At 55.5% G+C, this 57,671-nt stretch carries 48 protein-coding genes, 1 tRNA gene and 2 pseudogenes (2 of these 51 cut by a window edge); 23 read left to right on the plus strand and 28 right to left on the minus strand.

The genetic code is table 11. The features are described from left to right. The 4 genes from ACTG2T_RS05755 to ACTG2T_RS05770 all read right to left on the minus strand — a co-directional run. Positions 1-775, minus strand: the start of a protein-coding gene (locus tag ACTG2T_RS05755) for a putative bifunctional diguanylate cyclase/phosphodiesterase (RefSeq protein WP_005358159.1). Its footprint begins 1,157 nt before the window's first position; 775 of the gene's 1,932 nt are visible here — the first part of the coding sequence; it begins with the start codon at positions 773-775; its stop codon lies off the left edge, out of view. A 23-nt stretch (positions 776-798) separates the two neighbouring features. Further along, entirely contained in the window at positions 799-1,299 is a 501-nt protein-coding gene (locus ACTG2T_RS05760; RefSeq protein WP_005358155.1) for a molybdopterin-binding oxidoreductase, read from the minus strand. Positions 1,300-1,401: 102 nt separating this feature from the next. Then, entirely contained in the window at positions 1,402-3,036 is a 1,635-nt protein-coding gene (groL, locus tag ACTG2T_RS05765; protein ID WP_005340575.1) for a chaperonin GroEL, read from the minus strand. Positions 3,037-3,079: 43 nt separating this feature from the next. Then, entirely contained in the window at positions 3,080-3,373 is a 294-nt protein-coding gene (locus tag ACTG2T_RS05770; protein WP_005340573.1) for a co-chaperone GroES, read from the minus strand. Positions 3,374-3,633: 260 nt separating this feature from the next. On the opposite strand from ACTG2T_RS05770, the gene ACTG2T_RS05775 reads away from it, so the two are divergent. Further along, a complete protein-coding gene (locus ACTG2T_RS05775) occupies positions 3,634-4,968 on the plus strand; it encodes an MATE family efflux transporter (protein ID WP_234915953.1) in 1,335 nt (444 codons plus the stop codon). 34 nt (positions 4,969-5,002) lie between these two features. Here the strand turns inward: ACTG2T_RS05775 and ACTG2T_RS05780 are convergent, their stop codons facing one another. After that, entirely contained in the window at positions 5,003-5,479 is a 477-nt protein-coding gene (locus tag ACTG2T_RS05780) for an FxsA family protein (protein ID WP_101531596.1), read from the minus strand. A 442-nt stretch (positions 5,480-5,921) separates the two neighbouring features. On the opposite strand from ACTG2T_RS05780, the gene aspA reads away from it, so the two are divergent. Then, a complete protein-coding gene (gene aspA, locus ACTG2T_RS05785; RefSeq protein WP_005340569.1) occupies positions 5,922-7,364 on the plus strand; it encodes an aspartate ammonia-lyase in 1,443 nt (480 codons plus the stop codon). A gap of 125 nt (positions 7,365-7,489) precedes the next feature. Further along, positions 7,490-8,809, plus strand: a complete 1,320-nt coding sequence (locus ACTG2T_RS05790) for an anaerobic C4-dicarboxylate transporter (RefSeq protein ID WP_042052808.1) — start codon at positions 7,490-7,492, stop codon at positions 8,807-8,809. A 242-nt stretch (positions 8,810-9,051) separates the two neighbouring features. On the opposite strand, the gene tsaD is transcribed toward ACTG2T_RS05790, so the two are convergent. Then, positions 9,052-10,065: a tRNA (adenosine(37)-N6)-threonylcarbamoyltransferase complex transferase subunit TsaD gene (gene tsaD, locus ACTG2T_RS05795; protein WP_005349085.1), complete on the minus strand. Its 1,014-nt coding sequence runs from the start codon at positions 10,063-10,065 to the stop codon at positions 9,052-9,054. Between the two features lie 179 nt (positions 10,066-10,244). Here tsaD and rpsU point away from each other — a divergent pair, with 179 nt between their 5' ends. The 5 genes from rpsU to ACTG2T_RS05820 all read left to right on the plus strand — a co-directional run bounded on the left by rpsU (position 10,245) and on the right by ACTG2T_RS05820 (position 15,138). After that, on the plus strand, positions 10,245-10,460 hold the full coding sequence (gene rpsU / locus ACTG2T_RS05800) for a 30S ribosomal protein S21 (protein ID WP_005309452.1): 216 nt from the start codon (positions 10,245-10,247) through the stop codon (positions 10,458-10,460). 15 nt (positions 10,461-10,475) lie between these two features. Beyond that, the gene (locus ACTG2T_RS05805) at positions 10,476-10,919 is read left to right on the plus strand and encodes a GatB/YqeY domain-containing protein (protein WP_005349081.1); all 444 of its coding nucleotides are present in this window, start codon (positions 10,476-10,478) and stop codon (positions 10,917-10,919) included. 88 nt (positions 10,920-11,007) lie between these two features. Continuing rightward, positions 11,008-12,795, plus strand: a complete 1,788-nt coding sequence (gene dnaG / locus ACTG2T_RS05810) for a DNA primase (protein WP_111900991.1) — start codon at positions 11,008-11,010, stop codon at positions 12,793-12,795. A gap of 183 nt (positions 12,796-12,978) precedes the next feature. Continuing rightward, on the plus strand, positions 12,979-14,874 hold the full coding sequence (gene rpoD / locus ACTG2T_RS05815; protein ID WP_263718854.1) for an RNA polymerase sigma factor RpoD: 1,896 nt from the start codon (positions 12,979-12,981) through the stop codon (positions 14,872-14,874). Positions 14,875-15,061: 187 nt separating this feature from the next. Then, positions 15,062-15,138, plus strand: a tRNA-Ile gene (locus ACTG2T_RS05820). A 363-nt stretch (positions 15,139-15,501) separates the two neighbouring features. On the opposite strand, the pseudogene ACTG2T_RS05825 reads toward ACTG2T_RS05820, so the two are convergent. Beyond that, positions 15,502-16,393, minus strand: a pseudogene (locus ACTG2T_RS05825) (IS5 family transposase). A gap of 290 nt (positions 16,394-16,683) precedes the next feature. Here ACTG2T_RS05825 and ACTG2T_RS05830 point away from each other — a divergent pair. Both ACTG2T_RS05830 and ACTG2T_RS05835 read left to right on the plus strand, forming a co-directional pair. Next, on the plus strand, positions 16,684-17,523 hold the full coding sequence (locus tag ACTG2T_RS05830) for a hypothetical protein (protein WP_330124864.1): 840 nt from the start codon (positions 16,684-16,686) through the stop codon (positions 17,521-17,523). A 2-nt stretch (positions 17,524-17,525) separates the two neighbouring features. Continuing rightward, positions 17,526-19,595, plus strand: a complete 2,070-nt coding sequence (locus ACTG2T_RS05835) for a DNA methyltransferase (protein ID WP_330124865.1) — start codon at positions 17,526-17,528, stop codon at positions 19,593-19,595. Between the two features lie 62 nt (positions 19,596-19,657). Here the strand turns inward: ACTG2T_RS05835 and mobF are convergent, their stop codons facing one another. The 5 genes from mobF to ACTG2T_RS05860 are packed head-to-tail and all read right to left on the minus strand — an operon-like array spanning position 19,658 to position 24,913. Continuing rightward, positions 19,658-22,207 carry a MobF family relaxase gene (gene mobF / locus ACTG2T_RS05840; protein ID WP_330124866.1) on the minus strand — a complete coding sequence of 850 codons (2,550 nt, stop codon included), beginning with the start codon at positions 22,205-22,207 and terminating at the stop codon, positions 19,658-19,660. Between the two features lie 3 nt (positions 22,208-22,210). Continuing rightward, positions 22,211-23,941, minus strand: coding sequence for a type IV secretory system conjugative DNA transfer family protein (locus ACTG2T_RS05845; RefSeq protein WP_330124867.1), 1,731 nt, complete (start codon positions 23,939-23,941; stop codon positions 22,211-22,213). Further along, positions 23,938-24,228, minus strand: coding sequence for a hypothetical protein (locus ACTG2T_RS05850; RefSeq protein WP_330124868.1), 291 nt, complete (start codon positions 24,226-24,228; stop codon positions 23,938-23,940). Before ACTG2T_RS05850 ends, ACTG2T_RS05845 begins: the two co-directional genes overlap by 4 nt. Then, a complete protein-coding gene (locus tag ACTG2T_RS05855) occupies positions 24,225-24,722 on the minus strand; it encodes a hypothetical protein (RefSeq protein WP_330124869.1) in 498 nt (165 codons plus the stop codon). The genes ACTG2T_RS05850 and ACTG2T_RS05855 overlap by 4 nt, the downstream gene beginning before the upstream one ends. Next, a complete protein-coding gene (locus ACTG2T_RS05860) occupies positions 24,719-24,913 on the minus strand; it encodes a helix-turn-helix transcriptional regulator (RefSeq protein WP_439973776.1) in 195 nt (64 codons plus the stop codon). Before ACTG2T_RS05860 ends, ACTG2T_RS05855 begins: the two co-directional genes overlap by 4 nt. A 144-nt stretch (positions 24,914-25,057) precedes the next feature. Here ACTG2T_RS05860 and ACTG2T_RS05865 point away from each other — a divergent pair, with 144 nt between their 5' ends. Further along, complete coding sequence (locus tag ACTG2T_RS05865; RefSeq protein WP_330124870.1) at positions 25,058-26,401, plus strand: hypothetical protein; 1,344 nt, start codon at positions 25,058-25,060, stop codon at positions 26,399-26,401. A gap of 23 nt (positions 26,402-26,424) precedes the next feature. Here ACTG2T_RS05865 and ACTG2T_RS05870 read toward each other — a convergent pair whose 3' ends face one another. The 5 genes from ACTG2T_RS05870 to purH form a co-directional block, all read right to left on the minus strand. After that, positions 26,425-27,708 (minus strand): tyrosine-type recombinase/integrase, encoded by a 1,284-nt coding sequence (locus ACTG2T_RS05870; RefSeq protein ID WP_330124871.1) that lies wholly within the window; start codon positions 27,706-27,708, stop codon positions 26,425-26,427. 396 nt (positions 27,709-28,104) lie between these two features. Continuing rightward, entirely contained in the window at positions 28,105-28,659 is a 555-nt protein-coding gene (locus tag ACTG2T_RS05875) for a cytochrome b/b6 domain-containing protein (protein WP_058059721.1), read from the minus strand. Then, a complete protein-coding gene (locus ACTG2T_RS05880; RefSeq protein ID WP_113740134.1) occupies positions 28,640-29,014 on the minus strand; it encodes a cytochrome b562 in 375 nt (124 codons plus the stop codon). The genes ACTG2T_RS05875 and ACTG2T_RS05880 overlap by 20 nt, the downstream gene beginning before the upstream one ends. A gap of 277 nt (positions 29,015-29,291) precedes the next feature. Further along, entirely contained in the window at positions 29,292-30,578 is a 1,287-nt protein-coding gene (gene purD, locus ACTG2T_RS05885) for a phosphoribosylamine--glycine ligase (protein WP_005341242.1), read from the minus strand. 114 nt (positions 30,579-30,692) lie between these two features. Next, on the minus strand, positions 30,693-32,285 hold the full coding sequence (purH, locus tag ACTG2T_RS05890) for a bifunctional phosphoribosylaminoimidazolecarboxamide formyltransferase/IMP cyclohydrolase (RefSeq protein ID WP_113740133.1): 1,593 nt from the start codon (positions 32,283-32,285) through the stop codon (positions 30,693-30,695). A 416-nt stretch (positions 32,286-32,701) separates the two neighbouring features. Here purH and zntR point away from each other — a divergent pair, with 416 nt between their 5' ends. Beyond that, a complete protein-coding gene (zntR, locus tag ACTG2T_RS05895) occupies positions 32,702-33,136 on the plus strand; it encodes a Zn(2+)-responsive transcriptional regulator (RefSeq protein WP_330124872.1) in 435 nt (144 codons plus the stop codon). 235 nt (positions 33,137-33,371) lie between these two features. Continuing rightward, positions 33,372-33,611 carry an alternative ribosome-rescue factor A gene (locus ACTG2T_RS05900; protein WP_330124873.1) on the plus strand — a complete coding sequence of 80 codons (240 nt, stop codon included), beginning with the start codon at positions 33,372-33,374 and terminating at the stop codon, positions 33,609-33,611. 117 nt (positions 33,612-33,728) lie between these two features. On the opposite strand, the gene hemW is transcribed toward ACTG2T_RS05900, so the two are convergent. Together hemW and rdgB are read right to left on the minus strand one after the other, a co-directional pair. Next, positions 33,729-34,874: a radical SAM family heme chaperone HemW gene (hemW, locus tag ACTG2T_RS05905; RefSeq protein ID WP_330124874.1), complete on the minus strand. Its 1,146-nt coding sequence runs from the start codon at positions 34,872-34,874 to the stop codon at positions 33,729-33,731. Positions 34,875-34,964: 90 nt separating this feature from the next. Continuing rightward, a complete protein-coding gene (rdgB, locus tag ACTG2T_RS05910; RefSeq protein ID WP_005340539.1) occupies positions 34,965-35,561 on the minus strand; it encodes an RdgB/HAM1 family non-canonical purine NTP pyrophosphatase in 597 nt (198 codons plus the stop codon). Positions 35,562-35,799: 238 nt separating this feature from the next. Between rdgB and ACTG2T_RS05915 the strand changes: the two genes are divergently transcribed. From ACTG2T_RS05915 to ACTG2T_RS05925, 3 genes are all read left to right on the plus strand, one after another. Then, entirely contained in the window at positions 35,800-36,963 is a 1,164-nt protein-coding gene (locus tag ACTG2T_RS05915; RefSeq protein WP_076495766.1) for a multidrug effflux MFS transporter, read from the plus strand. A 135-nt stretch (positions 36,964-37,098) separates the two neighbouring features. Next, positions 37,099-38,148 (plus strand): oxidoreductase, encoded by a 1,050-nt coding sequence (locus ACTG2T_RS05920; RefSeq protein WP_330124875.1) that lies wholly within the window; start codon positions 37,099-37,101, stop codon positions 38,146-38,148. 309 nt (positions 38,149-38,457) lie between these two features. Then, positions 38,458-38,706, plus strand: a complete 249-nt coding sequence (locus ACTG2T_RS05925; protein WP_005340533.1) for a hypothetical protein — start codon at positions 38,458-38,460, stop codon at positions 38,704-38,706. Between the two features lie 62 nt (positions 38,707-38,768). Here the strand turns inward: ACTG2T_RS05925 and rimJ are convergent, their stop codons facing one another. Both rimJ and ACTG2T_RS05935 read right to left on the minus strand, forming a co-directional pair. After that, complete coding sequence (rimJ, locus tag ACTG2T_RS05930) at positions 38,769-39,320, minus strand: ribosomal protein S5-alanine N-acetyltransferase (protein WP_330124876.1); 552 nt, start codon at positions 39,318-39,320, stop codon at positions 38,769-38,771. Continuing rightward, on the minus strand, positions 39,320-39,874 hold the full coding sequence (locus ACTG2T_RS05935; RefSeq protein WP_005340529.1) for a GNAT family N-acetyltransferase: 555 nt from the start codon (positions 39,872-39,874) through the stop codon (positions 39,320-39,322). The genes rimJ and ACTG2T_RS05935 overlap by 1 nt, the downstream gene beginning before the upstream one ends. A 347-nt stretch (positions 39,875-40,221) precedes the next feature. Between ACTG2T_RS05935 and ACTG2T_RS05940 the strand changes: the two are divergent. Further along, positions 40,222-41,996, plus strand: a pseudogene (locus tag ACTG2T_RS05940) (M4 family metallopeptidase). 32 nt (positions 41,997-42,028) lie between these two features. On the opposite strand, the gene ACTG2T_RS05945 reads toward ACTG2T_RS05940, so the two are convergent. Beyond that, entirely contained in the window at positions 42,029-42,922 is an 894-nt protein-coding gene (locus ACTG2T_RS05945; RefSeq protein ID WP_005349020.1) for a LysR family transcriptional regulator, read from the minus strand. A 92-nt stretch (positions 42,923-43,014) separates the two neighbouring features. On the opposite strand from ACTG2T_RS05945, the gene mdtH reads away from it, so the two are divergent. Both mdtH and ACTG2T_RS05955 read left to right on the plus strand, forming a co-directional pair. Continuing rightward, on the plus strand, positions 43,015-44,211 hold the full coding sequence (gene mdtH / locus ACTG2T_RS05950; protein WP_330124878.1) for a multidrug efflux MFS transporter MdtH: 1,197 nt from the start codon (positions 43,015-43,017) through the stop codon (positions 44,209-44,211). Between the two features lie 139 nt (positions 44,212-44,350). Next, positions 44,351-45,262: a bifunctional helix-turn-helix transcriptional regulator/GNAT family N-acetyltransferase gene (locus ACTG2T_RS05955; RefSeq protein ID WP_047436333.1), complete on the plus strand. Its 912-nt coding sequence runs from the start codon at positions 44,351-44,353 to the stop codon at positions 45,260-45,262. Between the two features lie 250 nt (positions 45,263-45,512). Here ACTG2T_RS05955 and prfC read toward each other — a convergent pair whose 3' ends face one another. Continuing rightward, a complete protein-coding gene (gene prfC, locus ACTG2T_RS05960) occupies positions 45,513-47,102 on the minus strand; it encodes a peptide chain release factor 3 (protein WP_085942070.1) in 1,590 nt (529 codons plus the stop codon). Between the two features lie 429 nt (positions 47,103-47,531). Here prfC and ACTG2T_RS05965 point away from each other — a divergent pair, with 429 nt between their 5' ends. Then, positions 47,532-48,254, plus strand: coding sequence for an SDR family oxidoreductase (locus tag ACTG2T_RS05965; protein ID WP_330124879.1), 723 nt, complete (start codon positions 47,532-47,534; stop codon positions 48,252-48,254). Between the two features lie 141 nt (positions 48,255-48,395). On the opposite strand, the gene ACTG2T_RS05970 is transcribed toward ACTG2T_RS05965, so the two are convergent. The 3 genes from ACTG2T_RS05970 to ACTG2T_RS05980 form a co-directional block, all read right to left on the minus strand. Then, on the minus strand, positions 48,396-50,243 hold the full coding sequence (locus ACTG2T_RS05970; protein ID WP_270656966.1) for a tetratricopeptide repeat-containing diguanylate cyclase: 1,848 nt from the start codon (positions 50,241-50,243) through the stop codon (positions 48,396-48,398). A gap of 226 nt (positions 50,244-50,469) precedes the next feature. Next, complete coding sequence (gene viaA, locus ACTG2T_RS05975) at positions 50,470-51,924, minus strand: ATPase RavA stimulator ViaA (RefSeq protein ID WP_058056766.1); 1,455 nt, start codon at positions 51,922-51,924, stop codon at positions 50,470-50,472. A gap of 9 nt (positions 51,925-51,933) precedes the next feature. Further along, positions 51,934-53,547 carry an ATPase RavA domain-containing protein gene (locus ACTG2T_RS05980; RefSeq protein ID WP_330124880.1) on the minus strand — a complete coding sequence of 538 codons (1,614 nt, stop codon included), beginning with the start codon at positions 53,545-53,547 and terminating at the stop codon, positions 51,934-51,936. A gap of 313 nt (positions 53,548-53,860) precedes the next feature. Between ACTG2T_RS05980 and ACTG2T_RS05985 the strand changes: the two genes are divergently transcribed. Continuing rightward, positions 53,861-54,295 carry a DNA polymerase III subunit psi gene (locus tag ACTG2T_RS05985; protein ID WP_330124881.1) on the plus strand — a complete coding sequence of 145 codons (435 nt, stop codon included), beginning with the start codon at positions 53,861-53,863 and terminating at the stop codon, positions 54,293-54,295. Positions 54,296-54,413: 118 nt separating this feature from the next. Continuing rightward, a complete protein-coding gene (gene rimI, locus ACTG2T_RS05990; protein ID WP_330124882.1) occupies positions 54,414-54,863 on the plus strand; it encodes a ribosomal protein S18-alanine N-acetyltransferase in 450 nt (149 codons plus the stop codon). Between the two features lie 37 nt (positions 54,864-54,900). Here the strand turns inward: rimI and ACTG2T_RS05995 are convergent, their stop codons facing one another. Then, positions 54,901-55,404 (minus strand): hypothetical protein, encoded by a 504-nt coding sequence (locus tag ACTG2T_RS05995; RefSeq protein WP_371155262.1) that lies wholly within the window; start codon positions 55,402-55,404, stop codon positions 54,901-54,903. 227 nt (positions 55,405-55,631) lie between these two features. Between ACTG2T_RS05995 and ACTG2T_RS06000 the strand changes: the two genes are divergently transcribed. Further along, positions 55,632-57,422: an AMP-dependent synthetase/ligase gene (locus ACTG2T_RS06000; RefSeq protein WP_330124883.1), complete on the plus strand. Its 1,791-nt coding sequence runs from the start codon at positions 55,632-55,634 to the stop codon at positions 57,420-57,422. An 81-nt stretch (positions 57,423-57,503) separates the two neighbouring features. Here the strand turns inward: ACTG2T_RS06000 and gshA are convergent, their stop codons facing one another. Continuing rightward, positions 57,504-57,671, minus strand: the 3' end of a protein-coding gene (gshA, locus tag ACTG2T_RS06005) for a glutamate--cysteine ligase (RefSeq protein WP_330124884.1). It continues 1,431 nt past the right edge of the window; 168 of the gene's 1,599 nt are visible here — the last part of the coding sequence; its start codon lies off the right edge, out of view; the stop codon is at positions 57,504-57,506.

The raw sequence follows: 57,671 nt of genomic DNA on the forward strand, positions 1-57,671 counted from the left end.
GATAATCACCGGTGTCATAGCCAAACTTGCTGTTGATATCCCTGAAGTCGTTGATATCGACCAGCACCAGCCCAAACGGCACTTCCTGTGTGGCGTACAGCTCCATCCGCTCCAGCAGAGCAACCCGATTGGACAACCCGGTCAGCGGATCCCGTCTGGCCGCTCTGAAATGACGACGCCCTTCATATATAAGCAGCATGCTGAGCAGCAGCACTGACATGACCAGACCGGAGACCATCAACAACAAGGCATTGCGCAATTGGCCAAAATGGCGATCGTTCTCGGAATAGACGTTGATGTTCTTCTGCATCACAGAAGCGAGGGAGTAGGAGAGCGGCTCTTGCAGCGGGGCAAGGCGCATCATGATCTGCTGATAGTCAGATGCCCCGCTTTGCAACTTGGTGATGTCGGGCTCTATTTGGCGAATATTGGTTTCAATCAGCTGCACCAGACGCAAGGTTTTCTGCTTGTCCTGCATGCTCTTGCGCAGCTGGCCGCTCAACAGGATGGGCGTTCTGCTCCAGAGAATGTCATAACGCAGCATCAGGGTGTCATGATCAATCCCGCCATAGTGATAGACCTCTACCGCATTGAGGAAACGACCGAGCTCCAGCTGCAACTGCATCAGCGCCCAGGAGACATCATAGGTGTATTTCTCCATCGCTCTGGTCGCATTCTGGATCTGCATCAGGCAATAGAGGGTGCTCCCGGTAAACAACAGGATGGATACATACAGAATGACGAGCAGTGGCCACGCCCTGGTCTTTCCTTTCACCCCATGCTCCCGTGCGGTTTTTATCAGTGCTGAATGTCTATCAAATCCAGCTGCCAGATCATCATGTCGGTATATTCGGATCGCTTCAATTCCGGATATTGATCAAGAGGCAGCATAAACCAGACCGGCCCCTTGTCACGCACCCGCATGACAGCACCATTGTCTTCCCATGCGAGAATGGGCTCGTATTTGGCAACCTTGTCCCATTCAATGCGGATCTGGAAACTGTTCAGTGCCGTCAACGTAATGGTCTTGCCATCCGCACCGACTGCAGTCAATACATCGGCCAATTTTGGGCCTCTGTAGGTATGCGGCTTATCCACCCACGGGTTGCCGGTCACTATCTCATGTTGCGGCAGAGCCTGTAGTTTTGCCAGATCAAACAACACCTTGCCATCAACTTCGTCTGCCGACCTGATGTTACCACCGACTTTCAGGATCACCGGCCCAGTCAGCGCCTCAGCAGCCATCACCGGCATGATGACCAATGAACACAGTAGTGTCAGCCAACCAAACATTTTCATATCGCCCCCAGATTTGCTGTCTCAACAGACTCAGTTTAGCCAGATATAAAAAAACGGCTCGCCTTGAGCGAGCCGTTTGTCAAACAGAGCAAGGGGGGATGATTACATCATGCCCATGCCACCCATGCCGCCCATGTCAGGCATGGCAGGGGTATCTTTCTTCGGCAGTTCGGTGACCATGCACTCGGTGGTGATCATCAGACCGGCGATGGAAGAGGCAAACTGCAGGGCGGAACGGGTTACCTTGGTCGGATCCAGGATGCCCATGGCCAGCATGTCGCCATACTGTTCGCTGTAAGCGTTGTAACCGAAGTTGCCTTCGCCGTTCTTCACTGCGTTGGCAATGACGGAGGCTTCCTCACCGGCGTTGATGACGATTTGACGCAGCGGGGCTTCCATGGCGCGCAGGGCAACCTTGATACCGACGTTCTGGTCTTCGTTGTCACCGCGAAGACCAGCCAGTTTGGCTGCAACGCGAACCAGCGCGACACCACCACCGGCAACCACACCTTCTTCAACCGCGGCGCGGGTAGCGTGCAGGGCATCTTCCACGCGTGCTTTTTTCTCTTTCATCTCGACTTCGGTGGCTGCGCCAACCTTGATCACGGCAACACCGCCAGCCAGCTTGGCTACGCGCTCTTGCAGCTTCTCACGATCGTAGTCGGAAGAGGTCTCTTCGATCTGCTGACGGATCTGGGCAACACGGCCTTCGATCACACCGGCATCACCCACGCCATCGATGATGGTGGTGTTCTCTTTGGTGATGACTATGCGCTTGGCACGACCCAGATCTTCCAGAGTCGCTTTTTCCAGCTCCATGCCAACTTCTTCAGAGATGACGGTACCGCCAGTCAGTACAGCGATATCCTGCAGCATGGCCTTGCGACGGTCACCGAAGCCAGGCGCCTTGACGGCAGCCACTTTCACGATACCGCGCATGGTGTTAACCACCAGAGTCGCCAGGGCTTCGCCTTCCACGTCTTCAGCAACAATCAGCAGCGGCTTGCCAGCTTTGGCAACGCCTTCCAGCACCGGCAACATTTCGCGGATGTTGGAGACTTTCTTGTCAACCAGCAGGATGAACGGGTCGTCCAGTTCAACAGAACCGGTCTCTTGCTTGTTGATGAAGTAGGGGGACAGGTAGCCGCGGTCGAACTGCATACCTTCGACAACTGCCAGCTCATCTTCCAGACCCTGACCATCTTCAACGGTGATGACGCCATCGCGACCCACTTTGTCCATGGCTTCAGCAATCAGCTTGCCCACTTTCTCGTCGGAGTTTGCGGAGATGGTGCCCACCTGAGCGATGGCATTGCTGTCGGCGCACGGCTGGGACAGCGCTTGCAGCTCGGCAACAGCAGCCACAACGGCCTTGTCGATACCGCGCTTCAGATCCATCGGGTTCATACCGGCGGCAACGGCTTTCAGACCTTCGTTGACGATAGCCTGAGCCAGAACGGTTGCAGTGGTGGTACCGTCACCGGCGGCATCGTTCGCCTTGGAAGCCACTTCCTTGACCATCTGGGCGCCCATGTTCTGGAACTTGTCTTCCAGCTCGATTTCGCGCGCAACAGAAACACCATCTTTAGTGATGGTCGGGGCGCCGAAGGACTTGTCCAGCACCACGTTGCGGCCTTTCGGGCCCAGAGTCACCTTGACGGCATCAGCCAGGATGTTTACGCCTTCCAGCATCTTGATGCGGGCTTCGTTACCAAACTTAACGTCTTTAGCTGCCATTTTTCTTCAATCCTTAAATCAATTCGGGGAAAAGGAGGATGGATTACTCTTCGACAATCGCTAGGATGTCGGTTTCGGAGAGGATCAGGACGTCCTGACCATCCAGCTTCTCGGTCTTCACACCGTAGCCTTCGTTGAAGATAACCTTGTCACCAACCTTCACGGCCAGCGCTTTGACTTCGCCATTATCCAGGATGCGACCAGTCCCCACGGCAAGCACTTCACCACGGGTGGACTTCTGGGCCGCAGTACCAGTCAAGACGATACCGCCGGCAGATTTGGCTTCAGCTTCGATGCGCTTGATGATGACGCGGTCGTGCAGTGGACGAATTTTCATCGATAACTCTCCCAAAATGAGTCTCATTGTTGCTTTGAGGAATGGCCGTTCCAGGCCAAATTAGATATGTTCCTGATGTGGGGCAGAGTTGCTAACCCTTCAAGGGCAAATACAAAAAAAATTTTTTCACGTACTATAAACATCTTCGATGGTTCAGCCATGTCCGCACTCTGGAGCAAGGTCGGTTCAAGCCGCCCGGTTTCCATGCCAGAACCTTCAAAGCCAGCTGTAGAGACGAGCCCTTGACCCGCACCAACCCCATGCTGACAGCCCCTATTCCGGTCGTACTGCGCCAGATGACGGGCCCCATGATCTTCGGCATCATCGCCATTCTGGCCTTCAATCTGGTCGATACCTTTTTTATCGGTATGCTGGGCACCGAAGCTCTGGCCGCCATCAGTTTTACCTTTCCTGTCACTTTTGTGGTTACCTCGCTGGCGATGGGATTGGGCGCCGGATTGTCAGCGGTGATCGGTCATACCCTGGGGCAGGGCAAACACGATGAGGCGGCCCATCTCGCCACCGACAGCCTGTTTCTGGCGGTGATCATGGTGGCCCTGCTCTCCGCAGGGGGCGCTCTCACCATCAAGCCTCTGTTTACCCTGTTGGGCGCCAGTGCCGAGCTTATCTCCCTCATCCATGACTACATGCTGATCTGGTATCTCACCGTCCCCATGCTGGTGCTGCCCATGGTAGGCAATGCCGCCATCCGGGCGACCGGCGATACCAAAACCCCCAGTCTGGTGATGGCAGTAGCCGGGCTGGTCAACGGGGTACTGGATCCTCTGTTGATCTTCGGTATCGGCCCCTTTCCCGAATGGGGGATCCGCGGGGCCGCCATCGCCACCTCTATCTCCTGGTTGATGGCGATGCTTGTCAGCCTCTATATCCTGCGTCATCGGGAGGGCTTGCTGCTGTGGCGCCTCTCGCCGCGGGCCCGGTTGCTGACCCACTGGCGGGCGTTACTTCATGTCGCCGTCCCAGCCTCTTTTACCAATATGCTCAACCCCCTGGCCAATGCGGTGCTGATGACGATCTTTGCAGGACTGGGTACCGAGGTGGTGGCCGCTTACGGCGCTGCGTCGCGGGTCGAGGCGCTGCTGCTGATCGTGATGATGGCCCTTGCCTCCGTACTGGCCCCTTTCATCTCGCAAAACTGCGGCGCCGGCAATCCGGCCCGGGCCAAAGCCGCACTTCAGAGCTGCCTGCGCTTTGCCCTGCTGTTCCAGCTCGCCATCTATGGCCTGACCTGGCTGCTCGCCCCGCTGATCGCCAATCTGTTCAGCGATCATCCGCAGGTCATTCGCCTGATTATTCTCTATCTGCATCTGGTGCCGATCGGTTACGGCTTTCAGGGCATGGTGATGCTGCTGGCCTCGGCGCTAAATGGCGTGCGAGCATCCAGTATTTCTTTCTTGTTCAACGGATTGCGACTGTTTGGTTTTCTGTTGCCAGGAGCCTGGCTGGGGGCAAAGCTGGGGGGAGAACAGGGGATCTATCTGGGGATCTTGCTGGCCAATCTGGCGGCGGGCACCCTCGCGTGGTGGTATGCCCGACACCGCTTCGAGGCGCTGTGCCATCAGGGCAAACCCTGATTCAGTCACTCGCCTCGGGTTTTCATCTCGTCGATTACTCTTTACGCTCAAATTCGCCTTCGATGGTGGTGCCGCCCTGCTTGGCGTTCCCCAGATGATCATCGGACGGTGCGTTGCCAAACGGCGATTGAGTACGCTGGAAACCGCCCATCTGCATCCGGAACTGGTTGCTGCCGATCAGCTTGTCGGCCAGTTTGTTGCGCAGCCAGGGCTGCAGCAGCAGGATCCCGAAAAAGTCGGTGACAAAACCCGGAATGATCAGCAGCAGACCGGCCAACGCCAGCATCATGCCCCCCATCACCTCGCGGCCCGGCATCTCGCCCATCTGCATCTTTTGCTGGGCGCTGAACAGGGTCTTGATCCCTTCACTGCGCACCAGCGAGGAGCCCAATACCGCAGTCAGGATGAGCAAGCCGACAGTCGGCAGCGCCCCGATTACCGAGCCGACCTCGATCATCACGGTGAGCTCCAGCACAACCAGACCCACCAACAACAAAAACAACTTGCCCATATCCACTCCAGCACCGGTAAATTGAGAAAAAGTGGCGCCCATCCAACGATGGTCAGAGGCGATTTTGCCGCCCCGTCATCACCACTTTCTACCCTGAATAAATGGGGGCTGCCCCCCTCTTTTCAAGTTGGTCAACTGACTCCTACATCATCAGCAATCTAAAAAATCAGCAAAAAGTCACAAAAACCTATAAAAATCATCATGATAAAAACTTCATAACATATGTGTACTTTCCTCAAAGTAATTTGAAAATGTCGCAAATTTAGTGATCCACCTCTAATAACCGATACCTCAATTGGAGTAGTATATTGATTAGTTTTTCGGGAGGTCATTCTCCCAACCGCCCCACTCGATGTGTGGTGCTTCAGGATGAGCTGTGCGCAAGGAACTCGCGACCACTCGGTGAGGATTTTTCCATTTATCTGATTTCTGAGGCATTACAATGAGCGACATCAAGAACGTCCGCATTGAAGAAGACCTGCTGGGCACCAAAGAAGTTTCCAATGATCTCTACTACGGTGTGCACACCCTGCGCGCTGTCGAGAACTTCAAGATCAGCTCTCAGAAGATTTCTGACGTTCCGGAATTCGTCCGCGGTATGGTGCTGACCAAGAAGGCCGCTGCGCTGGCAAACGGTGAACTGGGTACCATCCGTCCTGAAATTGCTGACAAGATCGTAGAAGCCTGCGACCTGATGCTGAACACCGGCAAATGCTTCGACCAGTTCCCGGTCGACGTTTACCAGGGTGGTGCCGGCACCTCCGTCAACATGAACACCAACGAAGTACTGGCCAACATCGCCCTGGAAATCATGGGTCTGGAGAAAGGCCGTTACGACGTCATCAACCCGAACGACCACGTCAACAAATGCCAATCCACCAACGATGCCTACCCGACCGGTTTCCGCGTTGCTGTGGTCAACAGCACTGACGTGACTCTGCACGCGCTGGAGCACCTGATCGCGGCATTCGATGCCAAAGCGAAAGAGTTCAAAAACATCCTGAAGATGGGTCGTACCCAGCTGCAAGATGCGGTTCCGATGACCCTGGGTCAGGAGTTCCACGCGTTCGCCGTGACCCTGCGTGAAGAGATCAAGTCCATCAAGCGTTGCCAGGAGCTGCTGCTGGAAGTGAACCTGGGCGCGACCGCCATCGGTACCGGTCTGAACACTCCGCCCGAGTACTCTGCTCTGGCCATCAAGCGTCTGGCCGAGATCACCGGTCGTGCCTATGTGCCGGCAGAAGACCTGATCGAAGCGACCTCCGACTGTGGCGCCTACGTCATGCTGCACGGCGCCATCAAGCGTCTGGCCATGAAGCTATCCAAGATCTGTAATGACCTGCGTCTGCTCTCCTCCGGCCCGCGCACTGCACTGAAAGAGATCAACCTGCCGGAAATGCAGGCGGGTTCCTCCATCATGCCAGCCAAGGTCAACCCGGTTATCCCAGAAGTGGTCAACCAATCCTGCTTCAAGGTATTCGGTAACGACATCACCATCACCTTCGCCGCCGAAGCCGGTCAGCTGCAGCTGAACGTCATGGAGCCGGTGATTGGTCAGGCAATGTTCGAATCCCTGAGCCTGATGGAAAAAGCCTGTATTTCCCTGCGCGAGAAGTGCGTGGAAGGTATCACCGCCAACCCGGAAATCTGCATGAATCACGTGCTGAACTCCATCGGTATCGTGACCTACCTGAACCCCTTCATCGGCCACCACGAAGGGGATATCGTCGGCAAGATCTGTGCCCAGACCGGCAAGAACGTCCGTGAAGTCGTTCTTGAGCGCGGTCTGCTGAGCGCCGAGCAGCTGGACGAAATTCTCTCCATCGAGAACCTGATGAACCCACAATACAAAGCCAAGCGTTTCACCCGCGAAGCTGCCGTATAAGCGAGTGTGGGCCGGGATCTTCCCGGCCCATAAAGTCAGTTCCCGATTGGTCTTTATCCCCAGCCCGATCGGGAATTGGCTTTTTGCCAAATAAAAACCAAAAACTAAAAAATGGAGTTATCGCTATGATTGGAATCGAGTTACTTGTCGTGCTCGCCGCTATCTATCTGGGGGCCCGGATAGGCAGCATCGGCATCGGCTTTGCCGGTGGTCTGGGGGTACTGGTATTGACGTGGGGTCTGGGCATGCCCATCCCGAGCGATCAACTGGTCAGCTACATCCCTTGGGATGTGATCATGATCATCGCGTCCGTCATCTGCGCCATCGCCTGTATGCAACTGGCTGGCGGGATGGACTATCTGGTCTTCCTGGCAGAAAAAGCGCTGCGCAAGAACCCCAAATACATCACCTTCGCCGCCCCGGTGGTCACCTACCTGATGACCATGCTGGCCGGTACCGGTCATACCGCCTTCTCCACCCTGCCGGTGATCGCTGAAGTGGCCAAAGAGCAAGGGATCCGCCCATCCCGTCCGCTCTCCATCGCGGTTGTCGCCTCCCAGATCGCCATCACAGCGTCCCCGATTTCTGCCGCTGTGGTTGCCTTCTCCGGCATGCTCGAGCCGTTTGGTGTTGATTATCTGACCCTGCTGGCCATCTGCATCCCCTCTACCTTCCTGGCCTGTATCCTGGGCGCCTTCATTGCCAACATGATGGGCAAACCGCTGGATCAGGACGAAGTCTATCTGGAGCGTAAAGCCAAGGGTCTGATCAAACTGCGTGGTACTACCAAGCTCGAGATCAAGCCGTACGCCAAACTGTCTGTCTGGATCTTCATCGCCGCCATCGTTGCTGTCATGGCTTATGCCACTGCCATCTCCGGTAAAGTGGGCCTGATCACCAACCCGCCAATCCCCCGTGACGGTGCCATCATGGGCATCATGCTGGCCGCGGCCACCATCATGACCCTGGTGTGCAAACTGGACGCCACCCAAGTGACCAACATGCCGACCTTCAAGTCCGGTATGTCCGCCTGTATCTGTGTACTGGGTGTCGCCTGGCTGGGTAACGTCTTCGTGAAAGGCAACATGGACACCATCCAGCTGATCGCTGGCGACCTGCTGAACCAGTACTCCTGGCTGCTGGCCGTGGTGCTGTTCTTCGCCGCCATGCTGCTCTATTCACAAGGTGCCACCACCAAAGCGTTGATGCCTGCCGCACTGGCACTGGGTGTCAGCCCGCTGACTGCGATTGCCTCTTTCGCAGCTGTGAGCGCTCTGTTCGTACTGCCGACCTACCCGACTCTGCTGGCCGCGGTAGAGATGGACGACACCGGCTCCACCCGTATCGGTAAGGCGGTCTTCAACCACCCCTTCTTCGTACCGGGCACCGCCACCATCGCCATCGCCGTGGCGCTGGGCTTCTTCTTCGGCGGCATCCTGCTGTAATTCATCGCCTGCCGATCGCCAAATAAAAATCCCCGCCAGTTGGCGGGGATTTTTTTATCTTTTTACTCTGTGCTTGGCTGTCTGGCAGCGAGAGACCTGACGTCTTACCCGGATGGCTCAACCACGGCGACAGCAGACACCACAACAGCGTGCCAGCGGCACTATAACCACCGCTGCCGGATTGCAGGAGCCGTAGGCCACCATGGTACTCACCACCACGCCAGAAGGCGGGATCTGTCGGATCAGACCGGATCCAGGGTATCCAGCGGCCAGCGCGGCACGGCTTTGACCGCCAGCGGCTCAAACACGCCCGCTTTCAGGCGCTGCATACCGGCATAGGCAATCATGGCGCCGTTATCGGTGCAATATTCAGTGCGCGGATAGAACACCTCGCCCTTGAGGCTCTCCATCAGCTCCGCCAGCTGGGCACGCAGATGACGGTTGGCACTGACGCCACCGGCGACCACCAGACGCTTAAGACCGGTCTCTTTCAAAGCACGACGGCACTTGATGGCCAGGGTATCGACCACCGCATCTTCAAACGCCCGAGCGATATCGGCACGGGTCTGCTCATCATCACCATTGGCGGCGATGGTGTTGGCGGTGAAGGTCTTGAGGCCGGAGAAGCTCATGTCGAGCCCTGGGCGATCAGTCATGGGACGGGGGAAGTGGAAACGTCCGGTGGTGCCCTTCTCGGCCAGACGGGAGAGCAGCGGACCACCCGGATAGTCCAGCCCCATCAGCTTGGCGGTCTTGTCGAACGCTTCGCCAGCGGCATCATCGATGGATTCCCCCAGCAGCTGATAGCTGCCGATACCGTCGACCCGCACCAGCATGGAGTGACCACCGGAGACCAGCAGCGCCACGAAGGGGAACTCGGGGGCCTTCTCTTCCAGCATGGGGGCCAGCAGGTGGCCTTCCATATGATGGACGGCGATAGCAGGCTTGTTCCATGCCATCGCCAGCGAACGACCAATAGTGGCGCCCACCAGAATGGCGCCAACCAGACCCGGACCCGCGGTATACGCGATGCCGTCGATGTCATCCTTGCCCAGTCCCGCCTCTTGCAATGCGGCCTGGATCAACGGGATCGTCTTGCGAACATGATCCCGGCTGGCGAGTTCGGGGACGACGCCACCGTAGTCCGCATGCAGCTTGACCTGGCTGTATAACTGATGGGAAAGGATCCCTTTTTGATCGTCGAAGATCGCGATCCCGGTTTCGTCACAGGATGTCTCTATGCCCAATACACGCATTGCTAAAAAATTTCACTGCTAAAATGAGACGGCTATGGTAACCTTCGCGGGTTTTTTAAACCAGAGCGATCTCTGCGGGTTTACTTTCATTCCCTGTCCAGAGTATAATTTCGCACCATTTTAAGACATGCTGATCGATTGAAGATCAGCTAACAATTTATCACTGAGGTGAAAGGCACATGCCAGTAATCAAAGTCCGTGAAAATGAGCCGTTTGACGTTGCTCTGCGTCGTTTCAAGCGTTCTTGCGAAAAAGCCGGTATCCTGTCCGAAGTTCGTAGCCGTGAGTTCTACGAGAAGCCGACTACCATTCGTAAGCGCGCCAAAGCGTCTGCTGTCAAGCGTCACGCCAAGAAGCTGTCTCGCGAAAACGCACGTCGTATCCGCCTGTACTAATCGGGAGATATTGCCGTGTCTCTGAAGGATCAACTCAAGGATCAGCAAAAGCTCGCCATGCTTGCCAAAGATAAGGCACGTCTGGGAGCGATCCGCTTGTTGATGGCAGAAATCAAGCAACGTGAAGTCGATACCCGTATCGAGCTGAATGATGAGGATATCCTCGCTGTCGTGACCAAAATGGTCAAACAGCGCCGCGATTCCATCAGCCAATTTGAAGCTGCAGGTCGCCAGGATCTCGCCGACAAAGAGTCCGCCGAGATCGTTGTGTTGCAGGAATTCCTGCCGCAACAGCTGACCGCAGATGAAATTGCCGCCCTGATCGAGCAAGCCATCACTGAAAGTGGTGCTGCCGTCATGGCTGATATGGGCAAGGTCATGGCTGTCTTGAAGCCGAAAATTCAGGGGCGTGCCGATGTCGGCGCCGTCAGTGCTCAGGTGAAAACCCGCTTGGCGTAACAGGCAACTCTCTTGTTTGGTCGAAGAAGCCGTGCTTCCCTTGGAATGCGCGGCTTTTTTATTTTCTCCGCAATGAAACAGGACGGTTATGGCAGGCAGGATCCCCCAATCCTTTATCGACGATCTGCTCGTACGCACAGACATAGTCGAGCTGATCGACTCGCGAGTGCGGCTGAAAAAAGCCGGTAAGAACTACCAGGCTTGCTGCCCTTTTCATAACGAAAAAAGCCCCTCTTTTACCGTCAGCCAGGAGAAGCAGTTCTACCACTGTTTCGGTTGTGGCGCCCACGGCAATGCCATCGGCTTTGTCATGGAGTACGACGGTCTCGAATTTCCCGATGCCATCGAAGAGCTCGCCAGCATGCAGGGCATGCAGGTGCCTCGCGAGCAGAGCATCGGCGGCTCGGCCAATAGCCAGCCCGCAGTCAGCAAGGATCTGTTCGAGCTGATGAACCAGATAGCCCGCTTCTACGAGAGCAATCTCAAGAGTGCCCCCCACGCGGTGGAGTACCTCAAGGGACGTGGCCTGACCGGCGAAGTAGTCAAGCGCTTCAACATCGGTTATGCACCCAGCGACTGGGATCAGGTGCGCCGCCGCTTTGGTGCCAGCCGGGATCACGAGCAGTTGCTTATCTCGGGCGGCATGCTGATCACCCGTGACAATGGCCCGGGCAGTTATGACCGTTTCCGCGATCGCATCATGTTCCCGATCCGCGACAAGCGTGGCCGGGTTATCGGTTTCGGTGGCAGGGTGCTGGGTGATGGCACCCCCAAGTACCTGAACTCGCCGGAAACCCCCATCTTCCATAAAGGGCGGGAGCTGTTCGGTCTCTACGAGGTGAAGCAGGCACACAAGGATCCACGCAGGATCCTGGTGGTGGAAGGCTACATGGATGTGGTGGCACTCGGTCAGTACGACATCGACTATGCGGTGGCGGCGCTGGGTACTGCAACGACCAGCGACCATATCCACACCCTGTTTCGCACCACCGCCGAGGTGGTCTGCTGTTACGACGGCGACAATGCTGGTCGTGAAGCCGCGTGGCGCGCGCTGGATAATGCCCTCCCTCATCTGCAGGATGGCCGCGAGCTGAAGTTCGTGTTCCTGCCCGATGGCGAGGATCCCGACTCGTTGGTACGCCAGATCGGCAAGGAGGGCTTTGAAGCCCTGCTCGATGAAGCCCAGCCGTTCGCCGACTTCATGTTCGAGCGTCTCGGCCGGGATGCGGCGCTCTCCGGTGAGGCAGGCAAGTTCGAAGTGGCCAACAAGGCCGCCGAGCTTATTCGTCGCGTACCGGAAGGGTTTACCCGCGAAGGGCTGATCACTCGTCTCTCCAGCATGATGCGTTGGGGTGAGAACAAACAGCGCATCGCCGAGCTCTTTGCCCGCAACAGTCAGCCCAAGGCCGAGGTCAACAAACCCAAGGCAGCCAAGCTGACCCCACTGCGGCGTGCGCTGGCACTGATGGTGCAATATCCGGCAGTAACGGCTGAGCTTCCCCCCATGCCGGAATTGGCCGGACTACGCGTACAGGGCATCAAGTTCCTGCTGCAACTGCACCAGCAGATCCTGGCACAGCCTAGTATCACAACCGGTATCCTGCTGGAACACTGGCGTGGTACCAAGGAGGGAGAGATCCTTGCTCAGCTGGCCATGCACGACCTGTTCGAGGAGATCAAACTCGATCAGGAGCCGGATATTCTGGGAGAATTGCAGGACACCTTCGTCGGCTTCATCAACCAGTTTCTGAAACAGCGGATCGAAGAATTGCAGGCCAAAGTGGCTCAGGAAGGACTAAGCTCCGAAGAAACCCAAGAGCTGATGATGCTGATAAGAGAGGTGCAAATTGAGAAAAGAAATGAAAGTGGGGCTTGATATTTGAGTGATTAGTCCCAATATGGATAGCGTTGCCCGAATCGACGGGATGAAAAGCAAAAATTTTATAACCGCCTGGCCCCGACAATACTGCGGGCAGGGGTTTCTCATGACCGACGCCGCAACCAGACATAGCATGTCTGGCGGTTTTCTATTAGAATTGGCTATTTGCGCAGCAGCGCACTGTACGCGCAACCTAGCAACACCAACCGGATGAGTTCTATGGAGCAAACCCCGCAGTCTCAGCTTAAACTCCTCGTTGCCAAAGGTAAAGAACAGGGCTACCTGACCTATGCCGAGGTGAACGATCACCTCCCGCAAGACATTGTCGATTCAGACCAGATCGAAGACATCATTCAGATGATCAACGATATGGGCATTCAAGTGGTTGAAAACGCTCCGGATGCCGATGACCTTATCATGGCTGAAGGTGGTACCGCCGATGAGGACGCTGCCGAAGCAGCGGCCCAGGCTCTGGCATCTGTTGAATCTGAGATTGGTCGCACGACCGATCCCGTCCGCATGTACATGCGGGAAATGGGTACCGTCGAACTGCTGACCCGTGAAGGCGAAATCGACATCGCCAAGCGGATCGAAGACGGTATCAACCAGGTACAAAGCTCCGTAGCCGAGTACCCTGAAGCAATTACTTACCTGCTCGAACAGTACGACAAGTACGAAGCCGAGCAGCTGCGTCTCTCTGACATCATCTCTGGCTTTATTGACCCGAACGAAACTGAAGATATGGCGCCTACCGCCACGCATATCGGTTCCGAGCTCGGCGAAGACGATCTGGCCGACGAAGATGAAGAAGACGAAGAAGACGAAGACGAAGATGGCGACAGCTCTGACGACGACGGTGACGGTGGTCCGGATCCGGAAGTCGCTCGCGAGAAGTTTGGTGAACTGCGTGCCCAGTATGAAGTGACCCGCCTCTCCATTCAGAAGAATGGTCGCGCGCACGAAGATACCCAGGCCGCCATCGCCCAGCTGGCCGATGTATTCCGTCAATTCCGCCTGATGCCCAAGCAGTTCGATCGCTTGGTCAACAACATGCGTGAAATGATGGAGCGCGTCCGCGTGCAGGAACGCATCATCATGAAGCTCTGCGTTGAGCAGGCCAAGATGCCGAAGAAAACCTTCGTCGCGGCCTTCACCAACAACGAGTGTGAAACTGCCTGGTTCGAATACCAGAAGCAGGCTGGCAAAGCCTGGTCTCCTCGTCTGGTTGAAATGGACGAGGATATCCAGCGCGCCATCGGCAAGCTGCAGCAGATTGAAGAAGAGACCGGTCTGTCGATTGCCCAGATCAAGGATATCAACCGTCGCATGAGCATCGGTGAGGCCAAAGCCCGCCGTGCGAAGAAAGAGATGGTTGAGGCCAACTTGCGTCTGGTTATCTCTATCGCCAAGAAGTACACCAACCGCGGTCTACAGTTCCTGGATCTGATCCAGGAGGGCAACATCGGTCTGATGAAGGCGGTAGACAAGTTTGAATACCGTCGTGGCTACAAGTTCTCGACCTATGCTACCTGGTGGATCCGTCAGGCCATTACCCGCTCCATCGCGGATCAGGCCCGTACCATCCGTATCCCGGTACACATGATCGAGACCATCAACAAGCTCAACCGTATCTCCCGTCAGATGCTGCAGGAGATGGGGCGCGAACCGAACCCGGAAGAGCTGGCCATGCGCATGGGCATGCCGGAAGACAAGATCCGCAAGGTACTGAAAATCGCCAAAGAGCCTATCTCCATGGAGACGCCCATCGGTGATGATGAAGATTCCCACTTGGGCGACTTTATCGAAGATACCACCCTGGCTCTGCCAGCGGATGCGGCGACCAGCGAAAGCCTGCGCAACGCCACCCGCGAAGTGCTGGCTGGCCTGACCGCCCGTGAAGCCAAGGTACTGCGGATGCGTTTCGGTATCGACATGAACACTGACCACACCCTAGAGGAAGTGGGCAAACAGTTCGACGTTACCCGTGAGCGTATTCGTCAGATCGAAGCCAAGGCACTGCGCAAACTGCGCCACCCGAGCCGCTCGGAAGTGCTGCGCAGCTTCCTGGACGAATAGTCCTGACCCTGTGTCAAACTGCTCTGCCAAAGCCCCGCCATGCGGGGCTTTGTTTTGTCTGGCATTTACCCTTGCGACCGGCTTTTCCCCCTCTATCGACCTGGACAATTAGTCGCCAAGTGGTTGATATGCCTATAGACTGCCCTTTCCTCTTCCCCTATAATCCACGCCGCTAAACGCACAATTTGGCCCCTTAGCTCAGTTGGTCAGAGCAGTCGACTCATAATCGATTGGTCGTGGGTTCAAGTCCCCCAGGGGCCACCATATATAGCAAGGCGTAGCAGGTTAGTAACTGCTGCGCCTTTTTCACATCTATCGTTTATGAGTGCACTTATGAGTACACTTAGGGGAAGGCTAGAAGCTAGTGTTATACTCAGCCCAGTTACTATGAGGCCGGAAAGGCTAGTATCCAGCAATATCCACTACATCCATAGCAGAGGTGCGGGTTTCCCAAGGCGATTGCTACATATGTTTCTAGACTGCCTCAAGACGATCATGTTCGTGTTGTTACAGATGAGAATGATGGTGCTTCAATTTGTCTCCAGCCTCGGGGTTTGTCGCTCCATACTGATGGGGCATTGCTCAAATCAACCATCAGTGCGAAATTCCCCCAGCCCCAACGAGTAGCTATACAGGCAAACCCAGGGTATTCAGTTTGTTCATGGCGCACACATAGGCCATGATTTCTCCCACTTGACCGTCGTAGTTACGCAGGCTGATTTTCTCTACCATCAGTTGTTTGAACTGGTGCATCGGCGTGTCTGATAACGAATGCCGCTGATACCCCAAACCCGCTTCCAGTGAGGCAACTCCTCAACAAGCACCGCATCGTTACGGGGATGCCCCTTTTCCCATATCTCGGCATTCAGGTGTGGCGGAAGACAGGCGGTTGCACCTTTGCGAGTGAACAGTCGAGCAGGCATTGGTGTCATATGTTTCATCCGCATAAACAGTGGCAATCACCCGTCGCAGCGGATTGAGCAGGGTCGGCAAAACCTCGGCATCATGAACATTTTCCAACGAGACTTCGGCCGCCACGATGTCATGGGTGGCCGGATCCACTGCTAGATGCAGCTTGCGCGATACCCAACGCCTCTCATTACCACGCTTTCTGACCTTCCATTCACCCTAACCAAAGAGCTTGAGTCCAGTGGAGTCGATGACCAGATCGGTGACCGTGCCCTTAGGTGGCAGTCGGTAGGGCACTGTGGGCGTGCTGGCACGCTTGCTGACGCAGCTATAATCCGGGGCGGACAGCGGCACATTGCTCAGTTCAAACAGCGAGTCGAGCAGGCCCTGGGTCGCACGCGGGGAGAGATTGAATATCCTTTTTGAGCATCAGGAAGGTACAGATGGTCTGGTCGGTGTAGAGGGTACTATGCCCATGCCGCCCATGATGGTCATGGTGAAACCAGTTGCTCATGGCCTCGGTATCAACCCAGAAGGTGAGTGAACCACGGTTAATCAGAGACCTGTTGTATTTAGGCCAGTTGGTGATGGGGTGAAGCGACGTGCCCATGATGCTGACTTGAAGGGGATGGGGGTGATCAGATCACCGAGCCCTCAGTTAGTTACATTCAAGCTGCATCGATTTAGGCAACAACGCCATGGCCTACACAAACATCCTAAAAATGTGGCATATTTGGCAACAGCAACAGTCTTTCACTGACAACATCGAATCAGGGAAAAGATGTTTGTCTGGCTCATTCGTGACTAATGGTAAGCGCTAAAGAATCACCAAGGCACGGCACGAACAGTGTTCAAATTGAGTACCTTAAATCTTCCTTTACAACAAAAACTGGAATGAAAATGTATTTTAACGCAGAGCAAATTATAACAGCCATATACGCACATTTTAACAACTCATGCATCAATGGGGTTATTCCTATAAACCTGAGAGCACCATCATTAGTTGGAACAGTACAAGATGATCCTTTCGATTGTATGATTGAAAGCGAAATTAGATATGCATTTCCTGAATTAGAAGTAACCAGTTCAGGCCCTCTGACTACTCCAGATATAATTATCCGTGACAGAACTACAGGAGTCATTGTTGGCATAGAGGTTAAAAAATTAATACAAAAGCCAAATGGAAGTGACTCCAGAGGTTTAACCATGGACTATAATAGCTGCCTACCGTGTGGAACAGCCCTTATTAAAGTTGGAGATATAACAACTGAAATACCATGCTACTATTTTTTTGCTCTATTGAATACAAATAGTAGTGCTATTGTCACCCTAATCTTGATGCACGGTGACTTTATCAACTATGATTTTAACCTCCATAAACAAGCAAAAGTATCGAACATAACAGAATATGGACATGGTCCATATGGAGAGGGCTCTGTAAGAAGACGTGCAATGTACACCTACCCCAATCCATTAAACTCTAGATTAGAGTGTTTCTTTCATAAAAAAACACTAGTGCTGAAATATAATCATGGGGTTAATTTAGGCTTAAATAACCATGTCATATACAGAATAGATAGGTTTGATATCTATGGTAACTCCTTTAGCTATAGCCTAATTGAGCTTGGCCGTGTATCATACCCGATCTCACCTGAAATAATATCTGATATCTTTCATGATTGTAAGGTTAGAGTGCCTAGAGTCAGAACCTCAGCTGCCATGCCCCTTCTTAGTGAGTAAATATGAAATTTGCTATTGAAAAAAACTTTCCTTTCGAGTCTATAGACCGTATAGCAGAAATTGAAAGTTATCGAAAAGAGATTAACCGCCCAATATACCACATCCATAAATGGTGGGCCAAAAGACTTGGTAGCGTATTTCGCTCTATCATTTCTGGATCTCTAAGTGAAAATGACTGGCCGGATTTCTATCAAAAGCAAAATTTCAAAGGAAAAATTGTGCTTGACCCATTTATGGGATCAGGAACAACCCTAGGTGAGGCTATTAAGCTTGGCGCCAACGTTATTGGTTGTGACGTGAATCCAGTCAGTACCTTTATTGTTACCCAATCACTAACCAATGTCGATATCTCTCGACTACATCAATATTTCTCTAAAATAGAGAATGATATAAAGGACCAGATATTAGGGTATTACACGACAAAGCTACCAACAACAGGTGAAATTGTACCCGCCTTATATTATTTTTGGGTAAAGGTAGTAAAAACCCCGTCAGGGGAGGAGATCCCCTTATTTACAAGCTATGTTTTTAGCAAAAATGCCTATGCTAGTAAAAAACCAGAGTCACAAATATTATGCCCTAGTTGCGGTGACATATTAGTCGGAAAATATAACGCCACATCAGTACAGTGCTCAAGTTGCAACCATACCTTTAACCCTCAAGCTGGGCCGGTGCAAGGTGCAAATGTAACAACGAGAAATGGGATAAAATATAAGATAAAACAATTGATCTCATGCGATAACGGTGCCCCTAAACATCGACTATATGCAGTGATGGCTTTAAGCCCATCCGGTGAAAAAATATATATAAAACCCAGTGAATATGACTTCGAGTTATTAGCCTCCGCAGAGGCTGATTTCGAAAAAATAAAGAATTATTTACCACTTCCTACAATGGAAGTCAGACCAGGACATAATACAAATCAAGCTAGAGGATATAATTATAATTCCTGGTCAGATTTCTTTAGCACTCGTCAATTACTTTGTTTAGGGCTCTTGTTAAAAGAAATCCTAAAGATCGATGACAAAGTAATTAGAGACCATTTCATATGCTTGTTTAGTGGCACGCTTGAGTTTAATAACCTTTTTTGTAGTTTTAAAGGTGAGGGCACTGGAGCCGTAAGGCATTTATTTTCAAATCACATACTAAAACCGGAAAGAACTCCTTTAGAGAACACGGTTTGGGGTATTGATGGGAAAAGTAGTGGGACATTTAGCAGCCTGTTCAAAAGTCGTTTAATAAAGGCAAAAAAATATCTTGAAGAACCATTTGAGATAAAGTTATCAAGTGATGCAGAACGACTTGCATCCAACAAGGTTGTATGTAGCGACCCGATGGATATAACTTTCGTTAAAACTTTTGATGGTTTTTCTTCATGCTCAAGTAATTCCAGTGCAATGATATTAAACGGAGATAGTGCTAGCTTACCTATCCCTGATATGGTTGTCGATGCTATTATTACCGACCCACCTTACTTTGATTTTGTTCATTATAGTGAACTCAGTGATTTTTTCTATGCTTGGATTAAAAATGCTGTAAGTGTGGATTATCCATACCTAAATAGAAATGACTCATCACATGAAAATGAAGTACAAGATAAAGATAACGTTAAATTTTCAAAAAAAATAAATGCTGTATTTAGAGAGTGTTACCGGGTTCTAAAGCACGATGGTCTATTATGTTTCAGCTATCATCACTCAACTGATGATGGGTGGATGGCTATCTATGATGCTATAGTGGATGCAGGGTTTTATATTACAGCAGCGCATCCAGTAAAAGCGGAGATGTCTGTAGCTGCTCCTAAAAGTATCACTAAAGAACCAATAAATATAGACGCAATTTTAGTTTGCAAAAAGCAACAACTCCCTCCGGTAATAAATGATCCTGAAGTGGAAATTCATAGCAAAGTCCAAGGTTATCTAAACCGATTCAACAGCATAAACAGAAAAATAAGTGCTGGTGACCGTTTTGTAATAATTTGCTCACAGGTTATATCGGTTGCATCTTGTATTAAAATGAGTAATGGAGATACAAAAGAGCTTCTACATAAGTCATTAAATAAGCTTTTATAAAACTGTTAAACTGTTTTATAAAAATAGCGTACGCTCCTGATTAATGGCGGGAGCGTATGCAATCATTTTTCCATTAAATAACGAATAATATGTGACTTTGCTTTTACATTTCCATTCTCGTCATTACTTATATAATCCATAGCCATGTTTTTTCTAAGATCAAATGACATAACTTTAGCTATTGCATTTATTCTCGCCACTTCTTTATTATTTAATTCATTATGTTGTACTGTCATAGTGTCAACTTCTTGGTTATTAAAAAACCAATGGCAATTATCCTTATGGCGACTTCCTGCAACGTAACTATTTGCCCTATCCATGCCATTTGTCCAGCATACAAAAACATCGCCATCAATAGTTATGCCCTGGCTGGCATATACAGTCAATGCATAACCAAGAGAAATTGGTAGTCTTCCATCTTCATTTTTATAATCTAAGTTATTGAATGTAATGTACCGACCATCATTTAAATCCACACCAAAATCAATGCGGCCATCATTGGCTTTTACATATCTAATAGTTCCAAATGTTCCATTAGATACTTGCAGGCGATAATCATTTTTGCAGAACTTAATACGATCTCCTGCCGCAAATTTATACTTACATCTGTGCTCAGAAACTATACAATCTACCTCCACCTCATTGAGGCCGACACTCCCCTCGGCCTGAAGTATGGTACGTACTTGGTTTGAGAGTAGATTTACATCTGCCCACTTCTGGGCTAGTAGTAAGGTAGATCTCTCTGGGTTAGCAAGCCTGAACTGGTTCCAAGAATGAACCATGGAACTTTTAGTCTCGTGAGCGTTACTACAAAAATTCAGTAGACCTCTTTGTTGAAAAGCCTCAAGAGCAGCTTTCGCTTTCCCGTCGCGTAATTGCATGACTGCCTCCCGAGCCCAACTTTCACGCTGTCGCTTGATGGTTTCAATGCGGCTGCAATTTAATTGACGCGAGAGATATCTCAAACAACCACCATGTTCAATTGCATCCAATTGCTTGTCCTCACCGACGAGTATGACCTTGACGTTATTTTCGGCAGCAATATGTAACAAACTATGTAACTGCCTAGTGCCTATTTGTCCCGCTTCATCGATCACCAATACATCTGCTGTTGAAAAATTATTTCGTCCCCGTTCGCTATCGTTAAGAAGTTTGGCAACGGTAAATGATGGTATACCGGATTCCTCTTGCAAATTATCAGCCGCACGTTTCGCGATTGACGCGCCAATCACATGATGATTACTAGATTGGTACGCATGCCTTAGCACCGCCATTGTAGAGGATTTACCTGCCCCAGCCGATCCCTGCAAAATAGCTAGGTCACCATTGCAACATATATCCATTAATGCCACACGTTGTTCCTGAGTCAGCTGGTAGCCACAACTTTTTTCCTGAAGGGTGATAGCAGTCTGTAGGCTTGTTGTTGTCAATCTCAGTTTATTTCGGGTAAACAGAACTTTAGCTACGTCGACTAACTCTCTTTCTACACGCAGCATTTGCCGTGTCGTAAATAACTGGCTGTGCTTCTCATCTATTCCTATAGGGATCAACTCATCATCAGCTAATAGAGATGCAGTAAAAGTTTGAATTTCCGCTGCGGGTAAACAGAAGCACTGAAGTTTCTCGGCAACGAGCTGATAGAGATCTTGTGCTCTGAATACAGCAACTCGTTCAGTCAATGCTGCGTAAATCCCTTTGAAAAAAAGTGGTTCAACGACAGGCTTTCCGGCTAGGCGATGCCCGCTTTGGGACTCAATGTATTTAGCTGTTAAACCAAAGCCATCAAGTTCCGATTGCCACCTTTCAAGTAGTGCGGAACGCTCGACCCGTTGTTTGGTTCGACGGGTAACCAATTTTGCCCTGTCACCAATACTGCTGGCGCAGCTTGTCGCTGACGTCTGTGTCAGGCTTTCTGTGATAGCGTGCGCACGTTTAGAGAAATAGTGAGAGATAGAATCGGGAATACATGGAAGACAGAAGCTCTCCCCGTCAGGCTCAACGGCAAGCCCCAGCAAGTTTATCTGGTAAGCTAGCTCAGCACGGTATGTAGCACCAGCAGCTTTTTGCCATAGGTATAGGTCTCGGCTGATTATTGTTCCCCAACTTCCATCTGACCGAGGCGCTACATTAGCGACTAGGGCATGGGTGTGCAGTTGGGGATCGAGATCCCTTGATGTTTCATGCTCGAAAGTCGCAACAACCAGCCCATCAACTCGTTCTCGTCGTTGGCCTGCATGCTCTCTGCGCGTAAAAGCTGCATGATTTTCGAGAAACGAGATCGCTCTTTTGACAGCTACAAGCTGAGCATCACTGATTTTTTCACGTAAAGAATGGTCGGCGGCAGCCCAGACGATACTCACCGATTTGGGTGCGGAGAACGTGAGATCCCAGCCAGGCTGATGTGATTCACCTGGTACGGAACACAGCGGGGTTTTGCCATTAGGAGCAAAGCCCCGCATAATACTATTATACTCGTCCGATATATCCCTGCCCGATATTCCTAACGCAATGGCGCCTCTACCGATCCAGATCCCGACTGGCTGGTCATCTGTCAGATAATAATCCTCGTCTACGTAGTATCCAATGTGGCTAATCGCATGTACTGATAACATAAGTTAATTCCCCTTCAATCGCCCATTTCTTGTTGTTGGTGGTGTCGATGCCGGTTTTGAGCTGCGCTGAAGCAGCCAATCAGCAGCGACATGGCTTTTGGCAATCACATTCAGTTTTGGGTAGGGCCACTGAAGCCTATACACCGCATTCCAGCCGGAACTCGTGATGTAGCCAGTAACTCCTTGTGGGGTCGATTGTGGCAGGTTTACCAGATCAGATGGGGTTACGAGCCGCCAAGTTTCCTTCTGCCAGCTTGCAGTTTGCTCTTGATTCTCGGAATAGGTAGGTCGTTCGTAGATCGCTTCACCAAATGCTTTGGCCGCGTATTCGGCCACGCCACCAGTAGCGCCACAACGGAGCGCAATGATTGTCGAAAATAGGTTCAGCAGGGTGTCAGTATCATGCTCACCATATGTCTTATGTAGCTGTGAAATAGACTGAGTACCGGCCAGTGTCCGGCAGCCTTTAGATCGCCCGATGCTCATCCATTCTTTTAGACTGTCGTTTTTTGGCAGATTTCCCAGTTCATCAAGCACTAACCAGATATGTGCTGCCCCATGATCAGGTTTGGCGGTGGCAATCTTGGTCATGAGCCCGATCATCGCATTGCACAAAGGGGCGCCGACATACTTAAGTTCGGGGTGAGCTTGTACGATAATTTTCTTAATTTTTGGTTCTTTTCCGTCCAGCCAGTCTCGAATGGAAAATAGACTTTTCCCAGTATCTGCCCAAGCCTTATCTAGCGAGTACAGCCAAGCAACATCTGTCATAAGTGTCGATATGAAACCGTGAGTAGTCTTAGACTCATTTTCAACAAACCGCGATGCACGATCATAGTGCCTGTCTAATGCAGAACGGAGCGATAGTGTATCGAGTGATAGATTCTCAACTACCTGCTGCCAACCCCAATTGCTCGGCCCATTGGCACTGCTAACGGCCAGAATTCCTGCCAAAATCGCTCGTGCACCGTTTGACCACGTCGTGTCCTCAGCCCGATCAGATACCAGAATATTAGCTATTAACTCGAAATCTTCCTCAAACCGTAGGTCTTTAGATATATCCCATACTGCCGAGCGTTTATCCCAAGGTGCGATTAGAATAGTGTCAATGGGGTCATAAAAAAGCTCAGTATATTCGCGCTTTTCATCATAAATAACAGCGACATCCCCATTGCTCACGATTTGTTCTAAAACCGTCTTGATAACCACTGACTTACCGGATCCCTGTTGACCGAATACAAATAAATTCCCTTCAGCTTCCTTTTTACTGAGTGTTACATCAGGATGAACGGCAATGCCAGAGCGCTGACTATTCTTCAAACGGCGTAATTTAAGCCCTGTTTTTAAGCTTGCATTCTTATACAAAGTGGGACCATTTACTTTTATAATTTTTTTCCGACCACCTGGTTCCCACAAAATAGTTATTGTTAAAATGAACGAAAATAGCAATGAAATAGAAAATGAGCCTACCGCTGCCAGCAACATCTTGTTGCGGACATCACGTATGGCGAACGTGTTAAAGTAGTTATCAATATTAGTCCATGAATGCTGTGTTAACAGCAACCAGATACCCTTTCCAAAATAAGTTGCATGATCTGTAAAACGTCCCCAGTCGTTCGTTGGCCAGAGTAAATTTATCTGTATGACCTGCCCAACTACGACTAAAATAAAAAATAATCCTGCCATTAATCCCCATTGCTGATATCCGATGGAAGGTGGAATATGTGTTTTCATTGGATAATCTCCTTGCCTAAAGCAATGTTTACCTGTCTAGCAGCTGCTTTTCGTTCGATGCCTGAAAGACCCACCGTCGCAGCACAAATTTCGAAAGTGCTAGTTAATATGCGTTGCTCTAATTTAAAGAGCTGACGTTCTATATTCTGATACGCTTGATAGCTAGCCCATGCTTGACGTACTACATCAGCTGTTGACAATTTTTTTACTTCTGCCTCATGTACCATATCCAGATAGTCTTTCATAGTAAATCGAACGGTCACCGCTTTCTGGTTTTGCTGCTTCATAAAAAATCCCTCTCTGAAAACTTTGAAATCCCCAGTAAAATCGCTACCTTTCTTAATATTCTGCGCACATTTGAAATCCAGCGTGAAATCAGTGGCACACGGTATACGTGTTGAGCTTCACGCAATTTTTCTGTGTCATTGCATACCTGCAAGGTGCATGGGGTCTGATTTCCACCTAATTCTTTTATGACACATTCACGATATCGTGCAACAGCAACCATTGCGATAATACTATTGTGTGTAGAAAGCGAATCATGAGAGATTACAAATTCTCGACAATGAGATCTTTGCAATTTATCTATGATTAACCTAAGTACATCAGTATGACAAGTGATGTCTAATTCAACCATTGCAAGATTTTCTGCATAACAAAGTGCACCTGCAATCAAAAATGCTACTGTTTCTTCATTATCATTCGAAATACGACTTAACGAATTCCAATATTGCTCCATGAGCAGCTCAGCATAATATTGACACCGCGGGGATGAACTCATAGCGAAACCTCCATTTTGCTCCTAGATTGAATCCATTGTTCTATAACTGCCTTCTCCCAGCCGACTAGCCGAGGGCCTAACAAGACTGGATCCGGAAGAATCCCAGCCTGACGCCATCTCCACAGCGTCGTCTTGCTGACACCAAGCTCATTAGCTAGTTGTGCCGGGCGTATAATTAGTTGTAAAGCCATGATATCTCTCTTTTTGTTGTTGGTTCTCAGCTATTATCCCAGCCCCTATCATGCTTCTCGCCTGTCACAGCGTAGATAACTCTGTTGACAAAAAATGGCTCGAATCGCTATCTTCGATGCTAAGCAAATCATGGGGAGCGGGGTATGCTTGGAGACGGTTCGCTAAATGATGCAATAATGCAACTTTCAAAAAAGGTTGATGAAATAATTAATGACAGTAGCAATCTGAACAATAACCAAATTTCAGATGGCTATTTTAAAAACCATGTCCCTGTGGCAGATTTTTTTGATTCTGTTTTCATCGATCACAGAATTATTAGATTAATTGATATTATAAATAGTGAGTCAAATGAACATAATCAAACTAAAAATCCAACCCGGACTAAAAATACAAGTGTATCCATAGGTGACTTTCTCAGGAAATATAAAAGAATACAGAAAGCAAAAGATATAACCTTACGCGCAATAAAACTTTTGAAGATGCATAGATTTGATAACAGCATGTTACAAAATTGGAATGGATCTTCAGAAAAAGATTATTTAGAAGGCTTTTATATTTTGCTAGGTGATATTAAGAACTTTACAAAATCTAGCAAAAAAATAAAAAGAAAAACGTATGATTACACCCCCGACCTCTGTGCTTTTTGTTGGCGCCTTGTAAATAAAGTAGAGTTTATTGGTGACTCTAAAAGAGAGTCAGAATCACAAAAAATAGAAGAAGGACGAGTGAGAGGGCATTACTACTCAAAACATTACTGCTTTGAACATCACCCTAAAAGAAAGAACTCAAAATATCATCATGCTAAATATTCCTTGCTTTCAGCCATCAAGAAGTTAGATTATAATTTTGGTAATTTCCTTCCAGTTCCGGGAGAAAACAATGCAATTACTCCATATTTATTTTATTCAGCGACAGCTAGGTTTGTAAAAAAAATGCACATAATTAATTCTAAGGAGAATGAACATGAAGTAAGTGATTGGAGAGAGCGTGCAAACCTTATAAAAGAAACAGCCAATAAATATTATCACAATGCATTTTTACAAATACAAAATGTCAATGTTAACGATTTCAAATCATGGAAAGATTGGTTTTATGCAGTTATTCAGTCTCTAGATTCCCCCATAAAAAGCGATTATCAAAAAGTCTCGTCAGAAGAAAAAGATGCATCTACTTGGGATAGCACTTTTACTGAATGGGAAAAAAAACAAAATGCTGATGCAGTTGCCAGTGACTCTATTGGCGAGGATGTGTTATTGAATATTTTGCACCGATTTGAATGTGTAAGTAAAATAAATAGTGTTCCTCAACCTAGAGGGCCACAAAAAGGTACCGTTAAAAAAAATGATGTTCTAAGAGAAACCTTGATGCAATTAGCTAATGAAAAAATTGAAAATGGAATGAAAATCAATGGTTCTCAAATAGCCAGAGACCTTGGTATTTCTAGACAACGTGTCAGCAAACTTTTAAAAGAAATGGGAGTCCGCTGATAATATTTAACCTCAATTATTCATCACTTCTCAAATTTTAAAGGTAACTCTGCGCCAACAAAGCATAACAAGTGACTTTCCCATAGTTCCAAAGCTCGCCGCTTTTCTGGCAGGTATTCGTAGCGGTCATAATGCCTGCTGGACACATCATTAAGGGCATGATTTTGAAGGCGATCTCGTAAATCTTTGGCTATACCAAGCTCCCCCATTAGCGTCTTGCAAGTACGGCGAAAATCGCGTGGGATGAAATGTGCAATCTCGGTGCGTTTGCGGTAACGATCAATAGCTTGGCTCAGTGAGGCCATCGGCATTGATTCGCTCGGTTTGGTGGCGTGGGCAAAGATAAAGGGGCTATTCGCTGTTGCTGCTTTCTGTTCTCTAAGCACCCGCAGGGCGCTCTCAGTGAGAGGGATAAGGTGAGGGCGGCCATTCTTGGAAAGATCGGCGGTAATCGTCAGGGTCTTGGCTTGCCAGTCGATACTCGCCCAGCGTGAGGCGGCCAGCTCATAGGGGCGTTGGCCGCCAGTGAAGAAACAGAGCCGGATTAGGCTTCGCAGAGTCAAGCCCAGGCTGGTGGGCTGCTCCATATCATCGAGCAACTGGCGAACCTCTACCCACGTCAGGAAGCGCTCCCCGACACGCTCAGCGGCCTTTTGCTTGGGGATGGCTGCCACCGGATTAAGCAGCAAACCGAATTTGGCATCGTCTATGAAATTGGCGGGGTCGTTGTCATGTTTGAGGCCGTAATTAAACGCTGCCATCAGGTAACTTCGGACGCGATTAGATTGGGTATCCGCACCACGGCGGATCATGTGCGCCAGAATTATTTTTATGTCGTGCGCGGTCACGTCCTTAGCTTTGGTAGTGGGTTTTATAACTGGATAGGTCTCTTTCTCCAAGGCCAGCAGCACTGCGGCGTGAGTGCGCCTGCCGTCCTTCTTCATCTGCTCAGTGTAGCTTTTGAATAGCTGTTCAATAGTGCCTTGCTGTTCATACTCCCGCCTCTCCTGTTCCCGCTCTCTGGACTGCCGCTCCAATTCATCTTTCGGATCTAGGTCGTTTCTTATCATCTGGCTCAGTTTATCGGCTTTTTCTCGGGCAGCAGCAAGCCCCAACATCGGAAAGCTGTCAATTTGGATAAATGCCCATTTCCCTCCTCGTTTATAACGAAAAACAAACATTTTGTTCCCACTGGGGAACACTTGAACGCCCAACCTTCCTGCTCCACGGGTTCGAGTGTCGTCAAACTTGTAATACGGGGTCTTTTTCGCTGCCAGAGCAGCAATCTCATTGTGAGTTAAGGGCATCGTTGATGGCTCTTGATAAGTGCACTTACAGGTGTTGTTAAGTGTACTTATGAGTGCACTTAAGATGAACCTATAAGGTATTTCATGTTACGCTATGAAGCAATCATGTTTATATGTACATGAATTTTAATGTTTTTTATGAAATGTCTGCGCGTTGTGCAATTCTATGAAAACGTGACAATTACGACTCATAATCGATTGGTCGTGGGTTCAAGTCCCCCAGGGGCCACCAAATTGAAAAAGGCCGCTCATGATGAGCGGCCTTTTTGCATCTGCGGATCGAGCAATGTCCCGTGATAAGCTCGAGGAGGCCATAGAAAAGACCCGCCATGGGCGGGTCTGGGCAGGGTCCGGATCAGGCGCCTCACTCAGAGACAAGGAGCCTAATGCTGAGCCTCAGATTTGCTCGTTGCTGCCGCTCTGGATGGATGAGCGACGCTCGGCGGGTAGCATCCGGGTAACCAGATTGCTGCGCTGACGCCAGGAGGTGAAGACGATGGCCAGCAGGTGCAGACCAATCAGCCCCTGCAGCGCCACCACGCACCACTCATGCCACTCGTCAGCCCCCAGTTCAAATCCCGCCTCGGTATTTTGAAACCAGCCGCTGCCTGCTGTCGCCAGCACGACCAGCCAGAGCGCCCACACAGCCAGCTTGCCGCTGCCGTGATGACCCGGTGCCGGAGGCTGCCGCTCACGCATCTCGCGCGCCTGCTGGCGAAAGTCCTCACCGCTAGGAATGAGGGCACCAAGGCGGGCGTAGCCACGGGCAAAAGTGAGCCCCCAGAGCAGACGCAAGGAGACCAGCCCAATGGCGCCGTAACCCAGCCACTCGTGCCACTCCTCCCCCGCTTCGTTAACCCAGAGGTTGCCGATGCAGACCGCCGCCAAGCCCCAGTGGGTCAGGCGAACCAGCGGATCCCAGCGAAAGGGCTCACCCTTTTTGCTTGGCATATTTGTGGTACTCCTTCTTCAGGTCGTTGACCTTGGCCAGATGTTCGCGCGCCTTGGCCTCATCACCCGCCTTGAGTGCGGCCAGGCTGGCGTCCAGCTCGGCCTGTACCTCGTTCATCCCTTCAAGGAATTTCTCTTTCTTGGCGGCCGGCATGTTCTTCTGCTTGGCCACATCAAGCTGGGCCTTCATCTCGTTGATGTGCTTCTCCATGGTGGCTGCATCATCAGCCTTGACGGCCTGCTTGTAGTTGAAGCCAATCTTCTTCATCGGCTGTTCCAGATCACCCGCCACGGCAGGCAGGGTCATCAGGCCAAACATCAGGGGCAGCAGCAGGGGGCGGACGGTTTTCAACATGGGATTTCCTTATATAACGACATGCTCGAATTGTTAGGGGTACTTATGAATCCAAACAAGAATTCATCACCAGCATGATGCCATGACTCATGGTGAAACGTTTGTGAAAAATGCTGTTTTTTGTGGCAAATAGTGACAGATATGCCGCGCTTGTTTGCGCTTGGTAACTGACTGAACGGCGGTGACGCGCAGCATGAGGATGGTTGAAAGCGGTAAACAGGGACAAAAAACCCCGCCGTAGCGGGGTCTGAATCAGCTGGCCAATGGCTTGCGTCAGTTACTCCTGTTCGCGAGCAATGGCGCGCCAGCCTATATCCTTGCGGTAGAAGACGCCATCCCACTTGATGCGGCCAGCGAGCTGATAGGCACGCTGCTGGGCTTCTGCCACAGTATGGCCGAGGGCGGTTGCGCACAACACGCGGCCGCCAGCGGTCAGGCTGGTATCGCCCTCCAGGCGGGTACCGGCATGGAACACCTTCTCACCCGCCACTTCATCCACCGGCAAGCCGCTGATGGGGTGGTTGGTGCTGTAATCGCCAGGATAGCCTCCCGCCGCCAACACCACGCCGATAGCGGCGCGGGGATCATAAATGGCCTCTTTCTGATCCAGCTTGCCTGCGCAAGCGGCCAGACAGAGCTCCACCAGATCGGATTGCATCCGCAGCATGATGGGCTGGGTCTCGGGATCACCAAAGCGGCAGTTGAACTCGATCACCTTGGGATTGCCTGCGCCGTCGATCATCAGACCGGCGTAGAGGAAACCGGTGTAGACGTTGCCTTCGGCCGCCATGCCGCGCACGGTCGGCATGATCACCTGCTCCATCACGCGTCGATGTACCTCGGCGGTCACCACAGGCGCCGGGGAGTATGCCCCCATGCCGCCGGTGTTGAGGCCGGTATCACCGTCGCCAACCCGCTTGTGATCCTGACTGGTGGCCATCGGCAGCACGTGCTCGCCATCGACCATGACGATGAAGCTCGCCTCTTCACCCTCCAGAAACTCCTCAATCACCACCCGGGAGCCCGCTTCGCCAAAGGCATTGCCGGAGAGCATGTCGCGCACCGCGTCTTCCGCTTCTTGCAAGGTCATGGCGACAATCACCCCCTTGCCTGCCGCCAGACCATCGGCCTTGATGACGATGGGGGCGCCCTTCTCACGCAAGTAGGCGAGTGCTGGCTCCACTTCGGTGAAGTTCTGGTACTCGGCGGTCGGAATGGCGTGACGGGCCAGGAAATCCTTGGTGAAAGCCTTGGAGCCTTCCAGCTGGGCAGCGGCAGCGGTCGGGCCAAAGATGGGCTGACCGGCAGCGCGGAAGGCATCCACCACCCCTTTCACCAGCGGCGCTTCCGGCCCGACGATGGTGAGGCCGACCTGCTTCTCTTTGGCAAAGGCCAGCAGCCCTTCGATATCGGTCGCCTCGATGGCGACGTTCTCGACACCCGGCTCAAGCTGGGTGCCCGCATTGCCCGGCGCCACAAAAACGTGACGTACCAGTGGGGAGTGTTTGGCCTTCCAGGCCAGAGCGTGTTCGCGGCCACCGTTGCCAATGATCAGTACTTTCATCGTATCGCTCGCTTCTATTTGTGGTCACTGGACGGCCACCCGGGCCGTCAGTCAGTGGAAATAGTCAGTTGAAAAGAGACAACAAAAGGGCCGCCATCGGCAGCCCCTGACCCATCAATGACGGAAATGGCGCATGTTGGTGAAGACCATACACATACCGTGTTCGTCGGCGGCATCGATCACCTCCTGATCGCGCATCGAGCCACCCGGCTGGATCACGCAGGAGATACCGGCCTGCGCGGCAGCATCGATACCGTCGCGGAACGGGAAGAAGGCATCGGAGGCCATCACGGAGCCCGCCACGGTCAGCCCTTCGTCCGCCGCCTTGATACCGGCGATTTTGGCCGAATAAACACGGCTCATCTGGCCGGCACCGACGCCGATGGTCTGGCCATCTTTGGCGTAGACGATGGCATTGGATTTGACGAACTTGGCCACTTTCCAGCAAAACAGCAGATCCTGCAGCTCGGCCTCGGTCGGCTGGCGCTTGCTGACCACGGTCAGGTCACCCAGCGTCACCATGCCGAGATCCCGCTCCTGTACCAGCAGGCCGCCGTTGACGCGCTTGAGGTCAAACCCTTGCGCCGGAGCCGTCCACTGACCGCATTCGAGCAGACGCACGTTCTGCTTGGCGGCGACCGCATCGCGGGCCTCCTGGCTGACGCTCGGGGCGATGATCACCTCAACAAACTGGCGGGCCACGATGGCTGCCGCAGTGGCGCCATCCAGCTCACGGTTGAAGGCGATGATGCCGCCGAAGGCAGAGGTGGGGTCGGTCTGGTAAGCGCGATCGTAGGCACTCAGCAGGTCGTTACCGATGGCCACGCCGCAGGGGTTGGCATGCTTGACGATGACGCAGGCCGGCTCGTCGAACTCCTTCACACACTCCAGCGCAGCATCGGTATCGGCGATGTTGTTGTAGGAGAGCGCCTTGCCCTGCAGCTGGATAGCGCTGGAGACGGAACCCGGCGCGGCATGCTCCTCGGCATAGAAAGCGGCAGCCTGATGGCTGTTCTCGCCGTAGCGCATGTCCTGCTTCTTGATGAACTGGCTATTGAAGGTGCGCGGGAAGCGGGACTCCTCGTCACCCTCCTTGTTGTCACCGTAGGAAGGAACCATGGTGCCGAAGTAGTTGGCGATCATGCCATCGTAGGCGGCGGTGTGCTCGAATGCCGCGATGGCCAGATCGAAACGGGTCGCCAGTTTCAGGCTGTTGCCGTTGGCATCCATTTCGCGAATAACCCGATCATAGTCGGCAGCTTTGACGACGATAGCGACATCTTTATGGTTTTTGGCGGCAGAACGCACCATGGTCGGGCCGCCGATGTCGATGTTCTCGACCGCATCCGCCAGGGTGCAGCCCGCTTTGGCCACGGTGGCAGCAAAGGGGTAGAGGTTGACGACAACCATGTCGATGGGGGAGATAGCGTGTTGGGCCATGATGGCGTCATCCTGATCCCGACGGCCGAGGATGCCACCATGAACCTTGGGATGCAGGGTCTTGACCCGGCCATCCATCATTTCAGGGAAACCCGTGTAGTCGGAGACCTCTGTCACCGGCAGACCCGCCTCGCCAAGCAGCTTGGCGGTACCGCCCGTGGAGAGCAGGGCAACACCACGCTCGTTGAGTGCCTTGGCAAATTCCAGAATGCCAGTTTTGTCAGACACACTCAGCAGTGCACGGCGAATGGGTCGAGCTTGTTCCATCACACTATCGTCCTCAACATAACGGGGACCGTTCCATGGGAGGCGAGGCTCAACACAGAGAGTCCCCAAATAAATGGAAGTGGGGGATTTCGCAAACCACTCTCGCCCCAACATCCGGCAAAAGCGTTTTAAGAAATGCCCGCTTGGTGCGGCGCTCTGTTATGGGCGCGTATTCTACACAAAAAATGTGACCTGTGGTGGATTTTTTGAAACAACAAAGCCTTATTTGGCGCGGCGTTAAACGTTTTCCACTTGATTTTCTCGAAACGTTTGCACTTTCAGTGTTTTATGGGAAAAAGGGTCGCCAGGAGATGTTTATCTGCCCCTTTTATGCCCTTGGCTGGCAATCCATGGGCAAAGGGGTGATAGTGGATTCCGGTTTTTGTGGCGGCATACATTCAAGGGGAGAAAAGAGCATGTATCGGATCGGTGAACTGGCCAAGGCGTGCGGGGTCAAGGCAGATACCCTGCGTTTTTACGAGAAGAACGGGCTTATCTCACCGGGGATCCGCAACGAATCCGGCTACCGCCTCTACAGTGAACAGGACAAGCGGCGGCTGGAGTTCATCATTCGCGCCAAGTCGGTGGGATTCTCGCTGGCCGATATCAGCGAGCTGCTCGACCTCGATACCAACAAGGCCAAAGTCACCTGTCAGGAGGTGAAAGCTATGGCCGACACCAAGCTGGCCCAGGTGGAGCAGAAGATCATCGAACTGACCCGCTTTCGCGACAACCTGCACGAGCTCTCCAATATCTGCTGCGGCGGGCCGCGCTCGGCGGAGCACTGCGCCATCCTCGAGACACTGGAATCTGGCGCCCCGGCCCATCACGAGCATCACAGCCACGACTAGCATGACCCGGTTCACGGCTGACATGGTACGCCTGACTGAGCGTGCCTAGCTCAGAGTGACTGACTCGGCGTGCCCGACGCATTGCTCCGGCGGCGATTTGGTGACAAAATCGCCGCGTTTTTAACCGGTGCCAGTGCATCCGGTTGCCGGGCGCTCATCTGAACAGGCGCCCGCAGCGAAAACCGCCATCCAGACACAAGCATCAACACACCAAGAGAAAAGAAGAGGAGCCATCATGGCCAAGATCCGGATCGACCAACCCGCCCTCCCCCGTGAGGAAAATGCGCAAGGGGGCAGCTATGCCCATCAGCGCGGCGAGATAAAGGATAACCATCTGCATGCCCTGCTCTCCGATCCCCTGTTTCGCAGCCGGGTCGAGCGCAACAAGAAGGGCAAGGGGAGTTACCAGCGCAAGGCCAAATTCGGCAAGCGGTGGGAGCCCGGCCAACAGCAGATGATCCGCGTCTGCTGCTGAGCGGGTTTCTACCGACCATAAACAATCAGGGCGCCATTGGCGCCCTGATTGTTTTGACAGAAGAAGCGATTTGGCAACGCCAACTCACTGCCTCAACAGCGCGTCTCAACAGGCCACTCACTCATCCATAAACAGTTCGAGCAACACGTTGAGATAGCGATGGCCGAGAGAAGTGAGCTGCCAGCTATCCCCCAGATCCTCGATAAGCTCCTTGCTCCGGGCGATGGCGAGCACCGTCTCGACCCGCTCCAGCGGCAAGCCGGTATAGGCCTCGAACTCCGCCTTGGGGGCAGGTTCAAACAGGCGGAAGCGGTTCATAAAGTATTCGAGCGGCAGATCGTCTGCCGTCACCTGCCACTGCTCGTCCAGATAGGGACGGCTCTTGTCCAGATACCCTTTTGGATGCTTCACCTTGGCGGTGCGCAGGATCTGCTGATCCGCGAGATCGGTCACCTTGCCGTGAGCACCACAGCCGATCCCCAGATAGTCACCAAAGCGCCAGTAGTTGAGGTTGTGATGGCACTGGTAGCCCTCTTTGGCATAAGCCGAGATCTCGTACTGGCGATAACCGCTGGCGGTGAGCATGCCGTGACCCTGCTCGTAGATGTCCCACAGAGTGTCATCTTCCGGCAGTTTGGGCGGTTTGGAGGCAAAGGCAGTGTTCGGTTCTATGGTGAGCTGATACCAGGAGAGGTGCGGTGGGGCGCAGTCGATCGCCTGCTGCAGGTCATAAAGGGCATCATCCAGACTCTGATCCGGCAGACCGTGCATCAGATCCAGATTGAAGGTGGGCAACTTGATGGCGTGGGCCAGTGCGGCGGCCTTGCGCGCCTCTTCCGGGCCATGAATGCGCCCAAGCCGGGTCAGCTTCTCCTGCTGGAAGCTCTGCACCCCGATGGAGATACGGTTGATGCCGGCGCGCTGGAAACCGGCGAACTTGTCCGCCTCCACCGTGCCCGGGTTGGCCTCCATGGTGATCTCGCAATCTGCGGTGAGCACAATGCGGGCCCGTACCCCGTCCAGCAAGGCTTGCATCGCCTCCACCGTCAACAGGCTGGGGGTGCCGCCGCCGATAAAGATCGAGGAGAGCGGCCGCCCTTGTGCCCACTTCAGATCCTGATCCAGATCCTCCAGCAGGGCAGCGACATATTCTAGATGAGGCAATTCCCCCTTCTGGGCATGGGAGTTGAAGTCACAGTAAGGGCACTTCTGGACGCACCAGGGCACATGAATATAGAGAGAGAGCGGCGGCAGTTGCAGCATGGGGCTTCCAATAAAACGGGGGCTCAAGGCCCCCATTGTAGATGACTATGTGTAATTGACCGTGTGTAACCGACAAGGTGGCGAAGTGACTCAGTGCGCCGCAGCCAGCGCCGCTTTGAGCTTTGCCAGCGCCTGACCGCGATGGCTCAGCTGGTTCTTCAGCTCGGCGGGCATCTGGGCGGCGGTGCAGTCGTGATCCGGCACGAAGAATACTGGATCATAGCCAAAGCCATGTTGACCGCGCGGCTCGTCGATGATCATCCCTTCCCAGCTCGCCTGACAGATGATGGGAGTGGGATCGTCAGCGTGGCGCATATAGACCAGCACACACCAGAAGCGGGCACTCTTCAGGTACTCGGGGGCACCTTGCAGCTCGCCGAGCAGCTTCTCGATGTTGGCCTTGTCACCAGCCCCCACACCGGCAAAACGGGCGGAGTAGACGCCGGGGCGCCCTTGCAGCAGATCGACTTCCAGTCCGGAGTCATCGGCCACGGCGGGCAGACCAGTAATGCGGGCGGCGTGGCGGGCCTTGATGATGGCATTCTCGACGAAGGTGGTGCCGGTCTCATCGGCATCGGAGACCGCAAACTCGCTCTGTGGGATCACCTGGATCTTCATATCGGCCAGCATGGCGGCCAATTCCTTCACCTTTTTCTGGTTACCTGTTGCCAGGACAAGCTTGTTCATCGAGCACCTCCGCAAAAATAATCTGCGCATTCTATGCGGCGCAAGCGTTTAGTAAAAGCGTCAATTACACCCGCTGTGATGGGGTTACGGGGGATTTGCCGCCATCGAATAACCAGCTTTTTAATACATGTTTCCATAATGGAATAACCAAAGTGATTAAATACCATTTCTATTCATTACTGTGAGTCAGTAGACTCGCGCCCCAATTCATTAACCTGGCTGACTAAAGAGGTGACAGATGCCATTGATACTTTTACTCGTACTACTGGTGCTGTTCAGTCCGCTGGCTATCGACATCTACCTGCCCGCCATTCCGCAGATGGCCGAGCAGCTGGGCGCCGAAGTGACACTGATGCAGGGCACCATCACCTGGTTCCTGTTCAGCATGGGGCTGGGGCAACTGCTTGTTGGCCCGCTGGCCGATCGCTACGGTCGCAAGCCCATCGCGCTGGGCGGCGTGCTGCTCTATGGCCTGAGCGCGCTGGGGGCCGGCTTTGCCGCCAGCCTCGGCGAATTGATGCTGGCGCGAGTGCTGCAGGGCTTTGGCGCCTGCGCCACTTCGGTTGCCGCCTTCTCGGTGGTACGTGACAGCTACGGCCCGAAAAAGAGCGGCCAGATGATCTCCTATCTCAATGGCGCCATCTGTTTTATTCCTGCGCTGGCCCCCCTGCTCGGTGGCTGGCTCACCGCCAAGGCGGGCTGGTCTGCCAACTTCTGGTTTATGGCCGGTTATGCGCTCATCGTCGGCAGCTGGCTGATGTGGCGGATGCCGGAGACCCGCCCGGAGGAGACCCGCAGTGAAGGGGCCCTCATCAGCTGGTCTCGCTACAGCCCGGTGCTGCGCTCCCCCAGCTTCCTGTTCAACGCGTCCCTGTGCATGCTGGCGATGGCGGTGATCCTCGCTTATGTCACCGCCGCACCGGTGCAGCTGATGGTGAAACTGGGGCTGGACATGAGCGGCTTTAGCTACTGGTTTACCGCCAACGCCGCGCTCAACATTCTGGCCTGCTTTATGGCGCCGCGCTTTATCGCCAAGGTGGGGCCAAGACGTACCCTGCGCATCGGCCTGCTGGTGTTGATGCTCTCGGCCATCACCCTGACTTTGGCCATGCATATCGAGCACCCGCTGGCGATGATGGGGCCGGTGTTCCTCTCCAGCATCGGCTTTGCCATGATTCTGGGCTCGGCTGCCGGGATGGCGCTGGCACCGTTCGGCCACTGCGCCGGTACCGCCGCCGCTCTGCTCGGCCTGTTCCAGATGAGCGGATCCGGCGCCCTCGTTGGCTTGACTGGTGCCCTGATGCACGACCCGCTCAGCCAGCTGGCGCTGCATATGTGGCTGCTGCTGCCGCCTCTGGTGATGCTGATGACCCGACGCGGTCGCCGCTTGTGTTTGCAATAAATCCTGTGCTCTGATGGGCACACTCAGGGGGCCATCGGCCCCCTTCTCGTTTGTATCGCCTTTACAACGAATGGCCATCCGGCAGAGAGCCTGCGATGGCAACCCCACTCACTCGATGTCAGCGGAGAACTCCCGATGAGCCACACTCTCAACGCAGCCCTGGTGGGCTATGGCTTTGCAGGCAAGACCTTCCACGCCCCCTTCCTCTCCACCACGCCGGGCTTGTCCCTGAGTTGGGTGGTAAGCCGCGATGCCGCCAAGGTGCAGGCCGATCTGCCCGGCTGCCGAGTCGGTTCACTGGAGGAGGTGCTAAGCGATGAGACCGTCGATCTGGTGGTGATCGCCACCCCCAACGACACCCACGCCCCCCTCGCCCGCCAGGCGCTGCTGGCAGGCAAACATGTGGTGATCGACAAGCCCTTTGCACTGGATCTGGCAGAAGCGAAAGCACTGGTCGAACTGGCCGAAAAGCAGCAGCGACTGCTCAGCATCTTCCACAACCGCCGTTGGGACGGGGATTTCCTTACCGTGCGCCGTTTGATTGCCGAGGGGACGCTGGGACAGCTCGCCCAGTTCGAATCCCACTTCGATCGCTATCGCCCCGAGGTTCGCCAGCGCTGGCGCGAAGCGGGTGGCCCGGGTTCCGGCCTCTGGTTCGATCTCGGCCCTCACGTGCTGGATCAAGCATTGCAGCTGTTCGGCCAACCGGACTGGTTGCAGGCCGATCTGGCCGAGCAGCGCCCCGGCGCACTAGCGGACGACTACTTCCATGTGGTGCTGGGTTACGGTGCCCTGCGGGTTATTCTGCATGGCAGCTGTCTGGTCTCGGCCACCATGCCGCGTTTCATCGTCCACGGCAACCAGGGTTCGTTCGTGAAATGCGGTATGGATGTACAGGAAGACCAGCTCAAGCTGGGCAAGCGGCCACCGGCGGCGGATTGGGGCATTGATAGTGAACCCGGTCAGCTCAGCCGCATTGTCGATGGTCAGTTGCAGCAGCAGAGCGTGGTGGGTGAGGCCGGGGATTATGGCGCCTACTATCGCGGTGTCTGCGCCGCCATCAAGGGCGAGGGAAGCAACCCGGTGCCAGCAAGTGAAGCGCTGGCGGTGATGGCGCTGCTGGATCTGGCCCGTCAGAGCCACCTTGAGGGAAAACGGCTGCCCTGTCAGAAGCTGTCTGACTAAGGTGCGGGTCATCGGCCACGCTTGACCAACCTTGACCTTGTTAAACCGCCATGAGATGACAGCAAAGCGGTGTTTTATTGCGCAATCAGCACCATTTAACGGCATCTTGTATTGATATCAGTCGTTGCAGTGGAGCTTTTTATCCACGGCACGAAAAAATGTCATTGTGATATCCGTTTTCATCGGTAACTAATGGGGCTATATTGCGCCCGCCTGCTGCCTCCCGGCTTCTTGTTTCAATACCGGGCAACGGTGGGCGCTGTGATGGTTGCACAGACCATCTCTCCATCTTTTTTTGAGGGAATGCACATGAACAAAGTACTGGTAGCCGGTATCCTGGGTCTGATGTTGACTGCTTGCGGTCAGAAAGAAGAAAAAGCTGCCGCTCCTGCTGCTGCTCCGGCCGCCGAAGTTGCTGCCACTGTAGAAAAAGCCGCTAGCGAAGCCACCTCTACCGTAGAGAAGGCCACCTCCGAAGCGACTGCAACCGTAGAAAAAGCTGCTACCGAAGCCGCTACCAAGGTTGAAGCTGCAGTGAGCGATGCCAAGGCCAACTAAGCCTGCACCTCATTCGAAGACGGGTCCGAAGGCAACTTCGGGCCCGTTTTTTTATCTGCCGTTCAGGGGGCCGGATTAATCAGCGAGGTGAGGATGTGATCCTCCCAGCGGCCATTGATCATCAGATACGCCCGCGCGAATCCCTCCCGCTCGAAGCCGAGCCGCTCCAGCAAGGCGCCGCTGCGCTGATTGGCAGGCATATAGCAAGCCATGATGCGATGCAGATCGTGCTCCCGAAACAGGTAGTCGATGGCGGCTGACAGCACCTCTCCCATCACCCCCTGTCCCTGATGCTGCTGGTCGATGGCATAGCCCAGATGACACGCCTTGAAGACCCCCATCAGGATATTGCTGAAGTTGCAGGTGGCGATCACCCGCTCGCCAGCCGGATCGAGGGCAACCAGATTGACGCCGGTGCCGTTGAAGAACTGGCTGTAGCTGTCCTGCAGCCGGGCATGCCAGTACGAGAGGGTGTAAAACTGCTCGTCCCGAAGCGGCTCCCAGGGGGCGAGATGGGCGCGGTTGCGCCGGTAGAAGTCGAGCATCATGGGGGCCCGATCCGGCGACAGTATGGTCAGGTGGATGCGGGCCGTCTTGATATGTGGCAGCGCCATCAGGACTCCCTCTGTCTTAGCCACTCGTCACGCAGCAGGCTGTAGTGGGCGTGATCCACAATCCGGTTGCCCAGCCGCTCTGCGCGCCGGGTCACCCCCTCAAGCTGCATCCCGAGCCGTTCACAAACAGCCCTGCTGGGCTCGTTATCGGTGGCGGCGCTGATCTCCACCTTCTCCATCCCCATCTCCTCGAAGGCGTGGTGGATCAGGGCCTGACAGGCCCGGGTGATGATGCCGTTACCCTGCCAGCGCTCCGCCAGCCAGTAACCAATGACCACCTTGCCAAGGTCGTGATCGATGCTGTTGTAACCGATAACCCCCACCACCTCCCCCTGATACTCGATGGCGGTGGTGAGCCCCTCACCCCGGGCGAACTTCTCGATGGCACTGCGAATGAAGAGGGCGCTGTCGACGGGGCGCTGGATCAGTGGCGGCCAGGGTAGCCACTGGGAGAGGTACTCCCGGTTGTCATTGCAGAGGGCAAACAGTTCGCTCGCCATATCGGGCTGCAAGAAGAGCAGCGCAAGCTCGTCGTCCAACTGCCATGAAAACATGGGATTCTCCTTTCAAATCAGTGATCAAATAGCGAACCAGCCACCCAATGTAGCCAATCGCCACTGGCCGCGCCAGCCACTTTTACGGCCCTCCTCCGGCAGGCTTCGCAGAGGGTGACTGCGCACGTACTCTCCTCCCTCAAAAGAGGAGGGTGGGTGTCTGAAACCGGATAATGCTCTCCACATGGCGCCGACGAATGCCCACAAACGGCACTTTGGCAGATCCTGCTACCCCTTTGTGCTGCGCTGTCACTTTTGACAGGGGGCACTTTCCCTCACCGGCACTAGCTTCAAAACGCCCGACCTTCGGTCGGTTTATCAACCTCATCGATTTAAGGAAAGAAGAGATGAATAAAATTTATCTGGCCGTTGCGCTGGCCTGCTGGGGAAGTGCCGCACTGGCGGCGCAAGAGGTAGAGATCAACGTAACGGCAAACGGCATCCGGGCCATGACGGCCTCAGTGCCGCGAGTGGTACCTTGCAGCTGGAAGATGGCGAGTTTCGTCAGGTGCGGGTGGTCAAGCTGCCCAACGGCCAGCAGCGGATCCGCTACGAGCAGGTCTGGAACGGCATCCCGGTAATGGGTCAGGTGGTGGTGGCTGACAAGAGCCTGAACGGCCAGCTGCAGCAGGCCAGTGGACGCATGCTGCGCCAGATCGATCAGGATGTGGCAAGCCCGGCCGCCACCCTCTCGCCACAGGATGCCGCCAGCAAGGCCAAGGCGGGCAGCAAGGGGAGCAACGAGCAGGTCAAACTCTACGTGATGCAGGATGAGAACGGGCTGGCCCGGCTGGTTTATCAGGTCTCCTTCATCGCCGAAGGTGACAAACCGAGCCGCCCCTTCGTCATTCTTGATGCCCAGAGCGGTGAGGAGCTCAAACGCTGGGAGGGGATCAACCACAAGGATGCCACTGGCCCGGGGGGCAACATCAAGACCGGCAAATACGTCTACGGCACCGACTTTGGTCCGCTCATCGTCGATGACAACTGCCGGATGACCAGCCCCAACGTCGATACCATCAACCTCAACCACGCCACCTCAGGCGGTGCCATCCACCAGTTCACCTGCCCGGAGAACCGGGTCAAGGAGATCAACGGCGCCTACTCGCCCCTCAACGACGCCCACTACTTCGGCAACGTGGTGTTCGACATGTACCGCAACTGGTACAACACAGCGCCCCTCACCTTCAAACTGAAGATGCGGGTTCACTACAGCAAGAATTACGAAAATGCCTTCTGGGATGGCAGCCAGATGACCTTCGGTGACGGCGCCACCACCTTCCACCCGCTGGTAAGCCTCGATGTGGCGGCCCACGAGGTGAGCCACGGCTTTACCGAACAGAACTCCGGGCTGGTCTATTCAGGACAATCCGGCGGTATCAACGAGGCCTTCTCCGATATGGCGGGTGAAGCGGCCGAGTTCTACATGAAGGGGAGCAACGACTGGCTGGTTGGCGCCCAGATCTTCAAGGGCAACGGCTCCCTGCGTTACTTCGAGGATCCGACCCGGGATGGCAGATCCATCGGCCATGCCGCGGATTATCAGGAGGGGATGGATGTACACCACAGCTCCGGGGTCTATAACCGCGCCTTCTACCTGCTCGCCACCAGCAGCGGCTGGAACACCCGCAAGGCATTTGAAGTGTTCTTGCTGGCCAACCGCCTCTACTGGGGCGCCAACACCAACTACCAGCAAGGGGCCTGCGGCGTCAGCCGGGCGACCGCCGATCTGGGTTACAGTCAGGCGGATGTGGCACGGGCCTTCCAGACCGTCGGGGTTGATGCCAGCTGCGGCACCACGCCGCCACCGAGCGACAACGTACTGCAAAACGGCGTGCCGGTGAGCAACCTAGCCGCCAGCAAGGGTGGCAAGCTCAACTACACCCTGAACGTACCGGCGGGCACCAGGTCGCTGCAGATCAGCAGCAGCGGCGGCACCGGAGATGCCGACCTCTACGTCCGCTTTGGCAGCGCCCCCACCAGCAGCAGTTACGACTGCCGTCCCTACAAGGGGGGCAATAACGAAAGCTGCTCGTTCACCAATCCCAAGGCGGGCACCTGGCATGTGCAGCTGTCAGGGTTTTCCGCGTTCAGTGGTGTGACCCTCAAGGCCAGCTACTGATCCACCCGATGCGGGCCTTGTCCCGCATCGCTCTACTCATTGCGCCACCGTTTCGCCAGCGTGCGGGCGGTGGCCAACACGGTTTCCCGGGCCGGGTTGGGCCGCTTGCCACCGCGCCACGCCATCATCACATCCCAATGCTCCTGCGGCAGGTTGCGCACATCGAGCCTGACCAGCCGCCCCACCTCCAGATCCCGCTTGATGGCCAGCTCCGGCATCAGGGTGATAAACCCGTGTTCCAGCGCCAGATCCCGCGCCGCACTGGCGGGCTGCACCGCATGCAGGGGGCTGGCCGCCCGTCGCAGCCGCCGTAACTGCTGGATAAAAACGTCACACCCCGGCCCCCATACCTGAGGCGCCAGCCGCTGGTCGGCAATATCCTCCAGGGTGAGGCCGTGACAACCGGCCAGCGGATGCAGTGGCGAGGCGATAGCGATAATGGGGGAGCAGCAGAGCAGCTCCATCTGCAGGCCCGCAACCGGCGGACGCTTGAGTACAAAGCCGATATCGGCCTCCCCAGTCAGCAGCGACTGCATGATCTCGCCGGAGTGATCCGTGGTGCAGCGGATCTCGAACGGCTCGTCCACCAGCTCCATCAATAACGAGCCAAACACCACCGAAGTGAGGGATGGCAGGCTGGAGAGACGGATACAAGGCAGCGCAGGCGCCCCCTGCAGTGCCAGCCGCCCTTCGCTCAGGATCGCCAGCGCCGAGCGGGCCGATGGCAGAAACTCCTCGCAGGCACGGGTCGGCGTTACGCCACGCCGATGGCGCTGAAACAGCGGCGCGCCGAGGCTCTCCTCCAGCTGGGCAATCCGCTGGCTCACCAGTGGTTGTGACCAGCCACGAATGGCCGCCGCCTGACTGAAGCTGCCCAGCTCGGCCACATCCAGCAGCAGCTGCAGATCGTCCAGATCCATAGACATAAATAATCCTGATATGAAATATAGGTAGTTGTCGTCTACCACTATATCTAAACCCTCTCCAGAATGAAGGTATCTGTGAATGAGAGGGCGTTATGGTCGATAGGGCGAGGTTTTGGGGACGCTGGTTTCTGGCGCTGGATACCACACTGGTGATCCTGGGTTTCTTTGTGGTGATGCCGATGATCAGCCTGCGCTTCGTCGATCAACTCGGCTGGGCCGCCGGTCTGGTGGGGCTGGCCCTCGGCCTGCGCCAGCTGGCCCAGCAGGGGCTGGGGATCTTCGGCGGCTCCCTCGCTGACCGCTTTGGCGCCCGCCCGCTCATCGTCACCGGCATGCTGTTGCGCGCCGTCGGCTTTGCCACCCTGGCCTGGGCCGACAGCGGCGCCATGCTGATTTTCTCCTGCTTCCTCTCCGGACTGGGCGGTTGCCTGTTCGACCCGCCACGGGCCGCACTGGTGATCAAATTTACCCGTCCCCATGAGCGGGGCCGCTTTATCTCCCTGCTGATGATGCTGGAGAGCGCGGGAGCCGTCACCGGTGCGCTGCTCGGCAGCTGGCTGCTGCGTTTTGACTTCACCTACGTCTGCCTGCTGGGCGCCGGACTCTTCACCCTGGCGGCCCTGTGCAACTGGACCCTGCTGCCCGCCTACCGCCTCTCGGTCAAACCGACTCCGATGCGGGAAGGGTTGGGGCAGGTGCTGGCGGATCGCGCCTTCTGCCGACTGGTGCTGATCTTAAGCGGCTACTACATGCTGTGGGTACAGGTGATGCTGATTTTCCCCATTCTGGTCAAGCAGCTCTCCGGCACCACCACGGCGGTGGGCTGGATGTACAGCCTGGAAACGGCGCTGTCACTGGCGCTGCTCTACCCTATCGCCCGTTTCAGCGAACGGCGCTATCGGCTGGAGAGCCGACTGATGGCAGGTATCCTGCTGATGACGGTGGGGATAGGGCTGGTCGCCTTCGTCAGCACCCTCTCCGGCATCTTCGTGCTGCTGGCCTGCTTCTATCTGGGGATCATCATCTGCGAACCGGCCCGGGAGACCCTGATGACCCGGCTGGCCAACCCCACAGCCCGCGGCAGCTACATGGGCTTCAGCCGCCTCGGACTGGCGCTGGGGGGCATGACAGGCTATGTGGGCGGCGGCTCCCTCTATGACTTCTCGCTGCAACAGGGACAACCGGCCCTCCCCTGGCTGGTGCTGGGCACCATAGGCGTTGCCACCATGTTGCTGCTCGCCCGCTGCTTCTCCCGCCGCCCGGAGCTGGCTATCAGAGCCGCCGCCTGACGCTCCCCCTGCCTACGGCAGCCCCGCCAACGGTGCTGCCGCTCACCCCATATTCTGCAAACCATCACAGCAAAAGGTTGCGAATTACAACTTTTACGCTATTTTAGTTGTCATGCACAACTAAACAGGAAACCACGACATGGATCCCCGTCCCCTGCGCGCCCTGTCGCGCGATCTGGTTCGCGAACTCGGCATGCTTTCCCAGCAGTGCGGCAATCTGGCCCTCACCCCCATCGAGGCTCACCTGCTGATCGAGCTGGAAAACGCCCCGGCCACCAACCAGCAGCTGGCAGAAAAGCTGCACATCGACAAATCCAACGCCAGCCGTCCGCTGGCGCGCCTGGCCGAGCGGGAGCTTATCAGCTGGCACCCGCACCCCTCCGATGGGCGCAGCAAGGAGGCCCGCCTCACCGTCAACGGTCAGGGGATGCTGCTGGAGTTGCACCGGGAGATGGACGGGGCGATGGAAGAGATGCTGGCGCAGTTGAGCCTGCCCGAGCGGGAGCAGCTGTGGCAAGGGCTGCGGCTCTATCGCAGCGCCCTCTCCCGCGCCCGTCGCCAGCGGGGTTACCAGATCCGCCCCATCACGGCGGCGGACAATGCCCAGATCGCCTTGGTGATCCGAGCCGTCTCGGCCGAATATGGCCTCACCGCAGACAAGGGCTATGGGGTATCCGATCCCAATCTCGACACCCTCTCCCAGAGCTATCAGGGGGAGAAGAGTCGCTACTGGGTCATCGAAGGGCCGGACGGTTCCATCCTCGGCGGTGGTGGTATCGCGCCATTGGCGGGAGAAGAGGGAGTCTGCGAGCTGCAGAAGATGTACTTTATGCCCGCCCTGCGCGGACTGGGCCTTGGCAAGCGGCTGGTGTTGCAGGCACTGGACGAGGCGCGCGCGCTTGGTTATCAGCGCTGCTATCTGGAAACGACCGAGGTCTTGCGCGAAGCCACCAGCCTCTATGAATCACTGGGCTTTGAACACCTGCCCAGCCCCCTTGGCTGCACCGGCCACGGGGATTGCGAAATCTGCATGGTGCTGACACTGGGGTAGCCCCCCTCATCCCCAACCCTTCTCCCGCAAGAGGAGAAGGGGGCAAAAACACTTCCGCGATCTTTCAGGCAGACCTCTGATGGTTCCCTCTCCCTCTGGGAGAGGGCTAGGGTGAGGGCTGCTTGCGACTGGTATATGCTGAACAATTCCCCCCTGCATCCCTCCTTAAACAGGCAAAACGGCACAAAACAAGAGACCCCGCCGAAGCGGGGTCTCTTTGATTATCTGCCAACAGGCAAACAAACCATTATCAGTGCTCGCGAGTCTGGCGGAACTCCACGTCGGGGTGGCGCTCCTGAGCCAGGCGCAGGTTGACCATGGTCGGTGCGATATAGGTGAGGTTGTCACCGCCATCGAGGGCCAGGTTGACCTCGTTCTTGCGCTTGAACTCTTCGAACTTCTTGACGTCGGTCCCTTCCACCCAGCGGGCGGTGGAGACGTTGACCGCCTCGTAGATGGCCTCGACGTTGTACTCGCTCTTCAGACGAGAAACCACCACGTCAAACTGCAGCACACCGACCGCACCAACGATGAGATCGTTGCTGATCAGCGGACGGAACACCTGTACCGCGCCCTCTTCGGAGAGCTGGACCAGCCCCTTGAGCAGCTGCTTCTGCTTGAGCGGATCGCGCAGACGGATGCGGCGGAACAGTTCCGGTGCAAAGTTCGGGATACCGGTGAACTTGAGATCTTCACCCTGGGTGAAAGTGTCGCCGATCTGGATGGTGCCGTGGTTGTGCAGACCGATGATGTCGCCAGCGAAGGCGTCTTCCGCCTGCTCCCGGTCACCGGCCATAAAGGTCACGGCGTCGGAGATGTTCACATCCTTGCCGATACGCACGTGGCGCATCTTCATGCCCTTGCTGTAAGTGCCTGATACGATACGCATAAAGGCGATACGGTCGCGGTGTTTCGGATCCATGTTTGCCTGGATCTTGAACACGAAGCCGGAGAACTTCTCCTCGGTCGCCACCACTTCGCGGCTCTCGGCCTTGCGTGGCATGGGAGACGGCGCCCAGTCAGTCAGGCCATCCAGCATGTGGTCAACACCAAAGTTGCCAAGCGCGGTACCGAAGAAGACCGGGGTCATCTCGCCAGCGATAAAGGCATCGTGATCGAACTCGGGAGAGGCGCCCTGCACCAGCTCCAGCTCGTCACGCAGCTGCCGGGCCAGATCTTCGCCGACGGCGGCATCCAGATCCGGGTTGTTCAGCCCCTTGACCACCCGCTTCTCCTGGATGGTGTGGCCCTGACCGCTCTGATAGAGATAGGTCTCATCCTTGTAGAGGTGATAGACACCCTTGAAGGATTTGCCACAGCCGATAGGCCAGGTGATGGGGGCACACATGATCTTCAGCTCGCGCTCCACCTCGTCCATCACTTCCATCGGATCGCGCACTTCGCGGTCCAGCTTGTTCATGAAGGTGAGGATGGGGGTATCACGCAGACGGGTGACTTCCATCAGCTTGCGGGTCCGGTCTTCAACACCCTTGGCGGCATCGATGACCATCAGGCAGCAGTCGACCGCCGTCAGGGTACGGTAGGTATCTTCAGAGAAGTCCTCGTGACCCGGGGTATCGAGCAGGTTGACCAGACAATCGGCATAGGGGAACTGCATCACCGAGGTGGTGATGGAGATACCACGCTGCTTCTCCATCTCCATCCAGTCGGATTTGGCGTGCTGGCCCGAGCCACGGCCCTTGACGGTACCGGCGCGCTGAATGGCCTGTCCGAACAGCAGGACTTTCTCGGTGATGGTGGTTTTACCCGCATCCGGGTGCGAAATGATCGCAAAAGTGCGTCTCTTGGAGACTTCACTCAGAAATTCAGCTGACATAATTCAACGTTCTTCTATTGAGCGGTGGCATCAGCCACCGTGGGAATAAATCCGGAATGCCGCTCACGGCACATGTATACGCAACGAAAGCCACGCCAGCTGGCGTGTTGCCAACCTGGTGGAGAGAGGGAGGAGGGTTGCGTTACATGGGTCTTCTCGCCTGAGTCAAAGCAAAATTGCGCGACATTATACCCGCGCGAGTGAAAAATACCCAGCCTGACAAGAGATGATAATTTGGCCGCCCAGCCGTTACACTGGTTCCAACTGAACAGAAAATCAAACACTCCGAATCGGATGGCAGCATCCGGACCACGTGGATTTGGCCCCCTCCCCATGCCAGCAACAACCACTCTTGATAAATTTTCATACTTGGACTTTCCCTATCCAGCTACAAATATGTAAATCGTATCTACATAATGGAGAGGTCATTACATGAAACATTCCACCCTGCACAATCAACAGATCGTCATTATCGGTGGTACCTCGGGTCTTGGCCTGGCCACCGCCCAGCAAGCGATCGAGCAAGGCGCCAAGGTCATTATCGGCGGTTCCAGCCGTGAGCAGCTTGTCACTGCACTGGCTGAATTGGGCCCAAGTGCCAGTGGCCATCAACTGGATATTCTCGACGTCGACTCCGTCAATCACTTTTTCAACCAGCTGGATTCGCTGGATCATCTCGTCATCACCGCCGCCGTCATGCGACCAGGCAGCTTTCTCACCGCTGCCATCGAGGATTTGAAAATCAACATGGACAGCCGATTCTGGGGAAGTGTTCATGCGATCCGCGCCGCAGCACCCAAACTGTCCGAACGCGGCTCCATCGTGCTCACGTCCGGACTGGTGACGCGCCGCCCACAACTGGGTAAGGCACTCCCTGCCGTTGCAGCTGGCGCGGTTGAAACGCTGGCTCACAGTCTGGTTACCGAGCTGACCCCCCGTCGGATCAACGTCATCAACCCGGGCCCCATGCGCACTCCCATGCTGCTTAAAGCACTGGGCAATGACCCACAAAAAGTGGCTGCCGTGGCGCAAAGTCTGCCGTTGAAACGCTTGGGAGAGGGAGAGGATTATGCGCAGGCCGCACTGTTCCTGATGAGCAACAACAACATGAATGGTGAAGTGCTTCACCTTAATGGTGGCAGCGCCTGGGCATAACGCCCTTCTGACGGTCTTCTGCGCTCGCGCTTGCCAATCTGTCATCGCAGGCAAGAACGAGCGCAGGGGACGAGCATCATCGCCGTATCAGTGTGCTCCCCAATGGCGATGACATCCTGCTGAGTGACAATACCCAGCCCGTCACTCGTCTGTTTCCACCCGGTTGCGCCCCGCCTCTTTCGCACGATACAGCGCATTGTCGGCACGCTGGATCAAGGCCGCCAGATCCTGATCATCGTCTCGCAGAGAGGCACACCCGATACTGATAGTTACCGGGTACGACATGCCGGGCAGCGCCCGGTTGGCGACCGAGTTACGGATCCGCTCAGCCACCCGGCACGCTTCTTCAAGGCTGGTATCCGGCAGCAGGATCAAGAACTCCTCTCCGCCGGTACGCCCCAACTGATCCTGGTGCCGCAGCTGACGATCTGCCGCTCGAGAGACCCATTGCAGCACCCTGTCTCCTTGATGATGGCCCAGGGTATCGTTGATCCGCTTGAAGTGATCGATATCGAACACCAGCAAGCAAAATGGCGTGCCCTGCCTGCGAGCCTGCGCCAGCATATCGCTGCCCTGCCGTAGCACCCGACGGCGGTTGTTGATGCCGGTCAGCTCATCGGTAAAGGCCAGACGACGCATCCGACGGTTGCGATCAAGCAGCCACCCCATCGTCAGCAGCGCCAGTACCCCGCAAAGCACCATCACCACCAGCAGCCAGAACCGACGCTCCTTGACCTGCTCCAGCTCCTGCTGCTGCAGTCGCTGCTCGACTCGCAGTCGCTCGTTCTCCCCCTCCTGACGGGCCAGCTCAAACTCGCCGCGAACCCAGGCCGTGCTCTGTTCCCGTAACAGCTGATCGAGCCGCTGCTCCTGCACCAGATGCTCCCGCAATGCAGCCAGCGCCGCCGGATAGTCGCCTTGCAACTCAAGCGCCCGACTGCGTACCCAGTAGAGCTCGAGCAAAAAGCGTACGTGCCCTTCCACCTTCAAAATCGGCTCAATCTTCTCAAGCGCACGCAAGGCTGGCGCCGGTTCCTGCTGTTCGACTCTCAACCTCGCCCGCACCAGCTCGAGATGCGCATGGAGGATGGGGTCAACATCGGGAGAGAGCACCTTCGCCGCTTGTGCCAGCAAGCGTCCGGCATCAGCGGGGCGATCCAGCCCGAGCAGAGCCTCGGCCTGCATCACCATGCGTTCGGCATGCTCAATCAGATATTGAGGCTGATTATAAAAGGCCGCACTGCGTTCAAGCTCGCCCAGCGCATCCTGATAACGCCCGGTCTGCAGATAGACCATCGCCAGTTGATCACTTAGCCTTGCCGAGCCAAACCCGTCGTGACTTCTGGCAAAATGCTCGCTCAACCGGTTAAGGGTGGCGAGCGCTTCGGCGTAGAGGCCCATACGACGAAATGTGGCTGCAATCTCGAGCTGCGCCTGGTGATACCAGGTGGGCAACCCCAGCTGTTCGTAGATATTGTGCGCCTTGGTGAGATCCATCAGCCCCTGGCCTGAGACCCCCTGAAAAGACAGCATGGCCCCCCGGCGGGCCAGCGCCAGCGCCTCCAGCTTTGGCAAGGCGGCCTCTCTTGCCAGCCGCAGCCCCTCATCGTAATCGTGACGAGCCTTCGCTACCTCGCCGAGCAGCTGATTGAACCAGCCGCGGCAAATCGTCAGCTCCGCCACGGCGGCGTCATCACCCTGCTCGCGCGCAATGGCCAGCATCCGCTCCGCATTGGCGATGGCGGTACGGGACTCCTGCATGTCATCGGCCGATTGGGCCCAGCAAGCCAGACGACTGATCCGCATCTGCTGCGACGGCGGATAGGCGTTGCCGTCCCGCTGCAAACGGGCAAGGCGCTCCCGCAACAACTCGATCGGCTGGTAGACCCGCTCCATCCCTCCCAGTTCATTTTCCAACTGCTCGGGGGACAAGGGTTTGGCTGCCAGCCCGAACACCGCCAGCAACAGCAGCAAGGCAAGTCGGCTCATACATACTCCGGATCAATGGGAAAGATCATCGGGCAAGCCGATGCCGGAAAATCATCATCTTTTGCCCTGTAACAATGGTTGTAAAGGCTATCACCCGGACAGAGAGCCCGAATGGCAGGCTAGTCACATTTTACTGCGATATCATCGCGTTGGAATAAAGCGGGGACGCACAGCGAAAAAGAGGGGGCGGGATAACAACTCAAGAGGGGTTGCCCCCTCCCGGTCACTAGTGATGCTGCCAGCGCCGCAGCAGCCGACCACGCAGGCCGCAATCGAGCAGCCAGCTATTGTCAAATACCCGCAGCAGCGCCTGCTTGGCGTGGCGGGACATGGCGACGGCGTGAAAACGGGTCTGGCGCTGGCGATATCGGTTCATCTGATCGAGCAGGGGATGAGGCAGGCTCTGGGCGATAAAGTCGGAGATGACCAGCACATCCGCCTTGGCAAAGGCGGGATCATCGAGCTTGGCCAGCGCTTTTTCCAGGCAGGGCACCAGATCGGTACCGCCGTGAAAACTCATGGAGAGAAAGCGCTCCGCCTTGTCCAGACCGGTATCCGCGGTGATCTCGAGGGTCGCCACCTCGGTGGAGAAGAGCATCAGGTAGCAGCCGCGCTTCTCATCCATCGCCACCTTGAGCAACGCCAGAAACAGCGCCTTGGCACACTCCTCGGGATAGCCCCCCATGGAACCGGAAGTATCGACGCAGACGATAAAGGGGCCTCGCTGCTGCAACTGCTGCCCCCCCTGCTCCGGAGTGCGCAGCATGATGCGCTGACGCGGCAAGGTGCCACGTGACTGGTAGCTGAGCAGACGCCGCTCCAGATAGCGGCGATAGAACTCCAGCTCTAGTTCAGGCAGCCCCAGCATCACCGCCTCGCTTGGAAGTAGCCGCATCAGATCGTTCGCCTGATGAATGCCTACCAAGTCGTCCGGCACATCGTCGCTGGGTGCTGGCTCCAGCTCCAGCACCTGAACCGGCGGCACAGGTTGCTCCTGCGCCCGCCGATCCCGCTCGCTGCGCCCGAGCAGGCCGGCAATCTCCGCCAGCAAGGGTTCGCGCTGCAACATGCGGGCGTACTGCTTGACCAGCACCAGACTGCGCTTGTGCCAGTGCCCCTGCGCCAGATCCCAAAGACCACCAGCGGAAATCTGGTTGGGATCGAGGGCATCAGCCAGGGTGCGGCTCGCCAGCAGCTGATCTTCAATCTCCTGACGCTGCTTCTCCCGCTCCGCTTCGGCGATCTGCTGCTGCAACTGCAACAGGCTCCCCACCAGACTGGCGCGCCACTTGTCGATAAAGAGCTGGCGCAGCCCCTCGGTGGGGTGGGCCGTCAGCTGACGCACCAAGGAGCGGGCCTCACCGGCGAAGGGGCTGTACTGCTCCAGCGACTCCAGCAAGCCGGGCAGGCGACCAATCAGCTCGGTCATCGGCAGTTGCCGGTGTGCCTGATAGAGCAGGTACTCCTGCTCCAGCGCCACCGGCACCGGCTTGTGACGGATCTCCTCACCAAGCTGCTCGCCCCAACTCTGCAGGCGCTTTTTCAGCAGCTTGCCCTGTAGCGGGGAGCGTTTGATAAATTCGGAAATCTTGGGTGAGGCCGCCAGCAGCGCCACCACCTCTCCCGCCAGCTCACCCTCTCCCATGAGAAGGCCCAGATCCAGCATGCCGATCTCAAGCATGAGCGCTCCTTACTCGTCCAGCCTTGGCAACCGCTCGCGCCACTGGGTCAGCTCGTTGCGCAGCAGTTCGAGATCCCGGTTCAGCACAAAGAAGCTGTCTTCCACCTGCTGCAGCCAGCGCTGGGCGATAAAGAGGTGTTGCTGGTGACGTTCGAACAGGCTGCGCTGCTGCTTGAGCATCTGCATCACCTTGCCGACCTGAACCAGCTGCTCGTCGAGCGACTGCAACCAAGGCGCCAGCACCACCTCGGGGATGGCGTTGCGCTCCATCAACACCAACGGGATCTGCTGGCGCTGGATATCGAGCACCTGCAGCCGCAGCTCATCGTCCAGCACCAGCTCGTAATGGCCCTCTTTCGGGTTGCCGAACTCATAACCCACCAGCGCCTCACCGGTGGGGCGCCAGTGGGAGAGCAGGGTGCGATCGAACACCAGGGTGCGGGTAAGACGTTCGGGATCGCTGCCATCCAGCGGTGCCGGGGTGAGCAGATGGAAGTGCACCTGCTTGCCGAAGGGTCTGGCATTGGCAAGCGGGATCTCGATACCCCGGGCCCGCCGGCCAAACCACTGCTTGCGTTGGCGGGCCTTTGTGCAAAGGCGCTGGGCCACGCTCTGTTTGAGCTGTTTGAACTGATCCCGCAACGCCAGCAGCTGACGGGTCATCGCCAGTTGCTGATAGCCGTAGAGACGGGAGAATTCGGTCATCATCTCCAGCAGGGCGGTGCGGGACTCTTCGTCATGCCAGAGACAATCCTTGAACAGCAGCAGATCTACCGGTGCGACCTCATCGCGGCCATTGAAGAATGCGCTCGCCTTGATGAGCCGTACCGCCTTCTTCCAGCGGCGATCCGACACATAGCAGCGATGGGCCAGCTGACTGTCGAGCTGCTGGCGCAGCTGATAGATCAGCTCGAAACAGGCATCCGGCAGGCGCACCTGTTCAATCTGGCTCTGCCACTGCTCGTACTCATCCCCCCGGATCTGCAGGGATTCCGGCAGATTCTGGTGGGCGTGACCATCGCTGGCCAGCATGGATTGAAAGTTGGCTTTCTCCTGCACCCGATCCATCCAGATCCGCACCAGCATCCGGTCGTAGAGCGCTTCCAGCCCGCTGTCCGGCGCCGGCAGCTCGTTGGAGGCAGTCACCAGCAAGCGCATCGGGATGGGGTGCTGGCTGTCGCCATTGCGAAACTGCCGCTCGTTGATGGCGGTGAGCAGGGTATTGAGGATGGCGGGACCGGCCTTCCAGATCTCGTCGAGGAACACCACTTCGGCCTCCGGCAGATAACCAGTGGTGAGGCGCAGGTATTTGCCATCCTCTTTCAGTGCCTGAATGGATAGGGGGCCGAACACCTCCTCCGGCGTACTGAAACGGGTCATCAGGTATTCAAAGTGGCGGGCGTCGTGAAAGGCCAGCTTGAGGCGGCGGGCAATCAGGCTCTTGGCGATACCGGGTGGCCCCAGCAAGAAGACACTCTCGCCACTGAGGGCCGCCAGCAGACCGAGGCGCAAAGCATCCTGCCGTTCGTAGAGTCCCTCACCGAGGGCGGCCAGCAGCCGGGGCAAGCGCTCCTGGATGGGAATAAGACGCGCAGGATTCTGGGCTTGAGCTAAAGACGACATAGAGAGTGTTCCGAAGCTGGGATGATGTTAGCCCCAAGGCGCGATATCCATTTGCTCGACCTTGGGTTTTGTCTTGTTATGATGTTTATTCTGGTATCTCTTGCCGCACAATACCCGCCTCTGGCAGGAAAAAACGCAAGGGCAGTGCGATACCGTATCGGCAGCGTGCTGCGCTCATGCATAGCCAGTGTCGTGATGGCACCATGCCCGCATGCGCCAGATGATGCGTTGCAAAGGGTGCAGCAAAAGCGGTTCGAGTGTACCCTGCGCAACACAATTTTCCCCAATGCAGATCAAGAGTGAGTCGCCTCAAATGCAAGATCCCGTTCGTCAGAGCATGTTGGCCCGCATGGGCATTCAAAGCTGGCAACTGCGTCGTCCGGCATTGCTGGGTGCAGATCTCGCGCCCGAGCTTGCGCAAAACGCCACACAGCCGGGCCAGACGGCACCGGCCACCCGCGCTCCGCTGCCCAGCGGCAAACTCTGGTTGCTGGCGCCTCAGCTGCCTGCCACCACGCTGCTGGCGGATATCTGCCAGTTGCTCGGCATGACCCCCGACGAGGTCTCACTGCTCAGCGAGCTGCCGCCTGCCGATCTGCAAACGGCGGGCGCCTCCCCTCTGCTCTGGCTGACGGAGGCCAACCCCGAGCTGCCAAATGCGCTGATCTGCCCGCTCGCCCCCAGCGCCGCGCAAAAGCGCGCCCTGTGGCAACAGCTGCGCCAGCACCTTGCGGCCAGCGCGGCGTGATCCTGCATCATGCCGCCAAGTCCCACTGTGATGCCGCTCTTTTTACCTGATTTTACAAATGCCGCCTCTGCAACCTCTGCTAACCACAGTGCCCAACATCTTGCCATCCGGAGCCCCCATGCCTGAGTTTCGTCCCCTGCTCGAGAGCGATTTCGACCTTGTCTACCCCATCGAACAAGCCGCTCACAAGGAGCCGTGGAGTGAGGCCAACCTGCTTTCCTGCTTCGGTCCTCGCTATCTCAACGGCTTGATGCTGGTCGATGGTACCCCGGCGGGCTTCTATATCTCGGATCTGGTGGCCGGTGACAGCTCGCTGATGAACATCTGCGTGTATCCGGCGTTTCAGGGCAAGGGGTTGGGACGGGCGCTGTTGCAGGCCTATCTGGCGCGCAGCAAGCAAGCCGGGGCAGAGGCCTGGTTTCTCGAGGTGCGGGCCGGTAACCAGACCGCCATCAACCTCTACGAGAGCGCCGGTTTTGCCGAATATTGCCGCCGCGCCGACTACTACGGCACCGGCAACGACAGGGAAGATGCGGTGCTGATGTCGCGATTGTTCGATTTCGGCTGATCCAGCCTGTTCGTCGCGCCCAAGCCTTTTGTCCCCCTCAATCGAGGGGGGCATTGTCCAATGCGGGATCCTGCAAGGCCAGAGTGGTATGCACTACCGCCTCGAATCCGGCACCGGAGAGCGGCATATAGAAGCCACGCTGCCAGGTTTTCCCCGGCATCCAGATCTGGTCGATATCCACCACTATCTTGATGGGTCTGAGGGGCTGGCCCGGCTGCTGGATATAGATGCCGGGCGGCGTGGCGACTTTGGGAAAGCGGCGCAGGATCTGCTCGCTGCCATCCCCCTTGCCCGGGTTGAGCCGCACCTTCACCAGCCGGGCAAGCGGGCCAGCCATCTCCTTGCTCTGCCAGAATTTCTTCTCCAGATCGCCGCAGCGGCGGCACTTGGGGGTCTCCAGCACATAGAGCAGCGGATAGCCCAACGCCAGCGCCTGTTGCTGCGCCTGCTGATACCCCTCGGCCCCCTGATACCAGGGATTGGCGGGCCCCTGTGATGACGTTCCGGCAAAGAACCAAAACGCAGCGCCCCCCACCACCATCAGCCCGACCGCGGCCAACGCCCCTTTCACCCACAGATTCATATCGTTAACCCTCTCTCTGCCTCCTAGCAGTATCGGCCAGTCTGCGCAAAGGGAGAGCTATTTGCGCTCTTTGTGATCCAAGACAAACAGCGAACACTTGTAAGCCGTAATGTTGGAGTTTAAACTCTAGCCCGATTTTTAGTGCCCTCGCGGGCGTACAACTGTAATTAAAGGATGTTTAACTGATGCCGAAGCTTCATCTGGTTCGACTGATGCGTGAACGTATTGCCCAGCTTGGCAACAAGGCTGCCCTGCGGGTTCAGCAAGATGGCCAGTGGCGCGCCATCGGCTGGCGTACTCTGGGCCAGGCCATGGACTACTGCGCACAGGCGCTGATCCGTGCCGGCCACCAGCCAACCGAAATGGTCGGCATCTATGCCCGCAACATGCCGGAGTGGACCCAGGCCGATCTCGGCATCCTTGCTGCCCGCGGCGTCAGCGTCCCTATCTACCCCACCAGCACCCTCGTTCAGCTGCGCTACATCGTCAAAGATGCGGGCATCAAGGTACTGTTCGTTGGCGAACAACCCCAGTTCGATCAGGCGCTACAACTGATTGAAAGCGGCGAGATCCGCCAGCTCATCGCCCTCGATGGCAACGTCAATCTGCGCGGCTGCGAGCAGGCGAGTCACTTCCAGACATTTCTGGTCTCCGGCAACCATCAGCCCAGCGAGCAGGAACTGCGAGTACGGGAAACCCAGTACCGGATGGATGATCTGCTGACCCTGATCTACACCTCCGGCACCACAGGCGAGCCCAAGGGGGTCATGCTCGACTTCAGCAACATCGCCGCCTGTTTCGAGATGCACAACAGCCGCCTCGACCTCAATCAGCAGGATGTGTCGCTCTGCATGCTGCCGCTCAGCCACGTGTTCGAGCGGGCCTGGAGCTACTACGTGCTCTATTGCGGCGCCGAGAACGTCTATATCCGCGATCCACAGAAGGTGATGGATGTGATTGGCGAGGTGCAGCCGACCGTGATGTGCGCTGTGCCGCGCCTCTACGAGAAGGCCTACGCCATGATCCAGGCCAAAGTCGCTCAGGCTCCGGCTCTGCGCCGCGTCCTGTTTGGCTGGGCGACCAAGGTCGGCAAGCAGATGGTTGCAACCCGTCAGGCTGGCAAGTCCGCCTCCCCCCTGCTCTACGGCCAGCTCTGGCTCGCCGAGCGACTGGTGTTTCGCAAGCTGCGCGCCCGCTTTGGCGGCCGCACCCGCTTCCTGCCGGTGGCGGGCGCCCGTCTGGCCGACGATGTGAACCTCTTCTTCCAGGCGATGGGACTCAACCTCAAGTACGGCTACGGCATGACCGAGACCACCGCCACCGTCTGCTGCTACGAGGATAGCCAGTTCAAGCTCGGATCCATTGGCACGGCACTGAACGGCATCGAGGTGAAGCTGGGTGAGAACAACGAACTGCTGGTGCGCTCCCCCACCGTGATGCGCGGCTACTACAACAAGCCGGACGCGACTGCCGAAGTGATGACCGAAGATGGCTTCCTGCGTACCGGCGATGCCGGTGAGCTCGATAGCCAGGGCAATATCTACTTCACCGAACGTCTCAAGGAGCTGATGAAGACCTCCAACGGCAAGTACGTGGCCCCGCAACTGGTGGAAGGGACCATCGGCAAGGATCGCTTTATCGAGCAGATCGCCATCGTCGCCGATGCCCGCCACTTCGTCTCGGCGCTGATCGTCCCCTGCTTCGAGTCGCTGGAGGAGTACGCCCGCTCCATCAACCTGCAGTACCAGTGCAAGACCGAGCTGCTGCGCCACTCCCGGGTAATGGAGTTCTTCGAAGCCCGCATCGCCGACTTGCAAAAAGAGCTGGCCAAGTTCGAGCAGGTGAAGAAGTTCACCCTGCTGCCGAGCGCCTTCTCCATGGAGCTGGGTGAGCTGACCCCCACCATGAAGCTGCGCCGCAAGATCATCGAGGCCAAGTACCAGAGCGAAATCGAGGCCATGTATAACCACGTCTGATATCGCTCAGGTTCAGAGGAATAAAAAAGCCGCTCACTCGAGCGGCTTTTTGTTGGCACTTTGGTCGGTACGAACCCGCCTTCAGGCCGTGGTGGTAGTGGTACCGAAGTAGTCGGCCAGGAAGTCATCGAACGACAGACTGTCGCTGCGCTCGCGTTCGCGCTGCTTGGCCAGCGAATCCTTCGCCTCACCGGCAAAGTAGGCTTCATCCCAATATTGCAGCTCCCCTGCCAGCAGCTCCTCGCGATA

Source organism: Aeromonas sp. 75A, assembly GCF_051919425.1.
GTDB classification, from domain to species: domain Bacteria; phylum Pseudomonadota; class Gammaproteobacteria; order Enterobacterales; family Aeromonadaceae; genus Aeromonas; species Aeromonas veronii.

Excerpts from the sequence above, each read along its gene's own strand:
- ACTG2T_RS05760 (WP_005358155.1), bottom strand. The coding sequence starts at position 1,299 with ATGAAAATGTTTGGTTGGCTGACACTACTGTGTTCATTGGTCATCATG.
- groL (WP_005340575.1), bottom strand. The coding sequence starts at position 3,036 with ATGGCAGCTAAAGACGTTAAGTTTGGTAACGAAGCCCGCATCAAGATG.
- ACTG2T_RS05770 (WP_005340573.1), bottom strand. The coding sequence starts at position 3,373 with ATGAAAATTCGTCCACTGCACGACCGCGTCATCATCAAGCGCATCGAA.
- ACTG2T_RS05775 (WP_234915953.1), top strand. The coding sequence starts at position 3,634 with ATGCTGACAGCCCCTATTCCGGTCGTACTGCGCCAGATGACGGGCCCC.
- ACTG2T_RS05780 (WP_101531596.1), bottom strand. The coding sequence starts at position 5,479 with ATGGGCAAGTTGTTTTTGTTGTTGGTGGGTCTGGTTGTGCTGGAGCTC.
- aspA (WP_005340569.1), top strand. The coding sequence starts at position 5,922 with ATGAGCGACATCAAGAACGTCCGCATTGAAGAAGACCTGCTGGGCACC.
- ACTG2T_RS05790 (WP_042052808.1), top strand. The coding sequence starts at position 7,490 with ATGATTGGAATCGAGTTACTTGTCGTGCTCGCCGCTATCTATCTGGGG.
- tsaD (WP_005349085.1), bottom strand. The coding sequence starts at position 10,065 with ATGCGTGTATTGGGCATAGAGACATCCTGTGACGAAACCGGGATCGCG.
- rpsU (WP_005309452.1), top strand. The coding sequence starts at position 10,245 with ATGCCAGTAATCAAAGTCCGTGAAAATGAGCCGTTTGACGTTGCTCTG.
- dnaG (WP_111900991.1), top strand. The coding sequence starts at position 11,008 with ATGGCAGGCAGGATCCCCCAATCCTTTATCGACGATCTGCTCGTACGC.
- ACTG2T_RS05830 (WP_330124864.1), top strand. The coding sequence starts at position 16,684 with ATGTATTTTAACGCAGAGCAAATTATAACAGCCATATACGCACATTTT.
- ACTG2T_RS05835 (WP_330124865.1), top strand. The coding sequence starts at position 17,526 with ATGAAATTTGCTATTGAAAAAAACTTTCCTTTCGAGTCTATAGACCGT.
- mobF (WP_330124866.1), bottom strand. The coding sequence starts at position 22,207 with ATGTTATCAGTACATGCGATTAGCCACATTGGATACTACGTAGACGAG.
- ACTG2T_RS05845 (WP_330124867.1), bottom strand. The coding sequence starts at position 23,941 with ATGAAAACACATATTCCACCTTCCATCGGATATCAGCAATGGGGATTA.
- ACTG2T_RS05850 (WP_330124868.1), bottom strand. The coding sequence starts at position 24,228 with ATGAAGCAGCAAAACCAGAAAGCGGTGACCGTTCGATTTACTATGAAA.
- ACTG2T_RS05855 (WP_330124869.1), bottom strand. The coding sequence starts at position 24,722 with ATGAGTTCATCCCCGCGGTGTCAATATTATGCTGAGCTGCTCATGGAG.
- ACTG2T_RS05860 (WP_439973776.1), bottom strand. The coding sequence starts at position 24,913 with ATGGCTTTACAACTAATTATACGCCCGGCACAACTAGCTAATGAGCTT.
- ACTG2T_RS05865 (WP_330124870.1), top strand. The coding sequence starts at position 25,058 with ATGCTTGGAGACGGTTCGCTAAATGATGCAATAATGCAACTTTCAAAA.
- ACTG2T_RS05870 (WP_330124871.1), bottom strand. The coding sequence starts at position 27,708 with ATGCCCTTAACTCACAATGAGATTGCTGCTCTGGCAGCGAAAAAGACC.
- ACTG2T_RS05875 (WP_058059721.1), bottom strand. The coding sequence starts at position 28,659 with ATGCCAAGCAAAAAGGGTGAGCCCTTTCGCTGGGATCCGCTGGTTCGC.
- ACTG2T_RS05880 (WP_113740134.1), bottom strand. The coding sequence starts at position 29,014 with ATGTTGAAAACCGTCCGCCCCCTGCTGCTGCCCCTGATGTTTGGCCTG.
- purD (WP_005341242.1), bottom strand. The coding sequence starts at position 30,578 with ATGAAAGTACTGATCATTGGCAACGGTGGCCGCGAACACGCTCTGGCC.
- purH (WP_113740133.1), bottom strand. The coding sequence starts at position 32,285 with ATGGAACAAGCTCGACCCATTCGCCGTGCACTGCTGAGTGTGTCTGAC.
- zntR (WP_330124872.1), top strand. The coding sequence starts at position 32,702 with ATGTATCGGATCGGTGAACTGGCCAAGGCGTGCGGGGTCAAGGCAGAT.
- ACTG2T_RS05900 (WP_330124873.1), top strand. The coding sequence starts at position 33,372 with ATGGCCAAGATCCGGATCGACCAACCCGCCCTCCCCCGTGAGGAAAAT.
- hemW (WP_330124874.1), bottom strand. The coding sequence starts at position 34,874 with ATGCTGCAACTGCCGCCGCTCTCTCTCTATATTCATGTGCCCTGGTGC.
- rdgB (WP_005340539.1), bottom strand. The coding sequence starts at position 35,561 with ATGAACAAGCTTGTCCTGGCAACAGGTAACCAGAAAAAGGTGAAGGAA.
- ACTG2T_RS05915 (WP_076495766.1), top strand. The coding sequence starts at position 35,800 with ATGCCATTGATACTTTTACTCGTACTACTGGTGCTGTTCAGTCCGCTG.
- ACTG2T_RS05920 (WP_330124875.1), top strand. The coding sequence starts at position 37,099 with ATGAGCCACACTCTCAACGCAGCCCTGGTGGGCTATGGCTTTGCAGGC.
- ACTG2T_RS05925 (WP_005340533.1), top strand. The coding sequence starts at position 38,458 with ATGAACAAAGTACTGGTAGCCGGTATCCTGGGTCTGATGTTGACTGCT.
- rimJ (WP_330124876.1), bottom strand. The coding sequence starts at position 39,320 with ATGGCGCTGCCACATATCAAGACGGCCCGCATCCACCTGACCATACTG.
- ACTG2T_RS05935 (WP_005340529.1), bottom strand. The coding sequence starts at position 39,874 with ATGTTTTCATGGCAGTTGGACGACGAGCTTGCGCTGCTCTTCTTGCAG.
- ACTG2T_RS05945 (WP_005349020.1), bottom strand. The coding sequence starts at position 42,922 with ATGTCTATGGATCTGGACGATCTGCAGCTGCTGCTGGATGTGGCCGAG.
- mdtH (WP_330124878.1), top strand. The coding sequence starts at position 43,015 with ATGGTCGATAGGGCGAGGTTTTGGGGACGCTGGTTTCTGGCGCTGGAT.
- ACTG2T_RS05955 (WP_047436333.1), top strand. The coding sequence starts at position 44,351 with ATGGATCCCCGTCCCCTGCGCGCCCTGTCGCGCGATCTGGTTCGCGAA.
- ACTG2T_RS05965 (WP_330124879.1), top strand. The coding sequence starts at position 47,532 with ATGAAACATTCCACCCTGCACAATCAACAGATCGTCATTATCGGTGGT.
- ACTG2T_RS05970 (WP_270656966.1), bottom strand. The coding sequence starts at position 50,243 with ATGAGCCGACTTGCCTTGCTGCTGTTGCTGGCGGTGTTCGGGCTGGCA.
- viaA (WP_058056766.1), bottom strand. The coding sequence starts at position 51,924 with ATGCTTGAGATCGGCATGCTGGATCTGGGCCTTCTCATGGGAGAGGGT.
- ACTG2T_RS05980 (WP_330124880.1), bottom strand. The coding sequence starts at position 53,547 with ATGTCGTCTTTAGCTCAAGCCCAGAATCCTGCGCGTCTTATTCCCATC.
- ACTG2T_RS05985 (WP_330124881.1), top strand. The coding sequence starts at position 53,861 with ATGCAAGATCCCGTTCGTCAGAGCATGTTGGCCCGCATGGGCATTCAA.
- rimI (WP_330124882.1), top strand. The coding sequence starts at position 54,414 with ATGCCTGAGTTTCGTCCCCTGCTCGAGAGCGATTTCGACCTTGTCTAC.
- ACTG2T_RS05995 (WP_371155262.1), bottom strand. The coding sequence starts at position 55,404 with ATGGTGGTGGGGGGCGCTGCGTTTTGGTTCTTTGCCGGAACGTCATCA.
- ACTG2T_RS06000 (WP_330124883.1), top strand. The coding sequence starts at position 55,632 with ATGCCGAAGCTTCATCTGGTTCGACTGATGCGTGAACGTATTGCCCAG.